At 65.2% G+C, this 56,542-nt stretch carries 58 protein-coding genes (2 of these 58 cut by a window edge); 26 read left to right on the forward strand and 32 right to left on the reverse strand.

Annotated features, from left to right (window positions below; all coding sequences use genetic code 11):
- On the reverse strand, positions 1-954 hold the 5' portion of the coding sequence (locus ACRCUN_RS14350) for an acyl-CoA dehydrogenase family protein (RefSeq protein WP_462142296.1). Its footprint begins 282 nt before the window's first position; only the first 954 of its 1,236 coding nucleotides appear in the window; it begins with the start codon at positions 952-954; the stop codon falls past the left edge of the window.
- 338 nt (positions 955-1,292) lie between these two features.
- On the opposite strand from ACRCUN_RS14350, the gene ACRCUN_RS14355 reads away from it, so the two are divergent.
- From ACRCUN_RS14355 to ACRCUN_RS14385, 7 genes are read left to right on the forward strand one after another with little or no spacing between them, the layout of a single operon-like run.
- Positions 1,293-2,651, forward strand: coding sequence for an aminotransferase class I/II-fold pyridoxal phosphate-dependent enzyme (locus ACRCUN_RS14355; protein WP_462142297.1), 1,359 nt, complete (start codon positions 1,293-1,295; stop codon positions 2,649-2,651).
- Between the two features lie 11 nt (positions 2,652-2,662).
- The gene (locus ACRCUN_RS14360) at positions 2,663-3,211 is read left to right on the forward strand and encodes an OsmC family protein (protein ID WP_462142298.1); all 549 of its coding nucleotides are present in this window, start codon (positions 2,663-2,665) and stop codon (positions 3,209-3,211) included.
- Positions 3,208-4,215 carry an LLM class flavin-dependent oxidoreductase gene (locus ACRCUN_RS14365; protein ID WP_462142299.1) on the forward strand — a complete coding sequence of 336 codons (1,008 nt, stop codon included), beginning with the start codon at positions 3,208-3,210 and terminating at the stop codon, positions 4,213-4,215. The genes ACRCUN_RS14360 and ACRCUN_RS14365 overlap by 4 nt, the downstream gene beginning before the upstream one ends.
- Complete coding sequence (locus tag ACRCUN_RS14370) at positions 4,212-5,195, forward strand: LLM class flavin-dependent oxidoreductase (RefSeq protein WP_462142300.1); 984 nt, start codon at positions 4,212-4,214, stop codon at positions 5,193-5,195. The genes ACRCUN_RS14365 and ACRCUN_RS14370 overlap by 4 nt, the downstream gene beginning before the upstream one ends.
- Positions 5,192-6,178, forward strand: a complete 987-nt coding sequence (locus ACRCUN_RS14375; protein WP_462142301.1) for a methionine ABC transporter ATP-binding protein — start codon at positions 5,192-5,194, stop codon at positions 6,176-6,178. Before ACRCUN_RS14370 ends, ACRCUN_RS14375 begins: the two co-directional genes overlap by 4 nt.
- Entirely contained in the window at positions 6,175-6,867 is a 693-nt protein-coding gene (locus tag ACRCUN_RS14380; protein ID WP_462142302.1) for a methionine ABC transporter permease, read from the forward strand. Before ACRCUN_RS14375 ends, ACRCUN_RS14380 begins: the two co-directional genes overlap by 4 nt.
- 30 nt (positions 6,868-6,897) lie before the next feature.
- The gene (locus tag ACRCUN_RS14385; protein WP_462142303.1) at positions 6,898-7,740 is read left to right on the forward strand and encodes a MetQ/NlpA family ABC transporter substrate-binding protein; all 843 of its coding nucleotides are present in this window, start codon (positions 6,898-6,900) and stop codon (positions 7,738-7,740) included.
- A 28-nt stretch (positions 7,741-7,768) separates the two neighbouring features.
- On the opposite strand, the gene ACRCUN_RS14390 is transcribed toward ACRCUN_RS14385, so the two are convergent.
- The 8 genes from ACRCUN_RS14390 to ACRCUN_RS14425 form a co-directional block, all read right to left on the reverse strand.
- A complete protein-coding gene (locus ACRCUN_RS14390; protein ID WP_462142304.1) occupies positions 7,769-8,701 on the reverse strand; it encodes a 2-hydroxyacid dehydrogenase in 933 nt (310 codons plus the stop codon).
- Positions 8,698-9,213 (reverse strand): nitroreductase family protein, encoded by a 516-nt coding sequence (locus tag ACRCUN_RS14395; RefSeq protein WP_462142305.1) that lies wholly within the window; start codon positions 9,211-9,213, stop codon positions 8,698-8,700. Before ACRCUN_RS14395 ends, ACRCUN_RS14390 begins: the two co-directional genes overlap by 4 nt.
- A 21-nt stretch (positions 9,214-9,234) precedes the next feature.
- On the reverse strand, positions 9,235-9,987 hold the full coding sequence (locus ACRCUN_RS14400) for a DUF1684 domain-containing protein (RefSeq protein ID WP_462142306.1): 753 nt from the start codon (positions 9,985-9,987) through the stop codon (positions 9,235-9,237).
- Positions 9,984-11,060 (reverse strand): LLM class flavin-dependent oxidoreductase, encoded by a 1,077-nt coding sequence (locus ACRCUN_RS14405; RefSeq protein WP_462142307.1) that lies wholly within the window; start codon positions 11,058-11,060, stop codon positions 9,984-9,986. The genes ACRCUN_RS14400 and ACRCUN_RS14405 overlap by 4 nt, the downstream gene beginning before the upstream one ends.
- Positions 11,061-11,164: 104 nt before the next feature.
- Positions 11,165-12,001, reverse strand: a complete 837-nt coding sequence (locus ACRCUN_RS14410) for an ABC transporter permease (RefSeq protein WP_462142308.1) — start codon at positions 11,999-12,001, stop codon at positions 11,165-11,167.
- Positions 11,985-12,851, reverse strand: a complete 867-nt coding sequence (locus tag ACRCUN_RS14415; protein ID WP_462142309.1) for an ABC transporter ATP-binding protein — start codon at positions 12,849-12,851, stop codon at positions 11,985-11,987. The genes ACRCUN_RS14410 and ACRCUN_RS14415 overlap by 17 nt, the downstream gene beginning before the upstream one ends.
- A 24-nt stretch (positions 12,852-12,875) precedes the next feature.
- Positions 12,876-13,994 (reverse strand): ABC transporter substrate-binding protein, encoded by a 1,119-nt coding sequence (locus ACRCUN_RS14420; protein WP_462142310.1) that lies wholly within the window; start codon positions 13,992-13,994, stop codon positions 12,876-12,878.
- 213 nt (positions 13,995-14,207) lie between these two features.
- Positions 14,208-14,915 (reverse strand): TetR/AcrR family transcriptional regulator, encoded by a 708-nt coding sequence (locus ACRCUN_RS14425; protein WP_462142311.1) that lies wholly within the window; start codon positions 14,913-14,915, stop codon positions 14,208-14,210.
- A gap of 85 nt (positions 14,916-15,000) precedes the next feature.
- On the opposite strand from ACRCUN_RS14425, the gene ACRCUN_RS14430 reads away from it, so the two are divergent.
- Both ACRCUN_RS14430 and ACRCUN_RS14435 read left to right on the forward strand, forming a co-directional pair.
- Positions 15,001-15,420 (forward strand): Dabb family protein, encoded by a 420-nt coding sequence (locus tag ACRCUN_RS14430; protein WP_462142312.1) that lies wholly within the window; start codon positions 15,001-15,003, stop codon positions 15,418-15,420.
- Positions 15,420-15,716: a DUF1330 domain-containing protein gene (locus tag ACRCUN_RS14435; protein ID WP_462142313.1), complete on the forward strand. Its 297-nt coding sequence runs from the start codon at positions 15,420-15,422 to the stop codon at positions 15,714-15,716. Before ACRCUN_RS14430 ends, ACRCUN_RS14435 begins: the two co-directional genes overlap by 1 nt.
- A gap of 33 nt (positions 15,717-15,749) precedes the next feature.
- Here ACRCUN_RS14435 and ACRCUN_RS14440 read toward each other — a convergent pair whose 3' ends face one another.
- The 15 genes from ACRCUN_RS14440 to ACRCUN_RS14510 form a co-directional block, all read right to left on the reverse strand.
- Positions 15,750-16,547, reverse strand: a complete 798-nt coding sequence (locus ACRCUN_RS14440) for an SDR family NAD(P)-dependent oxidoreductase (protein WP_462142314.1) — start codon at positions 16,545-16,547, stop codon at positions 15,750-15,752.
- Positions 16,548-16,612: 65 nt separating this feature from the next.
- Positions 16,613-17,854: an acyl-CoA dehydrogenase family protein gene (locus tag ACRCUN_RS14445; RefSeq protein ID WP_462142315.1), complete on the reverse strand. Its 1,242-nt coding sequence runs from the start codon at positions 17,852-17,854 to the stop codon at positions 16,613-16,615.
- Between the two features lie 27 nt (positions 17,855-17,881).
- Complete coding sequence (locus ACRCUN_RS14450) at positions 17,882-18,811, reverse strand: MetQ/NlpA family ABC transporter substrate-binding protein (RefSeq protein WP_462142316.1); 930 nt, start codon at positions 18,809-18,811, stop codon at positions 17,882-17,884.
- A 21-nt stretch (positions 18,812-18,832) separates the two neighbouring features.
- On the reverse strand, positions 18,833-20,422 hold the full coding sequence (locus tag ACRCUN_RS14455; RefSeq protein ID WP_462142317.1) for a copper resistance CopC/CopD family protein: 1,590 nt from the start codon (positions 20,420-20,422) through the stop codon (positions 18,833-18,835).
- Between the two features lie 28 nt (positions 20,423-20,450).
- Positions 20,451-21,161, reverse strand: a complete 711-nt coding sequence (locus tag ACRCUN_RS14460; protein ID WP_462142318.1) for a YcnI family copper-binding membrane protein — start codon at positions 21,159-21,161, stop codon at positions 20,451-20,453.
- Positions 21,162-21,230: 69 nt separating this feature from the next.
- A complete protein-coding gene (locus tag ACRCUN_RS14465; protein ID WP_462142319.1) occupies positions 21,231-22,070 on the reverse strand; it encodes an ABC transporter permease in 840 nt (279 codons plus the stop codon).
- A 22-nt stretch (positions 22,071-22,092) separates the two neighbouring features.
- Positions 22,093-22,944, reverse strand: coding sequence for an ABC transporter ATP-binding protein (locus ACRCUN_RS14470; protein ID WP_462142320.1), 852 nt, complete (start codon positions 22,942-22,944; stop codon positions 22,093-22,095).
- A 16-nt stretch (positions 22,945-22,960) separates the two neighbouring features.
- The gene (locus ACRCUN_RS14475) at positions 22,961-24,109 is read right to left on the reverse strand and encodes an ABC transporter substrate-binding protein (RefSeq protein WP_462142321.1); all 1,149 of its coding nucleotides are present in this window, start codon (positions 24,107-24,109) and stop codon (positions 22,961-22,963) included.
- 173 nt (positions 24,110-24,282) lie between these two features.
- Positions 24,283-24,561, reverse strand: coding sequence for a hypothetical protein (locus tag ACRCUN_RS14480; RefSeq protein ID WP_462142322.1), 279 nt, complete (start codon positions 24,559-24,561; stop codon positions 24,283-24,285).
- A 26-nt stretch (positions 24,562-24,587) separates the two neighbouring features.
- Complete coding sequence (locus tag ACRCUN_RS14485; protein ID WP_462142323.1) at positions 24,588-25,682, reverse strand: LLM class flavin-dependent oxidoreductase; 1,095 nt, start codon at positions 25,680-25,682, stop codon at positions 24,588-24,590.
- A complete protein-coding gene (locus ACRCUN_RS14490; RefSeq protein ID WP_462142324.1) occupies positions 25,682-27,043 on the reverse strand; it encodes an FAD-dependent oxidoreductase in 1,362 nt (453 codons plus the stop codon). The genes ACRCUN_RS14485 and ACRCUN_RS14490 overlap by 1 nt, the downstream gene beginning before the upstream one ends.
- Entirely contained in the window at positions 27,040-28,380 is a 1,341-nt protein-coding gene (locus ACRCUN_RS14495; RefSeq protein ID WP_462142325.1) for an LLM class flavin-dependent oxidoreductase, read from the reverse strand. Before ACRCUN_RS14495 ends, ACRCUN_RS14490 begins: the two co-directional genes overlap by 4 nt.
- Before the next feature lie 136 nt (positions 28,381-28,516).
- Positions 28,517-29,449 carry a LysR family transcriptional regulator gene (locus tag ACRCUN_RS14500; protein WP_462142326.1) on the reverse strand — a complete coding sequence of 311 codons (933 nt, stop codon included), beginning with the start codon at positions 29,447-29,449 and terminating at the stop codon, positions 28,517-28,519.
- Between the two features lie 326 nt (positions 29,450-29,775).
- Positions 29,776-30,090: an aldo-keto reductase family protein gene (locus ACRCUN_RS14505; protein ID WP_462142327.1), complete on the reverse strand. Its 315-nt coding sequence runs from the start codon at positions 30,088-30,090 to the stop codon at positions 29,776-29,778.
- Positions 30,041-30,718, reverse strand: coding sequence for an aldo/keto reductase (locus ACRCUN_RS14510; protein WP_462142328.1), 678 nt, complete (start codon positions 30,716-30,718; stop codon positions 30,041-30,043). Before ACRCUN_RS14510 ends, ACRCUN_RS14505 begins: the two co-directional genes overlap by 50 nt.
- A 245-nt stretch (positions 30,719-30,963) precedes the next feature.
- Between ACRCUN_RS14510 and ACRCUN_RS14515 the strand changes: the two genes are divergently transcribed.
- The gene (locus ACRCUN_RS14515; protein WP_462142329.1) at positions 30,964-31,917 is read left to right on the forward strand and encodes a TauD/TfdA dioxygenase family protein; all 954 of its coding nucleotides are present in this window, start codon (positions 30,964-30,966) and stop codon (positions 31,915-31,917) included.
- A gap of 33 nt (positions 31,918-31,950) precedes the next feature.
- Positions 31,951-32,964: an aldo/keto reductase gene (locus tag ACRCUN_RS14520; protein ID WP_462142330.1), complete on the forward strand. Its 1,014-nt coding sequence runs from the start codon at positions 31,951-31,953 to the stop codon at positions 32,962-32,964.
- Positions 32,965-33,041: 77 nt separating this feature from the next.
- Here ACRCUN_RS14520 and ACRCUN_RS14525 read toward each other — a convergent pair whose 3' ends face one another.
- From ACRCUN_RS14525 to ACRCUN_RS14545, 5 genes are read right to left on the reverse strand one after another with little or no spacing between them, the layout of a single operon-like run.
- Positions 33,042-34,202 (reverse strand): acyl-CoA dehydrogenase family protein, encoded by a 1,161-nt coding sequence (locus ACRCUN_RS14525; RefSeq protein WP_462142331.1) that lies wholly within the window; start codon positions 34,200-34,202, stop codon positions 33,042-33,044.
- A 2-nt stretch (positions 34,203-34,204) separates the two neighbouring features.
- A complete protein-coding gene (locus ACRCUN_RS14530) occupies positions 34,205-35,851 on the reverse strand; it encodes an ABC transporter substrate-binding protein (RefSeq protein ID WP_462142332.1) in 1,647 nt (548 codons plus the stop codon).
- Positions 35,848-37,452: a dipeptide ABC transporter ATP-binding protein gene (locus tag ACRCUN_RS14535; RefSeq protein ID WP_462142333.1), complete on the reverse strand. Its 1,605-nt coding sequence runs from the start codon at positions 37,450-37,452 to the stop codon at positions 35,848-35,850. Before ACRCUN_RS14535 ends, ACRCUN_RS14530 begins: the two co-directional genes overlap by 4 nt.
- Positions 37,453-37,455: 3 nt before the next feature.
- Positions 37,456-38,301: an ABC transporter permease gene (locus ACRCUN_RS14540; RefSeq protein WP_462142334.1), complete on the reverse strand. Its 846-nt coding sequence runs from the start codon at positions 38,299-38,301 to the stop codon at positions 37,456-37,458.
- The gene (locus tag ACRCUN_RS14545) at positions 38,298-39,257 is read right to left on the reverse strand and encodes an ABC transporter permease (protein WP_462142335.1); all 960 of its coding nucleotides are present in this window, start codon (positions 39,255-39,257) and stop codon (positions 38,298-38,300) included. The genes ACRCUN_RS14540 and ACRCUN_RS14545 overlap by 4 nt, the downstream gene beginning before the upstream one ends.
- Before the next feature lie 157 nt (positions 39,258-39,414).
- Between ACRCUN_RS14545 and ACRCUN_RS14550 the strand changes: the two genes are divergently transcribed.
- Genes ACRCUN_RS14550 through ACRCUN_RS14565 form a run of 4 tightly spaced genes read left to right on the forward strand, consistent with a single transcriptional unit; the run spans position 39,415 to position 43,020 of the window.
- Positions 39,415-40,374 (forward strand): LLM class oxidoreductase, encoded by a 960-nt coding sequence (locus ACRCUN_RS14550; RefSeq protein WP_462142336.1) that lies wholly within the window; start codon positions 39,415-39,417, stop codon positions 40,372-40,374.
- A gap of 35 nt (positions 40,375-40,409) precedes the next feature.
- Positions 40,410-41,684 carry an NtaA/DmoA family FMN-dependent monooxygenase gene (locus tag ACRCUN_RS14555; protein ID WP_462142369.1) on the forward strand — a complete coding sequence of 425 codons (1,275 nt, stop codon included), beginning with the start codon at positions 40,410-40,412 and terminating at the stop codon, positions 41,682-41,684.
- 55 nt (positions 41,685-41,739) lie between these two features.
- Positions 41,740-42,537, forward strand: coding sequence for an SDR family NAD(P)-dependent oxidoreductase (locus ACRCUN_RS14560; RefSeq protein ID WP_462142337.1), 798 nt, complete (start codon positions 41,740-41,742; stop codon positions 42,535-42,537).
- A gap of 6 nt (positions 42,538-42,543) precedes the next feature.
- Positions 42,544-43,020, forward strand: coding sequence for a DUF309 domain-containing protein (locus ACRCUN_RS14565; RefSeq protein ID WP_462142338.1), 477 nt, complete (start codon positions 42,544-42,546; stop codon positions 43,018-43,020).
- Here ACRCUN_RS14565 and ACRCUN_RS14570 read toward each other — a convergent pair.
- Positions 43,017-44,084, reverse strand: a complete 1,068-nt coding sequence (locus ACRCUN_RS14570; protein ID WP_462142339.1) for an NAD(P)H-dependent amine dehydrogenase family protein — start codon at positions 44,082-44,084, stop codon at positions 43,017-43,019. The two genes, ACRCUN_RS14565 and ACRCUN_RS14570, sit on opposite strands and share 4 nt — an antisense overlap.
- 142 nt (positions 44,085-44,226) lie before the next feature.
- On the opposite strand from ACRCUN_RS14570, the gene ACRCUN_RS14575 reads away from it, so the two are divergent.
- The 4 genes from ACRCUN_RS14575 (at position 44,227) to ACRCUN_RS14590 (ending at position 47,398) form a co-directional block, all read left to right on the forward strand.
- On the forward strand, positions 44,227-44,718 hold the full coding sequence (locus ACRCUN_RS14575; protein WP_462142340.1) for an alpha/beta hydrolase: 492 nt from the start codon (positions 44,227-44,229) through the stop codon (positions 44,716-44,718).
- Positions 44,711-44,986, forward strand: coding sequence for an alpha/beta fold hydrolase (locus ACRCUN_RS14580; protein ID WP_462142341.1), 276 nt, complete (start codon positions 44,711-44,713; stop codon positions 44,984-44,986). The genes ACRCUN_RS14575 and ACRCUN_RS14580 overlap by 8 nt, the downstream gene beginning before the upstream one ends.
- Positions 44,983-46,050 carry a hypothetical protein gene (locus tag ACRCUN_RS14585; RefSeq protein WP_462142342.1) on the forward strand — a complete coding sequence of 356 codons (1,068 nt, stop codon included), beginning with the start codon at positions 44,983-44,985 and terminating at the stop codon, positions 46,048-46,050. Before ACRCUN_RS14580 ends, ACRCUN_RS14585 begins: the two co-directional genes overlap by 4 nt.
- Before the next feature lie 127 nt (positions 46,051-46,177).
- On the forward strand, positions 46,178-47,398 hold the full coding sequence (locus tag ACRCUN_RS14590) for a serine/threonine-protein kinase (protein ID WP_462142343.1): 1,221 nt from the start codon (positions 46,178-46,180) through the stop codon (positions 47,396-47,398).
- A 26-nt stretch (positions 47,399-47,424) separates the two neighbouring features.
- Here the strand turns inward: ACRCUN_RS14590 and ACRCUN_RS14595 are convergent, their stop codons facing one another.
- Positions 47,425-49,911 carry a glycogen/starch/alpha-glucan phosphorylase gene (locus tag ACRCUN_RS14595; protein ID WP_462142344.1) on the reverse strand — a complete coding sequence of 829 codons (2,487 nt, stop codon included), beginning with the start codon at positions 49,909-49,911 and terminating at the stop codon, positions 47,425-47,427.
- A 66-nt stretch (positions 49,912-49,977) separates the two neighbouring features.
- Complete coding sequence (locus tag ACRCUN_RS14600) at positions 49,978-50,487, reverse strand: DUF1990 domain-containing protein (protein WP_462142345.1); 510 nt, start codon at positions 50,485-50,487, stop codon at positions 49,978-49,980.
- Between the two features lie 54 nt (positions 50,488-50,541).
- On the opposite strand from ACRCUN_RS14600, the gene ACRCUN_RS14605 reads away from it, so the two are divergent.
- The 7 genes from ACRCUN_RS14605 to ACRCUN_RS14635 all read left to right on the forward strand — a co-directional run.
- Positions 50,542-51,174, forward strand: a complete 633-nt coding sequence (locus tag ACRCUN_RS14605) for a PaaI family thioesterase (RefSeq protein WP_462142346.1) — start codon at positions 50,542-50,544, stop codon at positions 51,172-51,174.
- A complete protein-coding gene (locus ACRCUN_RS14610; RefSeq protein WP_462142347.1) occupies positions 51,171-51,590 on the forward strand; it encodes a TIGR02611 family protein in 420 nt (139 codons plus the stop codon). Before ACRCUN_RS14605 ends, ACRCUN_RS14610 begins: the two co-directional genes overlap by 4 nt.
- A gap of 99 nt (positions 51,591-51,689) precedes the next feature.
- On the forward strand, positions 51,690-53,744 hold the full coding sequence (gene thrS, locus ACRCUN_RS14615) for a threonine--tRNA ligase (protein WP_462142348.1): 2,055 nt from the start codon (positions 51,690-51,692) through the stop codon (positions 53,742-53,744).
- Positions 53,741-54,307, forward strand: a complete 567-nt coding sequence (locus ACRCUN_RS14620) for an ATP adenylyltransferase (protein ID WP_462142349.1) — start codon at positions 53,741-53,743, stop codon at positions 54,305-54,307. Before thrS ends, ACRCUN_RS14620 begins: the two co-directional genes overlap by 4 nt.
- Positions 54,304-54,981, forward strand: a complete 678-nt coding sequence (gene pgsA, locus ACRCUN_RS14625; protein ID WP_462142350.1) for a phosphatidylinositol phosphate synthase — start codon at positions 54,304-54,306, stop codon at positions 54,979-54,981. Before ACRCUN_RS14620 ends, pgsA begins: the two co-directional genes overlap by 4 nt.
- A 14-nt stretch (positions 54,982-54,995) precedes the next feature.
- Entirely contained in the window at positions 54,996-55,892 is an 897-nt protein-coding gene (locus ACRCUN_RS14630; RefSeq protein WP_462142370.1) for a phosphatidylinositol mannoside acyltransferase, read from the forward strand.
- Positions 55,893-55,895: 3 nt separating this feature from the next.
- Positions 55,896-56,542 carry the 5' portion of a glycosyltransferase family 4 protein gene (locus tag ACRCUN_RS14635; protein WP_462142351.1) on the forward strand. Its footprint extends 478 nt past the window's final position, so the window shows 647 of its 1,125 coding nt (coding positions 1-647); the start codon lies at positions 55,896-55,898; the stop codon falls past the right edge of the window.

Raw genomic sequence — 56,542 nt, forward strand, 5'->3', positions numbered from 1 at the left:
CTCGGCCTCCGCAACCTCGCGCTGCACTGCCGGTTTCTGGGCATGTCGGGAAATATCCCCTCGCAGCGAGGTTCTCGTCTGCGCACCCAGTATCGCCAGATCGAGCGCGCGACGTGCGATGCCTAGGTAGACATTCGACAACAGCGGCAAATACCACGACAGCAGCAGTCCGATGTAGTCGGGGTAGACCGGTCCCACCGGGTGTACGGCGACGGTCTTGTGGGCCGCGGCACGCGCATCGTCGAACACGGTGTCGTGGCTGGCAGTTGCGCGTACACCCAGTGCATTCCAGGTCTCCTCGACGTGGACGCCGGGGTCGTCGCGGTTGACGAAGGTATGCACGATGACGGGGTTGTCGGGATCGGAGTCGTCACGGGCATGAATTCCGATCTGGTTCCATACCGGCGACAACGAGGTGAACACCTTGCGGCCGGTGATGAGGTAGCCACCGTCCGGCTGCGGGACCGCGCGGACTTGGGCGTCGTCGAGGCCGACATCGTTACCGGGCTCGCCGTGGCCGGCGGCGAAGATCTGTCCTGCGGCGATGTCGGCAAGTAGCCATTCCACGTCCGCGACGCCACGCGCTGTCGCGGTGGTTGCGGACCCCGCCCAGTACAGATGCATGTTGATGGCAAGGGCCGTGGCCGGCGCCCAGTACGCGAGCCTGCGTTGCTCGCGGGCCACATCCCGCAGCGTCAGCGCAGACCCGCCGAACTGCTCTGGTAGCGGAGCCTTGAGATAGCCGACCTTGGTCAGTTCGGCGAAATCTTCGGAGAAAAAGACGTTCTCGGCGTCGTAGCGCGCGGCGCGGGCGTGGAACCGGCGGTAGTCCTCGCCGGTGAAGAAGCGACTCCGGAAGTCGTCGGCCAGCGGGCTCGTACCGCTGACCACGACGGGCTCCGCCGCGGAGTGGTCGGTGCTCGGCGCAACGGTATGCGGGTCGGTGACGGTCATGATTTCGATGATGTCGACATCCGGCGTGGGCGCCAGGTTTGCGGTCGCACAGATTGTTAGTGAGTGGGCAAGCCACGGTCGAAGTCGATGCGCGGTGTGAGCTCGAAGCGTCGATGCACGGCCTGCGCTGCCGCTCCGATATTTATGTCCAGCCTGATACCGGCAGGCGGTTCATCGATTGTCCAATTCCGGCGGGACCCACTGACAGTGACTGCATTGTCCGAAATCCTATGGTCAGAACACAGTTCGGAAGATCGGCGCACGGTGGATTTAAGGGCTATCCGCGCTGCGAAGCGTTGTTAGTTTCGAGCGGTCTGCGACAAAGACAGGAGGTCGACATGTCACATCTGACGAACAGTGACGACGGTCTTTCGGTCATCACGTCCGCCGTGACCGATCGGAGCTCACGCGGGATCGCCAGCGCTGTGGAGCATCTCATCCGCAACGGCGCACTACCACACGGCATACGGTTGGCCACGGTTCGCCGGATCGCTCGAGCACTTGAGGTCAGCCCGGCGACGGTGTCGATCGCGTGGACCGAATTGCGCCATGGTGGCTGGCTTCACACCGACCGGCGCCGCGGCACCTTGGTCAACACCCTCTCGGCCGGATGTGAGCGTCCCTGGTCGGACTACCCGTTCGACGAGCACCTGCCGGACCCGCTGCTGTTGCCATCGATCGATGACGCGTTCGCCGCGGCCGCTGCGTCCCGGCGAACCGATCATGACACTGAAGCGGTCGAGCCCGTACTTCTCGCCGCGGTCACCGCAACCTGGCCCTTCCAGGCGCCGAGATATACCGTCGCCAACGGCGGTTACGAGGGCACGCTCCTGACGTTGCGGGCGACGGTACGACCGGGCGGTGCGGTTGCCGTCGAAGCGCCGACCGCACCCCGCATCCTCGAAACATTGCGGGCGGTCCGCGCGACCGCCATCCCCGTGCGGGTCGACGCGCACGGTCCCCGGCCGGAGGCGTTGCAGCAGGCATTGTTCAGCCGACCCGACGCCGTCCTCTATCAGCCACGGTCCCAGGTGCCGACCGGGTCCGCGCTGACCCGCGAGCGTATCGGCGAACTAGCGGCGGTTCTTGCCTCCGCTCCTGAGGCCGTGACGGTCATCGAGGACGACAACATCGGGCCCGCCAGCGGCCAGCCCGCCCGGACTGTGGCCGGCAGTCACCCGCATCGCCATGTCCTCATCCGCTCCTATTGCAAGGCCTACGGCATCGATATTCGGACGTGCGTCATCTCAGGACCAGAGGAAGTCGTCGCACGCATCGACCGGATCCGCAGCCTCGGCATGCTTGCCACCAGTCGCATGTTGCAAGGCGCCCTGGCTCACCTCATCGGCGACGAGAACACCGAACGACAACTGCGTATCGCTCGCAGGCGTCACCGTGACCGCCGAAGCATGTTGGCAGAGGAACTACGCGAGCACGGCGTGGACGCCCGAGCCGGGGGAGACGGACTGGCCCTGTGGATCCCGGTCCACGACGAACGACATGCGCGGCGTGAACTCGCCGATCTCGGCATCAGGAGCGGATCCGGTGCTGCGTGCGGCCCCGGCAGGGACGCACAGCCACACATCTGGATAGGCACGGGCCAACTGCCCGACACCCCAGCACGTAACGCCGAACTCGCGGCGCTGCTGGCCGCCGCTGCGCACGGTCGGGAAAACCGACTGGCCACGGCCAACTGAGTAGAGGAGACATGTTGCCACTCAACAGCATCCGTGACTACCTTCCGTACAAGCGGGCTGCCCGCAGTCGACTTGTCGAGCAGATCCGCCGCGGTCGCACCGATCCGGTCGACATATCAGCGCGCGTCACCGTCGCGGGGGCCACCGGAGTCAGGCGTATTGTCATTCGGCAGCATCAGGTCATAAGCGACAGCTCACCGGACTACGCAGGCTACGACCTCGGCCCAACATCCCCGGAACTTCAGCTGGGTGTACTGGGCAGCTGCATCGCACACACGTTACTCATTCACGCCGCTGAGCGGGGCGTACTGCTCGACTCCGTCGACGTGGATGTCAATGCCGAATTGGATCCCCGTGGCGGAGTCGACGGCTTCGACGACGCGACAAAACAACCCACGAACCTGCGCTATGTCGTGCATGTCGAGTCACCGGCCCCCGCAGCGGAGGTGCAGGCACTGATCGCTCACGTCGACGAGGTGTGCCCGGTGCTCAACTTGCTACGAACACCCGCCCGCGTGGTGAGCCGGTTACGGCTGACCACGAGTGGAGCGTCGTCGTGACCCTACGGCTGGGATTCCTCACCCACGTCACATCCGGGCGTAATCCCGCCGAGTCGCTGCACATCGCGCTCGACTTGTTCCAGGCGGCGGACGAACTCGGCTATGACACTGGTTGGGTGGCCCAGCATCGATTCGGCGATTCAGATGGTTCCCTGCCCACACCGCTGACGTTCCTCGCCGCCGCGGCCGCGACGACCAGCCGGATCAACCTCGGCACGGCGGTCGTGGTGCTGCCCACCGACGATCCCATTGCGCTCGCCGAACAGGCGTACGTGGTGGACCAGATCTCCGGCGGACGCCTGGAGCTCGGAGTCGGAACCGGCGGGCACGCGGAGACATTCGCTGCTGTCGGTGCTGATATCTCGCACAAGCAAACGGCTTTCACCGAGAAACTCGGCACGCTCACCTCAGTGCTGCGCGGTGAGCCGATCAACGCCACTACCGCGCGCCTACACAGCTCCGCCGCGGCGATCACGGGCCGGATATGGGAGTCAACGACCAGCACCGCCGGTGCCCAGCGGACCGGGCGCAACGGCAACGGGTTGTTGTTGGCGCGCAGCGTGTACTTCTCCGACACCGCCACCGACGAGCATCAATTACCGGTCGTCACGCAGTATCGCGCCGCGTTGACCGATGCCGCGCCTCGTATCGGAGTCTCGCGAACCGTGTACCCGGCAGCCGATAGGCGCGCGTCGACAGCTGACCTCGCAGATGGTCTGAATCGATATGCGGCGCAGATGGTCCGAGAAGGACACTTCCCGGCGAACCGGAGCACTGAGGATTACTTTTGCCGATCGCTTGTGCATCACGGCCACCCCGACGAAGTCGTCGAGAGCCTGGTGACCGACCTGATCGTGCCGTATGCCACTGAGCTGATCTGCCAGACCGCCCCGGGTACCGTCCATCCCGACAAGGTTTTGGCCGCACTGGAACTCACTGCGGTCGCGGTGGCACCGCAGTTGCAGCAGCGGCTCGTCGACAAGCGGCCGGCGGTGACGCCGTGACCGCGCCCCGGCTCGGATTCTTGACCCATGCGTCCTCGGGTAGCACGGACCACGAGATCATCGCCAACACCATCGAGGTGTGTGTGCAGGCTGAACGTCTCGGATATCACTCGGTGTGGTTGGCACAGCACCATTTCGGTGCCGAGCGGGGCGTCGTGCCCTCGCCGTTGGTGTTGCTCGCGGCGATTGCCGCGCGTACACAACGGATCCGACTGGGCACGGCGGTCATCACCCTGGCCTTGGAAGACCCCATCAGGGCGGCCGAAGATGCCGCGCTCGTCGATCTGATCAGCGGTGGGCGCATCGAACTCGGCATCGGTTCGGGTGCGCATCCGCCGACGTTCACCGCGATGTCGCGCGATTTCAGCAGGCGCGCTGACGATTCGAATGTCAATGCCGGTGTTCTGGTCTCCGTGCTGTCGGGTGATGAGCTTCCCGGAGGTGCGGTGCTCACGCCGCGAGCTCCGTCGCTGGCGCACCGCATCTGGCGCGCCACGACGACCCGGAAGGCGGCATCCGCTGCCGCGCAGCTGGGTCAGGGTATCTTGCTGGCCCGGTCCTGGCCGTTGGACAACCGGCCGGTCGGAGAGTTCCAGCGTCCGATCGCAATCGAGTACCGGCACGTCAGCACAGTGAACGGCCACGTTCCCCGCCTAGGCGTCAGCAGAACCATCCTGCCCGATGCGGACGCGGCCGCCCGCGCCCGCGCGGCCGCCGACGTGCGTGACTGGGCGCGAAATGAGAACCTGCCGCCCGAACTGAACGATTGCGACGACGACGAGGTGCTGGCACGTCATGGTGTCATCCACGGTTCGCGCGAACACATCAGCCAGGCGCTGGCCGCTGATCCGACGGTAGGTTTGGCCACTGATCTGCTGGTGCAGTTCCAGCCCACCCATCTGACTGTCGAGGCTTCGATTGCCGCGTTGGCCACCATCGCCGACGCGGTTGCGGCATTGCAGACATCGGTGACGTCGTGATCGACATTCAAAGCGTCAACAAGGTTTTCGCTCTCGGCTCTTCGACCGTCGACGTCCTCGACGACGTGTCCCTGCAGGTTCCGCGCCGCTCCATCACCGGCGTCATCGGGCCCAGCGGTGCAGGAAAGACCACCTTGTTGCGTTGTGTCAACCGGCTTGAGAGTCCCGACAGCGGCGACATCGTCGTCGACGGCACGACCGTAACAGGTCCATTGAAGAACCGTGAGGTCATCGCGTTGCGTCGCAAGATCGGGATGGTGTTTCAGTCGTCCAGTCTGCTGGCACATCGCACCGCCGCAGGCAACATCGCCTATCCGCTTGAAGTGCATGGCGTGGACAGGGCCCGGCGCCGGCGGCGCGTCGATGAACTGCTCGATCGAGTGGGATTGAGCCGCCATGCAGGTTCCTATCCAAGCGAACTGTCCGGTGGACAGCGCCAACGCGTCGGCATTGCACGTGCTCTTGCCCTGAATCCTCCTGTCCTGCTAGCCGATGAGGCGACGTCGGGGTTGGACCCGACGACAACCGCTTCAATTCTTTCGTTGCTGCGTGAGTTGCGGGACGACCTCGATCTGACCATTCTCCTGATCACGCACGAGATGGATGTCGTCCGCCGTGCCTGTGATCGGGCGACTCTGCTGCGCGACGGGCGGGTCATCGACGGCGGCGTGGTTTCCGACCTTGCCGCGGACCCGGACTCCGAACTCGGGCGCCAGCTGTTCGCAGAGCCCATGACCAGGCTCGGCGACGACGATGAGGTCGAACTGTCGGTTCGACTGGGCCGGTCATCGACCGGCGAGGACTGGTTGGCCGAGTTGACGGTCGCGGTCGGGGTGCGCCCCAAGCTCATGGCTGCCTCGATCGAGGCGATCGGCGGTCGCACGGTGGGTGTCGCGCGGATCACCGTCCCGGCCGACGCGGAATGTGATTGCCGCAAGTGGCTGTGGGCCAACGGGATACATGTGCAGGAGAAGACGGCATGACCGAAGTGGTGGCTTTGGCGCTGGGCTCCACTCCCATTCAAGAACTACCAGAAGTGTTGTGGCCGGCGTTCGTCGACTCACTGATCATGACTGGTGCATCCTTCGCGCTTTCGGTGATCATCGGCGTTCCGCTAGCGCTCATCCTGGTGGTCACTGCGCCTGACGGGCTGCGCCCGTCCCGCGTGACCAACGCCGTACTCGGTTGGGTGATCAATGTCGGCCGGTCGCTACCGTTCATCATCCTGCTGATCGCCCTGATCCCGGTCACCCGACTGTTGGTCGGTACCGCCATCGGGGTGGCGGGTGCGCTCGTCCCGCTTACGGTGGGCGGTGCTGCGTACTTCGCGCGCTTGGCCGAGGCCGCGATCCGCGAAGTGCCGTGCGATGTTGTCGATGTGGCACTTGCATCGGGATCGACGCTGTTACAGACGACGCGAAAAGTGCTGCTGCCCGAGGCGCTTCCCGGGCTGCTGTCAGCGGCGACGGTACTGGCGGTCGGAACGCTGGCGTTCTCGGCGATGGCCGGCGCGGTGGGCGCCGGTGGCCTCGGGGACCTCGCGATCGCCTTCGGCTATTTGCGATTCGACAACACCGTCATGTTCGCCACCGTCATTCTGCTGGTCCTGATAGTGCAGGTCATTCAAATCAGTGGCGACTTCGCCGTGCGCCTCGCGTCCGCTCACCGTTGACGTATCTCCTCATCCTGAAAGGCACAACACATGTTTCGTCAAACAACGAGATTCGCATTGGCGGCCATCGCGATCACCCTCGCTGGCAGCCTCAGCGCATGCGGATCCGACGGCTCGGAGCCAGGCACCGCAACCCTCAGAGTCGCCGCCGCGCCGGACCCCAAGGGCGACATCACCAAAAAGGTCATCGAGCTGGCCAAGTCAGAAGGCATCGACCTGGAACTGGTCACCACCACGAACTCGGTCAACGATCACCAACTACTCGAAGACGGTGACGTCGACATAGACTTCAACAGCCATGTGCCGTGGTTCAACGACCAGGTGGCCACCAACCACTTCAAGCAGACATTCGTTGAGACCGTGTTCCTCACCCCCACGGGTTTGTACTCGGAGAAGCACAAGTCGCTGGCCGACCTGCCCGATCACGCCAAGATCGCCATCAGTAAGGACGTACCCAATCAGGCTCGGTCGCTTGGGTTTCTGCAAAGTGCCGGTTTGGTCACGCTCTCGCCGGGCGGTGACTTGAGTACTGTCACGCTCGAGAACGTGGCCGCCAACCCGAAGGACCTCCAGTGGGTGCAGGTCGATCTGGAAGCGACACCTCGCACCCTGCCCGATGTCGACGCCGCGGTGATTCTGGGAACCGGGGCGACCGCATCGGGCCTAAAGCTCGAGGACGCCCTCGCCAAAGAACCCGCAGACAATCCGCTGTGGGCGATCGGTGTGGTGGCGCGGACCGAGGACATCGAGAAGCCGCAGTACAAGCGGGTTTTCGAGCTCTACAACTCAGTCGAGATCAGGCAATTCATCCTCGATACATACCCCGAAGGGCAGGTGATCCCGGCGTTCGGCGCACCGGTGGGCGTCGCATAGCGAAGACCAGTTCGCTGCCCTCCCGGCGTCACCTCGGTCCTGCCACCAGATTCGGCGGGATACCGCCGTTGGCATATGTGGTGACCTGCCGGAGGACGATCGACCACGCTCGGTCGTCGGCGCCGGTCGTACTCCCGGCGACATGCGGCGTCAGCAGCAGGCCCGGTGCCGACCAGAGTGGATGATCCTGCGGCAATGGCTCGGGGTCGGTCACGTCGAGTGCTGCCCGCAGGCGCCCGGCCGTCAGTTCAGCGAGCAGCGCATCGGTGTCTACAGCTCCGCCCCGGCCCGCATTGACGACCACCGCGCCGTCGCGGAGCTTGGTCAGGAATTCGGCATCGATGATGCGGTAAGTGGATTCGTCAGCGGGCAGCATGGACACCACGACGTCGGCGTTCGGCAGCAGGCGCTCGATGGCGTCGTATGCGTGCACGCCGGGTCTGGCGCGGCGGCCGACCAGCGCCACGTCCGCGTCGAACGGCGCCTGTCGCGATGCGAGGTTCACCGCCAAGTCGCCGGCACCCAGCACGACAACCCGTTTGCCGATCAAGGTCTCGGTGACCTTGGGCTGCCAAATGCCCTGGGACTGTTGTGCTGAGAACGACGGCAGGTCGCGGTAGATGGCGAGGAGCGCGGCGACCACCCATTCGGCCGACGACCCGCCGTGTGCCCCGCGCGCGTTGGACAGCATGACGCCGTCGGGCAGATGTGGCAGCCACTGGTCATATCCGGCGTTGAGAGTCTGTACGAGACGCAGGTCGGACAACTCTACGAATCTGGCGCCGACAGCGGCGGCTAATTCGTAGCCGACCACGACGACCGTGGCGTCGGAGTGCCCGGCCGGCCACGGTTGGCCGGGCTGGTAGCGGATCGCCTCGACACTTGTCGCGGTCTCCAGCACCTTGACTCCGAGGTCGTCTGGGACAAGGACTTTCACGGGTTCGCCTGACGCGACGGTCACCAGCGGCCCCGATGCACGACCTCGTCGAAAGGACGACGATCGGGCTTCTCGATGGGCTTGAACGGCCGGTCGGCCGGATACCCGACGCCGAGAAGATAGGAGACGACGTGATCGTCGGGAACTCCGAGGATCGCCCGCGCCTTGTTCTGGTCTCCCACCGAGGAGTGCCCGGTGCCGATGCCGAGGTCGGTCGCGGCGATGGTCATCGCCAGTGTGGCCTGCCCGAGGTCGTACTGGTCGATGAGTCTGGTGCGTTCGTCAGGTGGTTGTGGGACGACCAACGCGATAGCTGCGGGCGCCGACGCGATGTGGCCTGCGCCGCGCCATACCGTCGAGAGTTCCTGGAGTTGGGCGCGATCCGTGACGATGACGAAGTCCCAGTGCTGGCGATTGGACGCAGACGGCGCTCGCCAGCCCGCCTCGACGATGCGGTCCAGATCATGGTCGGCTATCGGGTCCGGGAGGTAGGTTCGTACATTTCGCCTGGCGCGTATCGCATCCCACGTTTCCATTGCGTCCTCCGTTATGTGGTCTTATCGCGGATTCTTCTCGCCGGCCTCGACGGCGACGGTCAGTCGGTTCTCGGCGGGCGCCACCGGGCACGTCGCGTAATCGGTGAACGCGCACGGCAGATTCGAGGCCCGGTTGAAGTCGAGTGCCACTGTCCCGTCGGCATGGGGCGGGGCGATCGACAGCGACCTGGCCGCGGGATAGGTCGTCACCCCGCTGGTGGCGTCGGTGAACAGGACCTGAAGGTCTCCCGATGGGCGACCGAACGCGACGAGTCGGTGGGCCGCGCCTTCCAACTCGAAATCGATGACTCCGACTGCGTTGTGGTGATGCTCGAGCCCTTGCACCACGGCGCCGGTGGTGATCGTCTGCGCCTGCGGATACGGCGTGAAGGTGCCGGTGACCTGCCAGCGCGGGCTCGGCGGGTAAGTCGGAATGCCCCGGTAGGACTGCAGATGTGGCGACCTGGGGTCGTGGACCCGCAACGCGACCGATCCGGTGCGGCGGATCACCTCGATACGGCGGTCGCCGGCCTCGACGAGCAGACCCGGGGCGCCCTCGACCGGTTCGAGGCGGTCGGTGCCCTCGAGCCCTTCGACGAACACCGCATCGGTGTCGGCGCGCCAGCGACCGGGGAGATCGGCAATCTCCTCGAATTCATCGGTGAGCCAGTACAAACCGGTCAGGCTGACCCAACCGAGTGGATCGCCATAATAGCGTTCGCGCTCGGTATGCCAATCCTCCCAGGAGGTCTCGAATGTCGTTGCTGCTGTCATGATTGGTACGCACCTTCCTTCACGTGGTGTTGTGCTGCGAGGGGCCGGCTGGGGATCTTTTCGCGGAGCACCGGCGCGACGTCGGACTGGAACAGTTCGAGGCTTCGCCTCTTCTGCGCGGCGGTCACCCCGTCGGTATCGGCGCTCAGATGGATCACCTCATGCCCCAACTGTTCGTGGTAGCGCCCCACCTTGTCGATGACCTGTTGCGGGCTGCCGACGAGCGCTGAGCTCCGGTCGATGAAGTCCTCGATCGATTCGAACACCACCGGAAGCCCGGCCCGCCGCGCGAAGGCCAACCGGGTCTCGAACACGGGTCGGTACTCGTCGGCGGCTCGCTGCGATGTCGGCGCGATGTGGAAGCCTGCTGTTCCCGCCCCGACGAGTGCGTCCTCGGGGTTATGGCCGTAGGACTCCCATTGGCGGCGGTAGTGACGTACGAGTTCGGCATAGGGCTCGATCGGGTAGGTGACGTTGGCCGAGAAGAGGGGATCGCCGTGGCGTGCAGCGAGGTCGACCGAATCCCGGCTGGTGGCGCTGCCGTGCCAGATGCGGACCTTGCGTTGCAGCGGCCTGGGAAGTGCCTTGGCGTCGGCAAGCGGAGGACGGAACCGGCCCGACCACGTCACGTGCTCGCTGCCCCACAAGGCGCGGAACAACTCGTAGCCCTCACGGTTACGCTCCCACTGATCAGCGGTGGTCACCTGGAACAGTTCGGCTTGTGCTGCGCCGTTGCCTTTCCCGATGATCAGTTCGAGCCGCCCGCCGGACAAGTTGTCCAGCGTGGAGCAGTCCTCGAACGCCCGCACCGGGTCGAGCAGGCTCAAAGTCGTCACCGCGGTGAACAACCCGATCGTCGAGGTTTGTGCCGCGATGTTGCTCAGCACCACCGGCGGTGAGGAGGAGATGAACGGATCCTCGTGACGCTCACCGACCGCGAACCCGTCGAAACCCAGTTTTTCAGCGAGTACCGCGGCATCGATGACGGCGCGCAGCCGCTCCGCCGGACTTACCTTCACCCCGGTGATCGGGTCGGGATGATGGGCGATCAGCGTGAGCAGCAGGAACTTCACAGGCGGCCTCCGGACCGATGGAATCGCGCGACCATGTGTGATTCAACGCTCGAGGCCGCGTCTTAGTCCCGCAGCGGCGGATGGCCGGATACCTACTCCGCTCGTCACTTGTTGGTCAATCCCCGCTGCCAGCCGGTGACACGCCATTCGATGCCGGTCATCAGGGCGTTGACAAGTACCCCGATCAAGCCGAGGGCCAGGATCCCGGCATACATCTGCGGTGTCTGATACCGCAGCGCGGCGTTGTTGATATAGATGCCGATGCCCTGCGCTCCACCGACGAGTTCGGCGGCGACGAGCGCCGTGAAGGCGTTGGCCGACGCCAGTCGGATGCCCGGGAAGATCGCCGGGACCGCGGCGGGCAGGATCACGTGAACGAACGTGTACCACCGTCCCGCACCGAGTGCTCGGGCCGAGTTCAGCAACTGCCGCTCCACACCGCCGACCGCGCCGACAGCGTTGACGAAGATCGGCCAGAAACACGCCCACACGACGATGGCGATCTTGGATTCCTCGCCGATTCCGAGGAAAACGACGAACACCGGCAGCAGCGCCAGGAGTGAGAGATTCCTGAAGAACAACAGGACCGGTTCGGCGAGTGTCTGAAAGAACTTGAACGAACCCACGACGATACCGAGACCGATGCCCGCCACCAGCGCGATCGCGAATCCGATCAAGGCGCGTTGCACGCTGGGCCAGATCTCTGAGCTCAGTGTGCCGTCCACAAGTCCGTCGACGAACGCCTTGACCGTGTCCTGCGGCGTCGCCAGGTACATGTCGCTGACGTAGCCGGTCGCAACCACCAGCCACCAGATGAACAGGAACGCCGCCAGCCCGAGTGCGCCGCCGACGAACCTGCCGTACTTGGTCAGCCAAGGATTGGGCGTCTTGGCGTCGTCCTGGTCATCCTGGGCGCTCGCCTCGTCAAGAACCGTTGCCAATTCGCACCTCCTCTTCCAGGATCCGCGATACGCGCGCCCGGATATGCGCGAAGTCCTCCGAATTACGCACATCGCTGTCGCGCGGACGAGGTAGGTCGATGTCCACCGACGTCTTCACCTTGCCTGGGGCCTGCGTCATGACCGCGATCCGGTCGGACAGGAAGATGGCTTCGTCGATCGAGTGAGTGACGAACAGGATGGTCTTCTTCGTCTCGCCGCCCTCCCATATGCGTAGCAACTCGCCCTGTAGGAATTCGCGGGTCTGCGCATCCAATGCCGCGAACGGCTCGTCGAACACGAGGATCTCGGGCTCATAGGCGAGCACACGCGCGATCGCGACGCGTTGGCGCATACCGCCGGAGAGTTGATGGGGGAGTCGGTTGGCCGCAGCCTCCAGCCCCACGGTCCGCAGGACGGCGGCAGCTCGTGCCCGGCGATCGGCTTTGGACACCCCGCGGATCCTGAGGCCGGCTTCGACGTTCTTCTGCGCCGTGAGCCATGGGAACAATCCGTACCCCTGAAACACGACACCGACCGTCGTGTTCACACCATCGACTCTCTTGCCGTCGATGAGGACTGTGCCCCTGTTATAGGTATCCAAGCCGGCCAGGATGTTGAGGAACGTGGATTTGCCGCAGCCGCTCGGCCCGAGCAGTGAGACGAATTCACCACCCTTGATCTTGAGATCGAACCCGTCGAGCACAGTGGTGGGTTCCCTGGCCGATCTCGATCGAAGTCTGGGATAACGCTTGGTGATTCGTCTGGCTTCGATCTTCCACGTGGTGTCGTCGGCTGCCGGCTTCAGCGCAGCATCCGATGTCTGACCCGCGGCGAGTACATGCTGAGTCATTTCAGGTCGCTTCCTTGAGACGGATCACTTTTGCTCTTCGAGCCCCGGGATATCGACCAAGTGTGTTTTGAACACGCCGTCGTTCTGTTCCTGGTCGAGGATCGTGGTGTTGTGGTCCTGGGTTTCCAGAAGGTCGGCGGACTTCGCATAAGGGTTGAACGCGTTGGTGGCGATGTCCTCCGGCTTCAACTTTTCCGATCCCGGCAGTGGTTCACCCACCTCCTCAACGAGGTCCCACCACAGCTGCAGGCTGGCCTTGTCCAGGAGCGCGTTGGGCGCATAGTGCCAGTTGGTGGTCTGTTCGACGGGGTATCCGGTTGTCTTGCCTGCGATCTCGGCCGACTCTTTGGGGTGGGCGTTGGCCCAGTTCGCCGTCCGGGCGATGATGCCCACGAGCTCGCGGGCTGCCTCCGGGTGTTTCTGCAGCCACGCGTTGCTCGCGACGTATGGCGCCTGGCCGCCCAGCGGGCCCCAGTCGTCGAACGAGGTGAAGGCCTGGGTGAACTTGTCGGGCTGACTCAGCAGGACACCGACCAACGGCGGATGGAAGACTCCGAGGTCGACCTCACCCCGTTCGATCGCAGGCGCGATGAGCTCGTTCTTGAGCTCGAGGAACTTGACCTTGGTGAGGTCCACGCCGTTTTTCAGCAGATATCGCTTGATCACCAGATCCGTGCAACTGTTGAACCCGGAGAGGCCAATTGTCTTCCCTTCAACGGCTTTCAGATTCGTCTTTGTGATGTCGGAGCCGGCTTTGGTGAAGTAGGCCATGTGGGGCTCGTCGGGCAAATCGAGCATGCTCGAAGCGATGGCGGTGAACTTGAAGCCTTTCACCTTGCCGTCGATGTCGTTGTTGAACATGCCGGTCGCGATATCGATGGCGTTCTGATCGAGTAATTGCACGGCAGGAACCGCGGTCGCGGGCCCGACGTACTCCGGGCGCACACCGGCGTTGTCGAAGAATCCCAACTCGTCGGCTATGCGGACCAGAGACAACTCAGTGGTCGACTTCGCGAAGCGAAAGGTCACCACGCCGTCGTCCTTTTTGTCACTGCAGCCGGACAGAAGCAGCGGCGTGACGAGGACAGCCAACCCGAGCGCAAACGATGATTTGCTCAAAACGCCCTTGTCTCCGAATATCACGCGCGCACCTTCCGCTGTGTGGTCTCAATGCTCATGGCACCCCGGTTTCGCGGTGGTCTGAGTACAGGTGAATGGAACAGGCCGGAAGGCCGACCAATTCAATTGCGACGCTAAACTTCCCGGTAATTGACAGCTACGGATTAATTCAGCGTGAGCACAGCTGTGCCGGCCGAACCGGCGGCGATGGACGGATCAACATCGGCTGTCGGCCAATTACGTACTTCGGCGAAGGTCCCGGACGATGTCGGCGAGATCGGCACGCTGGATGGCGGCCGGGTCGTTGCACACTGCCAACAGGTGCCCATACACCTCAAGGGTGATGAGCCCGTGCATTCGTCCCCAGACCCGCAAGGTGAGCGCGGCGAGTGCAGGGGAGGCGTCGGGAATCTCGGCCCGCACCTTGGCCGCATAGTCGGGCGGGAACTGCGACCACCTCACGGTGCTGGACAGGTCGGGATGCGCGTCCGAAACCTCTTCCGCAACAAGACGGTTGAGCCCGCCGCAGATGCGTTGAGCCGCTCGGACCCCTGGCCCGTCAGGTGGTGGAACATAACCGGGAATCGGGTCACCGTAGATGAGCCGGAACTCGGCGGGATGGGTCATTGCCCACTCACGCAGGGCGATGCCCCACGCCACGAGCCGCGAACCGCCGCTTCGTCGGCTGTCCCGCGCGCTCTCGAGTGTGTCCGCCAGCTCGGTGGTGATGTCATCGATAAGCGCGGTGATCAGTTCGTCGCGGGTGGGGAAGTAGGTGTAGATGGCTCGGGCCGTCATGCCCATCTCGCTCGCGATCCCGCGCAGCGAGATGCCGCCGGCACCGTATTGGGCCAGCTGTCGCAGGGCGATCGACTTGATCTCCCTGGAGGTCTCGGCGCGAAGGCGCTCGCGCCGTGTCGGCGGGTTCGGTCGGCCGGTGGGCACCCGATGATCCTACCCACTCCATAATGAAACGCCGATGCAAAAGTACACGGTGTGTACTAGCATGAACCTCGCGGAAGGAGTTGGCATGATCATCAGCGCTCAGCGTTTCAGCTTCAAACCCGGCGTCACAGAACAAGACAAACGCCGGGCGTTGGCGGCGGTGGCCGCACTGGCGGAGGCGGAACCGGTGGCATTCGCCATCGTCGGCAAGGATCTTGGTGATCCGGCAGACGGTTTCACCCACGGTTTCAGCATCGGACTTGCCGATCTCGGTGCGCTGGAACGCTACTTCGACCATCCACTCCACGCGGCCGCGGACCGGGCCCTGCTGCCGCTGTTGCAGAAGACGGTCGGCACCGGACTCTCCGACGACGATGATCCCGACCTGAGACCCAAGATCATCGAGCTGCATCAGCGCAGGACGGAACGTGATCCGGAGTATCTCGCGCTCCTGACCGCGATTCCCGAAATTGCGCTGCTGCACGAGACGCGGTTGGAGCGGTAATGGCCGCCGCTTATCTCATTCACATCGATCCGATCGGCGGGTACGGAAACCAGCGCGAAATGGCGCAGTACGCCGAACGTGTCCGCGAGATCGTCGTCGCGTTCGGTGGCACGTACCGCCTCAGGCACCGGGAAGTCCGTGTGCTCGAGGGACCCTGGGACCGTGACCATTTGACGCTCATCGAGTTTCCTTCGATGAGCCGCTTGATGGAGTTCTACGAGTCCGAGGAGTATCGGCCGTGGCTGGAGCTGCGCAAGCGCGCAGGCGAAGGCGATCTCATCGCAGTCGAAGGCTGACGCATCGGTGACGGCGACCGAAATCGCGCCCGACTAATAGTTGATCGCACCCAGCAAGCCACCGCCTGCGGCGATCGCGTCCCCGGTGATGCTCACGCTGCGCGGCGAGGCAAGGAAGGCAACGACGTCGGCCACCTCAGCCGCTTCGACCACTCGCCCGATCGCGTTGTTCGCGATGCGCTTCTCGTATTCACCGACCGCCAGGCCAGCCTTCTCCGCGGCCGCCCGATAGTCCAGTGACTTGCTCTCCGTGCGGGTCTGGCCCGGGTGTACGACGGTGACGTTGATGCCGTGCGGCCCAAGCTCGTCGGCAAGGTTCTTCGTCAGCGCAGCGACGCTGACGTTGCGAATGCTGCGTACGATCGAGTGCGTCTGTCGGTAGCCCAGGCCGCTGATGTTGATGATCCGGCCCCAACCCTGATCGATCAGATGCGGGGCAACTGCGCGCGCGGTCCGCAGGTATCCGACGACTTTCACGTTGACGTCGCCCCAGAAAGCCTCGTCGGTCGTACCTGTCAGGTCGGGGAATGCCGAGCCGATCGCCTGATTGGATGCGTTGTTCACCAGGATGTCCACGCCGCCGAGTTCTTCGACGGCATGGGCCACCAGCGCCTTGACCGATTCGTTGTCGCCGGTGTCGGCGACAACCGGAATGGCCCGCCTGCCGCTGCGTTCGGTCACATCGGCTGCTGCTTTCTCCAATGTCTCGCGGGTACGCGCGGCGAGCACGACATCGACTCCCTCGGCCGCGAGCGCGTGTGCGATGGCCAAGCCGATCCCCTTGCTGCCACCGGTGACGATCGCCCGCTTACCGGTCAGCTGTAAATCCATCATCTCTCCTTATCGTGTGTTGGTGGGGTTTTCACCGGTGAGTCAGAGGTGTAGGCCGCGGATACTCAGAAGAATGCTCCGTTCGGGAGTGCTGCACCGGTCAGCTCGTGGGCGCCGATGGCCCTGGCCTTATAGGTCCTCGGATTGTGCGCGGCGAGCGTACGGATGTTTCGCCAGTGCCGGTCCAGGTGCGAACTCCGTCGGGCAGCCGTCCCGCCGCCGACGTCGAACAGGTCACCCGCGGCACGCAGGGCCACTTCGTCGACGACCACTTTCGCCTTCGCGGCACGCAGCGCAGCGCGCAACGACAGATCGGGCTCCGCGGCCGTGCCGTGTGCGGTGTAGGCCTCAGAGAGCGCATCGGCGGCCGACGTCACGAGGGCTTCGGCCGCGAAGGCCTGGCTGGACAACAAGCCGACGGTCTGCTGCAGGATTGGATCATCGACGGGATTGTCAGATGCGGCGTGATAAAACGTCCGCTGCTTGTTACGGACGAGAGTTGCGGCGTCGCGTGTCACCCGACGCAGGATTCCCGCGATCACAGCGGTGAGATACAGCTGGGGAAATGTCGCCGAGTACGGAAGCTCGCCGTACAAGGTGCCGCGGCTGAGGAAGTCCTTGCGGTCGACGGAAACGTTGTCGTAGTTGGTCGTACCGCTTCCGGTGAACCGCTGACCGATTCCGTCCCAATCGCGCTCGAGGGACACACCTTCGCGATCGGAGGGAACGACTACTCGAACCGGATTGCCGTCGGGGCCAGTCGCGCTGACGACAAGGTAATCGGCGTACAGGTTGCCGGTGCTGTAGAACTTCGTGCCGGTCAGACGCAGACCGTCGGGGCCGTCGAGGATTGCGGTCTCGAACTCCCGGTTGCGCCGGCCGGCCTGCTTGCCGCTGAGCTCGGTCGTCGATGTCCCGAACAGCTTGCCGGCTCGGATTTCGTCCAGCCACCTGCTGTCCGAACCGCCGTTCTGGCGCAGTAGGCTCTCGGTGAAATTGAAATGATTGCGCACACTGTGGGCGACATTGGGGTCGGCCTCCCCGAGCGCGATCACCGTTTGAAACAGCTGGGTCAGCGTCGCACCTCCACCACCCGACGCTGCTGGAAGCCGCAGTGCGCCGAGTCGCGCCGCGCGGATGGCTTCGAACTCCTCGAACGGATGCCGATCCGCCTCGTCACGTTCGACGACACCGGCATCGAGGTAAGTCAGCAGCGCTTCCAGCCCGGCTGAACCGACGGTCACGGGTTCGTCGAAAACCGGTGACGCGATGGCTTTCTCACTGACAGTGGGTGCGGTGATGGTCATCTATGGTCTCTCGTCGTCGAATTGGCATCAGGGTTCGAATGGCACCTGGGCCGAGATGAATTTGCCGTGGTACGTGGTCGTCAGGTACTGCGCCACCTCCTTGCTCTCCAACGCGTGTGCCAGCGCCGACACGCGGGGGTCACCCGCCAGCCGTGACGGGGCAACGAGGACACGGGCATACGGGTTGCCGGGCCCCGGCTCGATGGCCAGTGCGTCCCTGGCCGGTACCAGACCGATGGACGTGGCAGTGGTCGGATCGAGCACGACGGCGTCGTAGTTGTCGTATATGTCCTCTGCGAACTCGGTGAAGTCGAGGCCCCGGATGGCCAGGTGCCGTTGCGACTCGAGAATATTGGCCTCCGACACCGACAGGTCTGCGATCGTCAGCCCGCCGAATCCACGATCGAGCTTTACGAGATCCACCGTTTGCAACAGATACAGACTCCGCGCGAAGCCGGCCTTTGTCTGAGGCACCGCGACTTCTGAACCGTGCGGCAGGCTCGTTCCGGTGATCTGGTCGGCGACCAGGTTCGAGTTCACCCAGTCCTCGGTGGGTTCGAGGTCTTTGAACTTCGAAGAATAGAGAGCATATGGTGCGACGTCGACCCTGGAGACGATGCTGAGCGTGTTGTGGCCGTTGCTCTCCTGGTTGCCGAGAAAGGCCGGTTGGGTCTGGTAAAAGGCAAGATCGGCCTTGCCGTCGACGACCTGGCCGTTGGCGTCAGCCGAAGCGTCCAGCAATTCGAGTTTGACATCGCCCGCCAGCTTGGCATTCGTGACGAACTCCAACACATCGCGGTAGCCCTCGCCGCCTACCTGAACCCGCAATACATCACCTGAGGTGCTCTCGGAGTACGTGACCGGTGTACCGTCTGCGCATCCAGCGATCGCCGCGGCTACCGACACCATGGCGACGAGTGCCGCAACCTTGCGAAAAGTCAGCTGTAGCAATGTCATTGAATCTCCATTGGGCCGGGCCTACAACACCTGATAGAAGAACGACGCCAACTTCGGCCCGCTGCCGTCGTCGAATCGGATTGTCATCTTCCAGCGTCCTGGGGCAGGCACGATAAGGCCCGAGCTGCGCCACACCACCGCGCCGTCCGCACTGCGCCCCTGCCTGAGTTCCACTGGCAATCGCGCGACATTGGCTTGAGTTGAGGACAATTCGGCGCTGACCTCGACATCTGGCACTGCGGCGGGTTTGGTGATCACCACCACTTGACTGCCGCGACGGATGGTGTCGATATCAACCCCCAGCACAGCTGATCCGCCGAAGTCGAGCCTCGTGGCCACGGTCCTGGTGTAGCTGTCGCGGGCCGGCGTCAATGATGACAGCAAGGACGTCGCACCGACGATCGACAGGGCAAGTGCGGTTTCGATCAACACGACGCGCGTGCGGCCGGCAGGCCGTGCGCCCAATGAGCGATAGGCGATATAGCCGGCGGCGACAGTGACTGCCGCGAGACCGACCTTCACCAGAAGTGTGATGCCGTAAGACGTGGTGAACAACGCAGCGACCGGCCGCACCTGCAGGGTCGTCAGGACGGCGCCCACGAGGAGCGCCACGACGACATGGCCGGCTGCCACCCGATGCCACTGCCTCAGTTGCCGAACAGTACTCTGCCCCAGGACGATCAGCGCCAGGCCGCCCAGCCAGACGGCAATCGCGTACACGTGTACTACGGTGGCCATGAACGGCAACGGCCACAGGTTGGTTGAGCCGCCGTGGCCGCCAAGGGCGACCGCGATGAGAGCCGTTGCGGCCTGCAGGTATCCAAGAGTCAGGGCCAGATAGCCGCGGGTGGGTGGACGAACGAACGTGGTCACCGTAAGGACGGCCGCAAGTACCAGGGCAATCCCGAACGGCATGCGTGCGATCGCCGAGACGGCGGACCAGGAGATATCGGAGAGCGCCCCGGCCTGCTCGGTGGCCAACACGGCGAACCGGCCGATCAGTCCGACTGTCAGAAGGCCGGCGCCGACTCGGTACACGACCCGGAATCGCGGTGTCCTCAATGTGTCCGGCCATGCCCAAGAGGCGGCCAACAACAGGCCTGCCGAACCGGTGGTGCCCAGATACACGAGGATTTTGATCGGAAGCAGCACCGATCGACTTATCGCCGACGTCGGGCCTGCCGCCGACCAGTCGCCCTGTTCGGTCACCGAGCCCACCGTGAACCGGATCGACAGGGATACGACGTGAGTGTCGGGGGACACCACCCGTGCGGTGGCCAGGTACGCGCCGTCGGGCAGTGTCTCGGACAACTGCACCACGATGCGTTGGTGTCCGGCTTCCAGGTGCGGGGACGCCAGCGGGTACCGCGTGCCGTCGACGTCGATGACTTGCACGGAGCCTTCGACGAGGGTGACGGGTTCACCGAGGTCGAAGGACAGCACGAGCGGGGACGAATCCAGTTGTGCTCCATCATTTGGTGCGCTACTCACCACGCTGGCGTGCGCGGAAGCGGGGCCCGCCGTCCACAACAGACCCGCGGCCACCGCGATCATCACCAGCCCCCACACGACGGTGCGATAGGCGCAACGATGCTGATATCCGGTTCCCATACGCCGGTCACGTGCCCGCGGCACACTCCTAGGACCTGTTGCGGCGCACCGCAACCGCCAGTGCGGCGGCGGTGGCGAGCGCGATCAGGAGACTTACCACAGACGTGGCACGCCAAGCCCACGATTCCTGGCCGGATGACTCTGCGGCAACCAGGGTGGTGTCTGCCGACGCGTCGTGATGGCCGGGTCCGGCCTCGGCAGCCGTCACGTTCGTCGCCGATTCCGATGGGGCACCGTGTCCGTCGCCCGTATGGCTGTGGCCGGCTTCCGCCGGCGCCAAAGCCACCACAGGAGCAGGTTTCTCCGGTTCGCTGTCATTGTCGACGGCGATCTCGTTCCACGACACCACCGAGCCGTCGCTGTAGGCCTGATCGGACAGCAACGCAACGGAATCCACGTTCTCCGGCCATGGTCCTGCCGAGAAGGCGAACTCACCGAACTCCGACGGCCGCAGGCCGTCGGCCTTGTCGATCGCTTGCCAGGTGATCCTCGATACCCGCTGTCCGTCGCCCGACGGCGTGGTCTCCACGGCGGCCCTCCATCCAGGAATCGGCAATGTACGGGCCGAGGTGAGGTGGACGTTGTCCGGCAGTGTCACTGTCAGGCCGGTGGTGGACGCCTGTGCCGACTCGCTCGGCACGATCAGCCGCACGATGCCGTAGCCACCCTGTGGTGGCTGTTGTCCTTCGTCCACCCGGACATGTGCTGCCGCCGGTGTGGCGGACAGGACTGCGCCCACGCCAACAAGTGCGGAAACGACAAGTAGATGAAGCGTTTTCGGTGTCTTCGGCATGGTGTTCCGATCTGGTTACTTGTTGGTGAGGCCGAGTTGCCAGGCGGTTAATCGCTTTTCGACGCCGGCGAGGATGAGGTTCAGCGTGACCCCGATGATGCCCAGCACCACGATCCCCGAGTACATCGCCGGGATCTGGTATCCCTCTTGACTGGATCGGATGTAGATGCCGATGCCCTCGGTGGCACCGAGGTACTCCGCGGCGACCAACGCGGTGAATGCGTAAGACGCGGCGAGCCTGATGCCGGGGAAGATATTGGGGATCGATGCGGGCAACACCACTCGGGTGAAGATGTAGGCACGTCCCGCGCCGAGCGTGCGTGCGGCATTGAGCAGGATCTTCTCGACGCCCTTCACTGCGTTGACGGTGCTGATGAATACCGGCCAGAAGGCCGCCCAGGTGACGATCGCGACTTTCGACTGTTCACCGATGCCGAAGAACAACAGGAACACGGGGAACAAGGCGAGGATGGACAGACTCCGAAAGAACAGGAGAACAGGATCAAATGCCTTCTCCAGGAACCGTACCGAGCCGACCAAGATGCCGGACACAACGCCGAGGCTCACCCCGATGAGGAAACCCGACAGGCCGCGGCGCAGGCTTGGCCACACCTGCTTGCGGAGTTCGCCGTCGGCGGACAAGCCTTCGACGAGCTGCTCGAAAACCTTCTGCGGCGGCGTGAGGAACTTCGGATCCAGCAGTCCGGCAACAGTTGCCAACCACCAGGCGAACACGAACAGTGCTACACCGACTGTCCCGTAGAGGTACTTGTCGTACTTGGCCAACCACGCCCGCCACAGCGGGGGAGGCGGCGTCGCGCCGGAGACGGGCGCGACACGGGGTGGCCGTGACACTGCATCCGTCGGCGCAGCAGTTTCAGTTGTTACCAACTTCAACCTCCTCCTTGAGGATTTGGGCAACCTGCCCGCGGATCCGGCCGAATTCCGCGCTTGCGCGCGAGTCGTCATCACGCGGTCTCGGCAGGCTCACGTCGATGAGGTCCTTCACCGCGCCCGGACGTTTGGTCATCACCGCGATGCGGTCCGAGAGGAAGATCGCTTCGTCGATCGAGTGTGTGACGAAGAGAATTGTCTTCTTGCGCGTACCCGATTCCCAGATCCGCAACAGTTCGTTCTGCAGGAACTCGCGGGTCTGGGCGTCCAATGCGGCGAACGGTTCGTCCAGGACGAGGACTTCGGGGTCATACGCCAGCGATCGTGCGATGGCAACACGCTGGCGCATACCGCCCGACAGACGGTGTGGAAGGTGATGGGCGAAGTTCTCCAACCCAACGGTTTTCAGGATGCGGTCGGATGTCTTCTTGCGCTCGGCGGCGGGAATCGAGCGAACCTTCAACCCGACCTCGACGTTCTTCTGGACTGATAGCCACGGGAAGAGGGCGTAGCTCTGGAAGACTACGCCGACCTTCTTGCTGACCCCTCGGATCGGGGATCCGTCCAGCTGCAGCTCGCCGCCGTCGTAGGTCTCCAGGCCGGCGAGAATGTTGAGGAATGTCGACTTTCCACAGCCGCTCGGACCGAGCAGTGAAAGGAACTCGCCTTCGCGGATGTCGAGGTCGAAGTCCCGGAGGACCTCCGTTGCGGTGGTTTTGGTGTCCCCGGAACCCTTGCCGATGTGCGCGAACACCTTGTGTAGCCCGCTGGCCTGAATCTTGACTGCGTGCTCGCGAACCTCATCACTGGGAAGATCAGTGAGTGGCTGTGCCATATCTACCTCTGCTCGATCAGATTTCGGTGTCCGTGAGGACCTCGGTGTTGTCGGCCTGCGACTCGATCAGGGCCGGCGACTTCGCGTACGGGTTGTACTCGTTGGTCGCCACGTCCTCGGGCGTCAGCTTCGCCTCTTCGGGAGTCAGCGTGCCGACACGCTCGGCCAGGCCCCACCAGAAGCCCGTCTGTTGTTTGTCGAGGATGAGGTTGTTTGCGTAGTAGTGCTTCGTGACCTGTTCTTTCGGTAACCCGGTCAGCTGGGCGACTTTGTCGCGGTACTCGTCGGGATGGCCGTTGGCCCAGTTGGCCACCTTTGCGAGGATGCCGACGAACTCCTTGGTCTGTTCTGGGTACTTTCGAATGAACTTGCCACTGGCGCTGATCGGTGCGAGTCCGCCGTCCTCGCCGGAGTTGTTGAAGTCGGAGAAGGCGACTTTGAGCGCCGAATCGGTGCGCAACACACCGTTGAGTGGCGGATGGATCACCGCCAGGTCCACCTCGCCCTGCTCGAGGGACTGCGGCATCTGGCTCTCGGACTGCGTCAGGAATTTCACCTTGGTGATATCGACGTCGTTCTTGACGAGGTAGTCCTTGAGAATGAACTCAGCGCAGCCTTTCAGAGAATTCAGCGATACGGTCTTTCCCTCGAGTTCCTTCAGATTGTCCGGTCCGATCGCGGAATCCGCGCGGGTGAAGTACTCCATGTGCGGCTCATCTTTGGTCGTGTAGGTGCGCGATGCGATGACCTTCAGATCCACCCCAGCTGCCACAGCCGACAGCGATCGGTTGAACATGTAGGACGCGAACGTGATGTCCCCGGTGCCGAGTAGCGCGGGTATCTGCCCCGAGTCGATCGCGCCGACATATTCTGGACGGATACTGGCCTTGTCCCACAGTCCGAATTCGTCGGCTAGCTTCACCAGTGACGGCGCCTTCGGATCCTCGGACCACTTGAAGTAGACGGGGTTGTTCGGGTCGGCCGGCACGACCTGTTCGGCTTGCGCCGACTCAGCGGAGTCACTCGACGAGCACGCCACAAACGTGGTCGCCGCCAACGCCGCAGCGATGAGCGTGATGGCGCCGCGGCGGAATTGGCCGTGCAGTGCGGCCTGTGCCTTGAGCATCGGTACCTTCCCTGAGCTGATGGGTTGTGTAGGATTCATGGTCGAGTGGGTACCGCTGGGCGACAAGAAATTTCGGCTACCGAAACGCTTAAGTTCAGCTTCAGTTTCGGGTGGACGCGCGCCACGCTCTGCCCGGTGGACCCGAGGTAGTCATCGCGTGCTCCGCCGCGCATAAATTTCTCCGCGCCGCTGCGCATCTCGTTCGGCGCTGACTAGCTGGATGCCGGCGTCGGCGAGAACCTGCTCGGCCTCAGCCGGTGCGAGTGTAACGAGTTCATCGGCCGCCGGACCGCTCCGGTACGCGCAGTGACCCCGTTGCCGAGGTTGGCGATCAGCTTGCGGTACTTCCAGGCCATGATGGCGTCACGGGTTTCCGAAAGGAACTGTGCCGCACGGAATGCCGCTGTGACCTGTTCAGCCAGGTCGTCTCGGCCGTGTGGATATCGGCCGAGGTCGAGAATGCCTGCGACCGGGTGACTTTGCTGGACCATCACGCCGGGTTCGAGGTGGGCGGTCGTCAGTTCGCCGCAGGTACCGGCTGTCGCAGACGCGGTAGCAGTTGGTCACCGACCCTGCCGACTTCGGACTTGTACGGCGTGTCCGACAGGACGAAGTGGGTGACACCGAGCTCGGCGTAGCGCTGCAGTGCGGCACCGACATCGGCGGCCGAACCGACGAGCCAGGTGGTTCCGGCGCCGCCTCCGCCATAGCGGCCGGGCGTGGTGTACAGGCACGTGTCGAGAACCTCGCCGCGTTCGGCGAGGTCGAGAAGGCGTTGTTGCCCCACGGCAGCACCCTGCTGGCGGCCGTGTAGATCGGGCCGCCCCGCGATCGAGGCGATCTTGGCTTCGGCGTCGTGCCAGGCCTGCTCGGTGGTGTCGCGGATCAGGGTGGTCACCCGCAATCCGAATTCGAGCGGAGCGTGTTCACGACCGAGCTTGTCCGACAGCGTCTTCAACCGGTCGATACGCTCGGCGATCCCGTCGAGGGGTTCACCCCAGAACAACTGCACGTCTGCCTCGGCAACCGCGACGTGTTCAGCGGCTGTCGAGGCGCCACCGAAGTACAAACGGGGGTGGCGGCCCTGCTCGGCACCGAATACTCGGGGGGCGACCGTCGAATGTTCGACGCGGAAGAACTCGCCGTCGAAATTGACATCTTCCTCACGCCACAGGCGGCGAACCACCTGCAGGAACTCTCTGGTGCGGTCGTACCGACGGGACTTGTCGAATTCGCCGTCACCGTATGCCGCCAGGTCGTCGGTGCCGCTGACGATGTTGATGAACAGCCGACCACGGCTGAGCTGATCGAGTGTTGCCGCCGCACTGGCGAAGTGGGCGGGATGCCAATAGCCCGGCCGGATCGCCACGAGTGGGGTGAACGTGGTGGTGCGTGCCGCGATCGCGGTTGCGACGGTGAAGGTGTCGGGCCGGCCCCATCCCGTGCCGATCAAGGCGCCTGCCCAGCCGTGCTGCTCGGCCCGGAGCGCGAGATCGACCGAGTAGTCCAGGGTTCCCCACCCATCGACCGTGTCGTCGCCGCGATGCCCGGGCTCGACGGTGTTCGGGATGTACCAGAGAAACTCGTGGCGGAGCCGGTCGGTCGTCGTCATCAGGCTCCCTTCGCGGCATGGAGATCGGCGACAACGAGGTCTCTGGTGATCGCCTGAGACAGCCGTGGCACGCCGATCCGCAAGCTCGGAATGTCGCCGACGGGGCGGCCGAAACTGACGTTCGCGCCGATGCTGAACACATGGATGTCGGCCAGCCACGGCGCCGATCCGGGGATCTTTTCGGTGAACTCGTATCCGGGTCCCAGATACGGTGCCACTCCGAGGATGTCGTTCTCGAGTCCTTCCGGTGGTGTGTAGACGTCCTTCCACAGCGCGATGTGCGGTGCGATGGTCGCGAGTTCGGGACGTGTGGACGGGTTCTGCTGGTAGCCCGTTCCGGCGATCGCATAGTCGAACGTGCGTACGCCGTCGGCCGCGTCCACGCGTACGCGGCCGCCGTGTTCGGAGGCAGATGACCACGCGGCCGAAACGTGCACGTGGTAGTTGTCGAACGCTGCTGCGCGGGTGACCGAATCCTCCGGTACGTTTGCGCCCTGCCGGGCCGCCTTGACGCGCTGCTCCCAACGCTCGGCGTCACTGAGGAGATGAAACACGTCCTGTATCAACGGGTTGGGTCGGTTGGCGAGATTGGCGACGACGACAGCGGGCCGGCGGGTGTACACGTGCACCTCGCCCGCACCCGCTTCCAACGCCGTGGCCGCGGCGTCGAAGGCCGAGGCCGCGGCACCGAGTACGGCGACACTCTTGCCGCGCAGTGAGTCGAAGTCGATCGCGTCGGCGGTGTGTGCCCACAGCGCCGGGGGCAGGCCGCGAAGTTCGGCGGGGATGTAGGGACCCCCGGTGCCGGACACGCCACCGGCGAGGACCAGTTTACGGGTGGTTTCGGTCCATCGATGGCCGTCTTGTTCCAGAGTCAGACGCAACCCCGTCTCGCCGGGCGCGATGTCAGTGACGCGGATGCCGCGGCGAACCTCCACACCGACCTGCTCACGGAACCAGCTCAGGTAGTCCGCCCAGTCGGATGTGGCGATGCGGTCGATGTCGTCGAAAGCCGCTGGCCCGTAGATGCTTTCGAACCAAGCGCGAAACGTCAGTGCCGCATTGCCCAGCTCGGGCCCCGAGATGGTCTTTCCCGTCCGCAGCGTGCGCATCCGTGCACGGGACTGCCAGGCCAGATCTGACTCCTGTCGGCCCGCGTCGATGACGGTCACGTTCGCCACCCCTGCCCGCAGCAGGGCATGAGCCGTTGTGATGCCGGTCTGTCCGCCGCCGATGATGGCCACATCGTGGTCGACGTCCTCGCGCGCCGCGATCCAGTTGTTGCCGTCGAGCCCGAGTAACCGCAACGATTCCTTCGCCGCGATATCCGCGCTCGCAATGCTCAAATCCTGTGTGGTCATCGGGACACCGCCTCGGCGAGTAGATGGGAATTGGAAGGCCGGGCGAGCCCGTAGTGTCCACGCAACGTCGAAGCGGAGTACTCGGTGCGGAAAAGGCCGCGCGCCCGGAGAATCGGTACGACATGGTCGACGAACAGTTCCAGGCCGGACGGCAGCGTCGGCGGCATGATGTTGAAGCCGTCGGCCGCACCACCGCGGTACCACTCCTCGATCGTGTCGGCCACCCGCTCGGGTGTGCCCACGAATGTGCGGTGACCGCGGCCCCCGCCGAGGCGCCCGATCAATTGCCGCACGGTGAGGTGTTCCCGACGAGCTAACTCGACCACCAGCGTGTAACGGCTCTTGGCGCCTTCGATCGCGTCTTCGGGTAGCAGCCGGTCGGGCAGTTGTTTGTCGAGTTCCAGATCATCGAGCGGGATCCGCAACGTGTTCGCGAGTTGCCGGTGCGCGTACTCGGGCACGATCGCCTCTTCGAGCTCGCGATCTTTGGCGGCTGCCTCGCCCTCGGTGCTGCCGATCACCGGGACGATGCCCGGCAGGATCTTGACGGTGTCGGGGTCGCGCCCGGCCGCGACGGCACGGGATTTGAGATCGGCGTAGAACGCGCGGCCTTCCTCGATGGTCTGCTGCGCGGTGAACACCGCCTCGGCATACCGTGCGGCCAGTCCTTTGCCGTCCTCGGACGAGCCTGCTTGGACCAGAAGGGGATAGCCCTGGGGCGAGCGGGGGATGTTCAGCGGGCCTTCGACCGAGAAGTACTCGCCGCGGTGTGCGGGCGGGTGGATCTTCGACTGGTCACCCCACCGGCCCGTCGATTTGTCCGCGACGATCGCATCGTCTTCCCAGCTGTCCCAAAGCTTTCGCGTCACCTGTATGAACTCGTCGGCCCGCGCATACCGGGACGCGTGATCGGGCAACTCGCTCAAGCCGAAATTGCGAGCCGCTTCCACGGACGCGGTGGTGACGATGTTCCACCCGGCACGCCCGTTGCTCACGTGGTCGAGCGAGGCGAGCCGACGAGCGAGGTTGTAGGGCGAGTTGTATGACGTCGACGCGGTCGCGATGAGCCCGATCCGCTCCGTGGCGCCTGCCAAGGCGGTCAACAGAGTCAGTGGTTCGAGAACGCCGAGCGGCCTGCGCCCGACGTCACCGTTGAGCTGCGGGCTGTCGGCGAGGAAGAGCGAATCGAAGGTGCCGCGTTCGGCGATGGTGGCCAGCTCGACGTAGTGCGAGACCGTGGTCGCCGCGAACGGGTCGCTCTCCGGCAGACGCCACGACGCCTCGTGGTGGCCCGTGCTCATGAGGAACGCATTCAGGTGTAGCTGACGTCCGCTCATCTAGGTGACCTCCAGACCAGGTATAGTGAAATCTGTTGATTGGTCACAAGTTATCGACTCGATGCTGATAAAGCTCCGAACTTTCGCTACGAGAATGGTGTAGCGGAACTGCGTCTATGCCGCGTGGCACCCGGCGTCAGGAGGCGACGCTCAGTGCCTCGTCGGATTGCGCAGGCATGGCCTCGTCCGCGATCGTCCGCAGTGTCCGCAGGATCAGCGCGATGTTGGGGTCACGTTGCCGCCCGGCGCGGACCACCGCACTGACGGTCCGCCCGCCGAGATCCAGTCCCGGCACGATGAGACCTGCCAACTTCGCCGGGACCGAAAGGCGGGGCACGATCGCCGACGCGACCTCGGTTGCCGCGAGGTCACAGATATTCTGCGCTCCGATCAACCGATGTTTGACTTGTGGTGTGAAACCGGCGCTTTCGCCTGCCCGCATGACCGCGGCGCCGAGACCGGAGTTCTGGGGGCCTGTCACCCATGGTCCGTCGGCCAGTGCTGCAAGACCGTTCTTGCGAACCCTCAAGTGGGTATGCGTCGGCGCCAACAGCACGAGGGGCTCGAACAGCAGCGGCACGGCATTCAGACCGCCTGGTGAATCCTGACCGACGAAGTCGTACTGGCAGGTGATCGCGACGTCCACCTCACCTTGGCGGAGCAGGCGGATGGCGGCCGAACTCGACTCCTGCTGCACCTGCACCCGTAGATCCGGCGCCTCGCCACTGAGCCGTTGCATGAGCGGAACAGCCAGCGTCGGAATCCCCATGTTGAACGTGGCGATCGCGACCTGCCCGGAGACCCTGTCCCTGGTTTCGGCGACGGCGCTCATGGCTTCGTCGACCGCGACCAGAACACGACGCACATGCTCGGCGAGCACCTGGCCACTTCGAGTCAGCCCCAGAGTTCGGCCGTCGCGCCGGAACAGGACCGCACCCGCCTCTTCTTCGAGCACGCGAAGTTGTTGAGAAACAGCAGAACTCGTGATGTTGCGCCGCTCGGCCACGGCGGTTACCGAACCCAGGTCGGCCAGGTCGGACAGCAGCATCATGCGGCGTAGATCCAACATCAAACACTCCCCGCGGTGGCTTTTGCCTGGAGTGGGTTGGCGATCGGCGCGATTGACATGGGAACCTCATCAGCTTGATGCGAGACTTGCGGCTGGACACAACTGCCCGGCAGCGTGTCGATCAGAATGGCGCGCGCACAGCTTGTGTCGGGCGGGCCCGAAGCAGGCTCAGCGACAACAGATCGCGCTACAGTCGCGCATGAGATCGACGTGCAGTGACGTGATGAGGTCCGTCGAGTTCACAAGGTCGAATGATTGCAGAAACGTGTGGGCGGGCGCAGGAGACCCGCGCCCGCCATAACCGCTATCAGGCCTCTGAACAGGCTCTATGAAGCTGAGCCCGCAGGAATCACCGCGGTTGTAATTCCGGCGTGATCAAGGCGTCGTTGTGCCTCGGCATACACGTCGTCGGGCAGTGGGCCGCGACGGGCGGCAACCGCGTTCTCGCGGACGTGGTCCGGGTTGGCGGTTCCGGCGATGATTGTCGTGACGCCGGGCGTTGCAATGGCGTAGCGCAGCAGGAAACCCTGCTCGGTGTCTCCGTCGCGCAGGTCGTCCAGGCCGACGTCAGCCCAGGTGACCGGGCGGCCGTCAGCAGTTGTCTTCTCCCGCTTGCCCGCCTGTGCGACTCCGCCCCGCACGATGATGCCGAACCCGCGTTCCTCGGCAAGTCGGAGGCGAGTTTCCAGATCGCGCTCCAGGGCAGAAAATGGCACCTGGAAAGGCCGAGAACTCATCGATTTGCAGATGATCGTCGATGTTCGGAAGGGTCGATGACACGCCGAAGGCCAGGATCTTGCCCTCGTCGCGCAACGCACTCAGCGTCTCCACGGCTCCCTCGCGCTGGAGCACCTCTAGCGACGGGCTGATGTGCAGTTGAACGAGATCGAGGCGATCGGTGCGCAGGCGTCGCAAGCTCTGTTCGACGCCGGCGCGGATGTTGGCGGGTGAATAGTCGTGGGGGAGTGGACCAGGCGGAGCGTCCGGGTGGAAGCCCAACGGGCAACCGGCTTTCGAGGCGAGGACGTACTCGTCGCGCCGGGATCCGATGTGTTTGCCGATCCGCTCCTCGCTCAAGGCGTAATCGACCGAGGTGTCGATGAAGTTGATGCCTTCGTCCAGAACCGTGTTGAGCACCTCGGCGGCTACCGCTTCGTCGAGTGGCCTCGGGTTGCGATGCGGTTCGCCGCGAAGTTCCATGGCGCCGAACCCGAGTACCGTCACCAGCGGTCCGTCGTCACCGAGCCGGCGCCGCTCCAGATCACTCACGTGTGTTCATCCTCCATCGGTGTTGTGGGTGAGAGTGCGATGGTGTCGCGTCAAGGCGGGCCGTTCAAAAGTGTGACGCTACGGGATTCCTAAACGAGAACTGCGGGATTACGGGGGACGTTAAGCCGCGCTGAAACGTTCCGGTAGCAGAAGACGGTTGTTTGTGCTGACGGCCGAACCGACGCTGACCAGAGCGAGGCGGACCGCCGCTCGCCAGCCAACACCTCGATACAGGAGTCAGCCAGATGACCGACCTCTCCGAACGAGCGACCGCAACCAGCCCCCTCACCGAAACCGGCCTGGACGTCGTTCCCCTTGCCGGCTACATCGGCGCAGAGATCCGCGGGGTCGATCTCCGTAGCGATCTGGAGCCCAGTGTGGTCGAGGAGATCCGGGGCGCGCTCCACACCCACAAGGTGATCTTCTTCCGCGATCAGGAGATCGGCCACGCCGAGCAGATCGCGTTCGCGCGGCGGTTCGGCCGCGTCACCCCGGCCCATCCGCATGAGGAGGAGCCGCCGGAGGGTTTTCCGGAGATCCTGCCGATCGACAGCCGTCGCTACGAGCGTCACCTCGGCCGCAAGCGCACGTCGTACGACAACAGTTGGCACACCGACGTGACGGCACTGGTGAACCCGCCCGCGGCCTCGATCCTGCGTGCGCACATCCTGCCCCCGTACGGCGGCGACACGGCCTGGACCAACTTGGTCGCCGCATACGAGAACCTGCCGAAGGAACTGCGCGATTTCGCCGACAAACTCGACATCAAACATCAGTTCAATACCAGGGCGGCCACGGGCAGCCAGCGCGAGCGCAAAGTCCGGGAGGCAAATCTCGTCGCATACCACCCCGCCGTCAGGGTGCACCCCGTGACCGGCGAGCGGGCCCTGTTCGTCAGCCCCGGGTTCACGCGTGGTGCCCGGGAGATCCGTGGCTTCAGCCCATCTCAGAGCGAGGCGATTCTCAAGCTTTTCTGGGAGGAAGCCACCCGAACCGAATTCACCGTGCGTTTCCGTTGGGCGCCTGGCAGTGTCGCGTTCTGGGACAACCGGGCGACGGCACACCTGGCCATCCCGGACGCCGGCCATCTCGATTACGACCGCGTCCTCTACCGTGTGACACTCGAGGGGGACATACCCAAGGGCGTCGACGGCCGCGAATCCGAACTGGTGTCCGGCGAACCGTTCCACGGCTCCTGAACCCGCCTGCCCTGCAAAGAGAAACGGATCATAATGTCAGTCGCGCTACCCAGCACAGACCATCGACAACTAGGCGCGAACGGGCCGGTCGTCTCGCCAATCGGGCTCGGCTTCATGAGCTTTCGCACGGGCGCAGGCCCCGAAGACGAGAAGCAAGCCAAAGAACTCGTCGACACGGCCATCGATCTCGGTGTGACCCTGTTCGACACCGCCGACGTCTACGGTCCCGAGTTCAGCGAGATCCTGCTCGGCAAGGCGATCCGCGGAAGACGGGATTCCCTCGTCATCGCAACGAAGTTCGGTAACGCCCTCGACCGGGACACCAACCCGGGTGCCCGTGCGCTCGACGGCAGGCCGGAGTATGTGCGCACCGCGATCGAGGGCTCGCTGCGCCGCCTCGGAATCGACCACGTCGACCTGTACTACCAGCATCGCGTGGACCCCGAAGTGCCGATCGAGGACACCGTCGGCGCCCTCAAAGAACTCGTCGACGCGGGGAAGATCCGCTACATCGGATTGTCGGAGCCCGGCCCGCAGACGTTGCGACGCGCGCACGCCGTACATCCGATCGCCGCGATCCAGAACGAATGGTCACTGTTCACCAGGGATATCGAAAACGACACCGCGCCGATCGCGCGCGAACTCGGCATCGGCATCGTGCCCTACTCCCCGCTGGGGCGGGGCTGGCTGACCGGGCGGGTGCGCACCACCGCCGACGTCAAGGGCGTCCAGAGCCGGCACCCACGGTTCGGTGCCGACGTGTTCGACCGCAACCGTGCCCTGGCCGACAACGTCGCCGCCGTCGCGGCTGAGATCGGGGTACAACCCAGCCAGGTCGCCCTGGCGTGGGTGCTGTCGCGCGGACGGGATGTCGTGCCCATCCCCGGTACCCGGCATGCCGAGTACTTACGGGAGAACATCGGCGCCTTGAGCGTCGAGCTCACCGCAGAACATCTCGAACGGCTCGACACCATTGCCGAAGGGGTGGGTGGCCACCGGTCAATCCGGCCCGAGCACCTGGGCACCGAGGCTCCGGCCGCGCCCTGACCTCGTGCCGAACGTGAAGAAGATGGCGCGATTTTCCGGAAATCTCGCCATCTTCTTCACACTGGGCGCCGACCGAATCAGAAGAATCCGCTGTCGGGAAGCGCCGCCCCGTTCACTGCGATATCTCCGAGGACGCGGGCCTTGTACACGGTCGGGTTGTGGGAGAACAGGGTCCGCAGATTGCGCCAGTGCCGGTCGAGGTGCGCCGTCGAGCGGGCTGAGGATGCCCCGCCCGCGTCGAAGATCCGCGAGGCCGCGCGCAGCGCAGGTTCTTCGATCGCGACCTTGACCCGTGCGGCCGCGATCGAAGCCTTGGTCTCCAGCTCAGCGTCGATTCCGCTGACCCGGGCGGTGTCCAGCGCAGGCGCCAATTCTGTTGCGGCGCGCAGAACCACCGCCTCCGCGGCGTACGCGGCCGCGTCGATCTCGCCGACGATCTCCAGCAGTTGCGGGTCGCGGGCGGGGGCTTCGGCGGTCGCGAATGTGTAGGTACGGTGCCGCTCTCGTACGAGTGTGGCCGCCTCGGATGCGACGCTGCGCAGGATCCCCGCCGCGATCGCGTGCAGGTACAACTGCACCAGGGCACCACGCGCCCGGTCGACGCCCACGTTGGTGCCCAGCGTGAGCACCTCGTCGTCGGACACCGCGACGTCCTCGAAGAGGGTTGTCCCGCTACCGGTATGACGTTGGCCCACACCGTCCCAATCGTCGAGATGGACGACCCCGGTCCGGTCTGCGGGGACCACAGCCGCGACCGGCGCGCCGTCCTCGTTCTCGGCCGTCACCCGCAGATAGTCCGAGAACTGAGCGCCGGTGCTGTAGAACTTGCGGCCGCGCAACCGCAAACCGCCGCCTTCCCGAAGCAGTTTGGTGTCATAGCTCTGGCCGCCGACGCTGCGCGTGCTCTGTTCGGAGCTCACCCCGCCGATCAGGCGGCCCTCGGCTATCACCGAGATCCACCGTTGCTTGGCCGCGGTCACCGGGACGCGCTGCAGCTCTTCGACATTGGCGAAGTGCACGCGCAGAATGTGGGCCAGGTCGGGATCGGCCTCGGCCAGCGAGATCAGGAACTCGAAGAACTGCGGCACCGTATAGCCACCGCCGCCGTACGCCGTGGCCAGGCGCACCGCACCCAGTCGGTTCTCACGCACGAGTTTCAGCCCGAGGCCGGGTGGTTCGATACCACCCTCATTCAGGCGGCGGCGGTAGTCCGCGGCGATCTCGTCGAAAACGGTCATTGTCAATCCTTTCCGGGGCCGGCAGGCGCGGACCCGTCGATCCAGGTGTCGTAGAACCACGGCACCGAGTTGGCGGCGTTGGCGAATCCCCGCACCCGCGGCGCGACGGCGAAGATCTGGGTGTCCTCCAGCAGTGGGATGGAGTACGCGTTGTCGATCACGTAGTTGTTGTATTCCTGCAGCAACTTGAGCCGGTGCGCCGGATCGGTGGCGCTGATCTGGGCCCGCAGCAGGCGGTCGATCGTCGGGTCAGAACCCTCCAGCGCATACAGATCACCGCCCTCGCTGTCGTAGTTCTGCCACAGACGCACCGGGTCGGCGGTAGGCCATCCGTTGCGGCGCAAGCCCACTGAGCCCTCGATGCTGGCGGTCGGATAGTTGGCGAAGTCGGTCTGGCGGATCACCAACCGGATGCCGATCCGTCGGAGCTGGCGTTGGATCAGCTCGTACATCGGTTTGGCCGTGTGGTCATAGACGTCGACGTAGATCTTCACGGCGAGCTCCTGGCCGTCCTTGGTCCGGTACCCGTCGTCGTTGACGTGCGTCCACCCGGAGGCCTCGAGCCGGCGAACGGCCTCGGCGGGGTCGTAGCGCACCGCGTCGCTGCGGTCGGTGTAGCCGGGGAAGTTCTTGGTGACGATGTTCTGCGCGGCCTTCCAGTTGTCGGTGTAGAGGGTGTGCAAAATCTCGTCACGGTCGATGCCGTAGCCGATCGCCTTGCGGACGTTGATGTCTTTCAGGTGCGGCGCTGTCTGGCGGACGTCTAGAGTGTTGGCCAATCCCGGTGTCCGCAGCCCGCGCACGTCGAAACCTTCCGCGGCCAGCAGGCGTTCGTCCGGCGGCTGGGAGTAGCGGATCGCATCGGCTTGACCGGCCCGCAGGGCGCCGACCCGCACACTGTCCTCGGTGACCGGGATGACGGTGATGGTGTCCAGGTACGCCTCGCCCTGGTGCGGTGCGGTGGCAGGCGCCCAGTTGTAGCCACGTCGTTTGGACAGGACGATCTGCTTGTCCGGGATCTCGGAGGTGGCATAGAACGGTCCGGATCCGATCAGGTTGGTGACGACCGACTGCTGCTCCTTGCTGGCGTCGATCGTGGCGTCGGCGACCAGCCCGGCGGTGTTGAGCGTCAGGACGGCGATGAACGGCGCGTACGGCTCGGCCAGCGTGACGCGGACGAGGCGGCGGCTGTTGTCGGCTGTGACCGATTTGACCTTGGGAAAGTAGGTATTTCGCGTGATGCCTTTGGCTTTGTCGCCGTTCGCTTGCCAGTCCAGGTTCCGCCGCACCGACTCGGCATCCAGGACCTGGCCGTCGCTGTAGGTGACGCCCTCGCGGATGGTGAACTCGTAGATCAGCTGGGAATCGTCGACGGTCCAGCGTTCGGCGATCCAGGGTACGAACTCGAAGGTCTTCGGATCCTGATACACGAGTCGATCCAGCATCTGGTCCTTCAACAGGCTGTTCTGCCAGTAGCTGACCTGGATCTGAAGGGATGCCGGGGCTTCCGCGTCCAGATAGGTCAGGTGGCCGCCGCGGGTGCCCGCCGGGGCCGGCTGTTGATCGGGGTCGGAGCCGCAGGCGACCAGCCCGGACGTGACGACCGACACCGCCGCCACGAGGGCGGCCACTCGTCGCCGGGTGCTCATGCCGCTCGCGCCGGCGCGCCGGGAATCGCGTCGAGCAACCGCCGGGTGTAGGCCGCGGCCGGTGCGCTGAAAACCTGTTCGACAGGCCCGGTTTCCACCAGCCGTCCGTGCTCGAGCACGCTGACGGTGTCGGCGATCTGACGCACCAGGCTGAGGTCGTGCGAGATGAACAGGTAGGTGAGTGCCAGTTCACGCTGAAGTTCGACGAGCAACTCCACGACCTGTGCCTGCACGGTGACGTCCAGCGCCGAGGTGGGCTCGTCGAGTACCAGGATCGGCGGATGAAGTATCAGGGCCCGGGCCAGCACCACGCGTTGGCGCTGGCCGCCGGAGATCTCGCCGGGCTTGCGGTCGGCCAGTGTCGCCGGGAGCCCGACTCGGTCGAGTGCGTCGCCCGCCTCGCGGCGCCGTTGCGACCGCGATCCGATTCGATTGATGCGCAGCGGCTCTGCGACGGCCTCACCGATCGTGAACCGCGGGTCAAGTGCGGCCAGCGGATTCTGATGCACCATCTGCAGAGTCCGCGCCTGTGCTCGCTGCCGTGCCGTATTCAAAGGGTTTCGTGGCTCCCGTAGATCTCCGGCGACCCGGACCTCACCCGAGTCGAAGTCGGTGAGGCCGGCCAACACCCGCGCAGCCGTGGTCTTGCCCGAACCGGACTCGCCGACAAGCGCGTGGATCGACCCGGTTTCGACGTCGAACGACACGGAATCCAGGGCGCGGGTCTCACCGAACTGTTTCACCAGTTCGCGGACTTTCAGTATGGGTTCGGCGGGTGGCTGCGTAGACCTCGCTGACGATCGCGCGTACTTGTCGGGGGACAGTGCCGGTGCGTCGGCGATGAGCTGACGGGTGTACCCGTCTTGGGGCGCGACCAACACCGTTGCCGTCGGCCCGGTTTCGCGAACTTCGCCGTCGCGCAGGACGACGACGTGATCGCTGTGATGTTGGGCGAGGGCCAGGTCGTGCGTGATGAACAGGACCCCGAGCTGCCGTTCCCGGCGGAGTTCGTCGAGCAGTTCGAGGATTCGTTGTTGCACCGTGACGTCGAGGGCTGAAGTCGGCTCATCGGCGATCAGCAGGCGTGGTTCACCGGCGATCGCGATGGCAATGAGTACACGTTGCAGCTGGCCACCGGACAGCTGATGCGGGTAATGCCCGGCCCGTCTCTGCGGCTCCGGGATGCCGACGCGCTCAAGCAGTTCGACCGCACGGGACGCCGCGTCGCGGTGGCCGGCGATCCGGTGGACCGTGAGCACCTCCGCGATCTGGTCGCCGACCGGCTTCAATGGGTCGAGTGATCCGAGCGGATCCTGCGGTACGAACCCGATCGTGGTGCCGCGTAGTTCTCGCCATTTCTGTTGCGAGAGTCCGGCCACGTCCCGATCACCGATGCGGATCTCACCGGCGGCGACCCGGCCGTTGTCTGGCAGAAGCCCCTGAACAGCGCGCGCGATGGTCGACTTGCCCGACCCCGACTGGCCGACCAGTGCCACCACCTCACCCGCTCGGACGTCGAGTGAGACGTCGCGCAGCACAGCCGATTTGGTGCCGTAGTCGATCGTCAGCCCGGAAACCGACAACAACGCAGAAGAACTCATATCTCAGCCAATCTTCATTCGGACGAGGTGGGCGAGCCTCGACAGGCTCATGACCGTCAGCACGATCGCGATGGAGGGGAAGAACACCAATCCCGGTGCCGAGTTGATGTAGTTGCGGCCTTCGGATATCAGCAATCCCCATTCCGGTTCCGGGGGCTGAGCGCCGTAGCCCAGGAAGCTCAGCGACGCGATGGCAAGGATGGCGGTGCCGAACTGCAGCGCCGCCAGTGACAGCACGGCTGAGTAGGAGTTGGGCAGGACATGGCGGAACAACAACGCCAGGTGCCCGGCCCCGAGGTGTTCGCTTGCCTCGACGAACGGCAGGTTTCGGATGGCGAGCACCTCGGAGCGGGCAAGCCGCGCGAACACCGCAATCGAGGAGACTCCGACGGCGATCGCGGCGTTCACGGTGCCGAACCCGAGCGCGACGATGATGGTGATCGACAGCAGCAGCGTGGGAATCGACAACAGGACGTCGACGACGCGGCTGATGACGCTGTCGGTGGCTCGTCCGAAGTACGCGGCCAGCAGACCGAGGACCGTTCCGACGACCAAGCCGATCACGACGGCGATGAAGGAACCGGCAATGGTCGCGCCGGTGCCCGCGATGACACGGCTCAGCAGGTCTCGGCCGATGTAGTCGGTGCCGAAGGGGTGTGCGAGGCTCGGTCCCGCGAGCGGCAGTCCCGGATTTTCCTGCAATGGGTCGTAAGGGGCAATGGCGCCCGGGGCGATGATCATCGCCGCGACAAGGACCAGGAAAAGCAGGGGCAGAAGGTCGGCAACACCGACATCGATGCGCCTGATCCTGGGTATCCGTACTGCGGGCAGCGTCTCGGTGAGTGTCATGCGGTGGCCATCCCTGCTACGCGTGGCACCGACCGCTCGATGCGGGGATCGATCAGCGGATAGAGCAGATCCACGATGAGATTGACGACGACGAATGTCACCGACACGGTGATGACGACGGCTTGGATGATCGGGGTGTCCTGGTTACGCACTGCGGTTTCGGTGAGATAGCCGATACCCGTACGGTTGAAGATCGTTTCGGTGATGACCGAGCCGGCCAGTAGTTCACCGACAGTGATGGCCACGATGGTCACGGTGGGGATCGATCCGTTCTTGAGAAGGTGTCCGAAGATGATGCGGTCGTTACCAAGCCCTTTGGCCCGCAACACCTCGACGTAAGGTTGTGCGGCCGCATTGCTCAGCCCTTGGATGAGGACCTGGGCGATGGGCGCGGCCACGGGTAGCGCCAACGGGAGCGCTGCCAGCGTCGTCGACGCGAGACCGTCGTCACGCACCGCCGAAACCCAGCCCAGACTGAACGAGAAAACCTGAAGGGCGATAAGTCCGGTGACGAACACCGGAATGGAGAGGAACGCCGGTGGCAGCGCCCGGGCCGCTTCGCGAAGCGGCGGCCAGGGGGCGAACACCGCGGCGAGCGCGATGACGAACCCGAGAAGCGCAGCAAGGACGAAAGCCACACCGGCAAGTGCCAATGTCGACGGCAGCGCATGGGCCATCAACCGCGACACGGACTGGCCGCTGTTCAGCGAGTACCCGAGATCGCCGGTGAACAAGCGTTGCACCGATACGCCGAATTGCACGATCGCCGGGTCGCTGAGGCGGTAGTAGTCACGCAACACCTGTGCGTCCTGGTCGGAGATGGGGTTCTCCGGATTCGATATCTGTTGTTCGATCGGATCGCCCGGCAGCACGTTGAGAACGAAAAACACTGCCGTATAAGCCAGTACGATCACGATGACGGACTGGGCGATGCGCCGCAGCGTGAAGCTCAACACCCCAGGAAAGCTAGTGCCGAGGTCACCCGCCGACAAGGATTCATACCTTTAGGAACATTAAGCCGACGTTTCATCTGAACTTAACTGTCATCGGGCAATTGAATTTCCGTTGATTGCAACGATTGTCCCCGTCGGAGGGGACAGTAGCGTTCGCGCGATGGCTGTCTCACTGTCGGTCGGAGTGGAGGTCACCGGGGACGGGCTCGATGACCCCGGTAGCGACACCACGACGCGCGGCATCGCCGCACTGGCTTGGCGACTGGAGTCGGCGGGGGTGTCGTACTGGGTGATCGGCGCACAACGGGGGGAAGCGCCGGACGCCACCTCGGTAATTCTTGATCCGTCGCTCATCGCCACTGTGGCAGCGCGCCACAGCACCACGCTCGGACTCGTCATCGCCGCCGCGGGTCACCGCGACCACCCGTACAACCTTGCCCGGCGGCTGGTCTCGGTCGACCACGCGGCGCAGGGGAGGGCCGGCTGGTTGGCGCTCGACTTCGATCAGAGCATCGCGCTCAACGCGGCAACCGACACGTGGACGAACGCCGAACTGGACGCGGCACATACCGAAGATGTGGTGTCGGCCGTGCGAACCCTGTGGCGCACATGGCCGTTGGATTCGATTGTGGGTGACCGGGCGTCCGGTGTCTTCGCCGATGTGAACCGCATCCGGCGGGCGAACGTCCGACGCGGTTATGAGATCACCGGACCGCTCAACGTTCCCGGATCGGTGCAGGGCGATCTTCCGGTATGGCGACAAGCACACGTCGGTGTGGCTGCCGATGGCGCGGATCTGCTCGTGGTGGAAGACGGAGAGCCCATCCCCGATGATCGCGTGGCAGTGGTCCGGCTGCGGTCCGTCGACGACATCGGTGCGGCACTCGATCGGCACGCGCGGTCGCCCACCGCCGCCGGAGTGATATTGCGCTTGACTGCCGATGACCTGCCCCATGTTCTCGACCGCGTGCTGCCCGATGCGCGGAGGCGCGGGGTCGTCAGCGCGGCTGGTGTAGGCACGCTGCGCCAACGGCTGAAGTTGCCCGTGCCTGTGGAACCGGACCTGACCCGCCATCCCACTGCCTTCGCCACCGTTCCCAATCCGGGAGGACGCCTGTGACCCGCATCGACCGTGAACTGATCCTGAACGTCAACGTGCTCAATGTCGGCATCCACACCGGCTCCTGGCAGCGCAGCAGCGAAGCGGCGACCGCGTTCGCCGACCCCGACTACTACGTGCGGATGGGACGGATCGCCGAACGGGGACGGCTCGATGCACTGTTCCTCGCGGATGGCCCGGCCCTGCGGGAACACCCGGCGCTGCGTCCGTCGCAAGCGTTGGAGCCGAGTGTGATTCTGGCTTCGGTGGCGGCCGAGACCGAGCACCTCGGTCTCATCGGGACCCTGTCGTCGACGTTCAACGACCCGGTTGAGCTGGCCCACCGGCTGCTCGCGCTCGACAACCTGTCCGGCGGGCGTCTGGCGTGGAACATCGTCACCACGTATTCACCGCCCGCAGGGAGAAACTTCGGCCTCGCCGACTATCCGGACCGGCCCACGCGGTACCGGCGGGCCGCCGAGTTCGTGGATGTGGTGCGTGCGTTGTGGCGGGACGCGGCCGATCCGAGCGGACGCGGTATCGATCACCACGGCGAGTTCTTCACAGTCGTCGGGTCGTTGCCGCAAGGGCCGTCGCCACAGGGATACCCGTTGCTGGTGCAGGCGGGCGGGTCACCGCAGGGCCGTGAGCTGGCCGGCCGCGTCGCGGATGCGGTGTTCAGCGCCGAACTCGACCTCGGCGCCGGCATCGACCACTACCGGTATGTGAAGGACGTCGCCGTCGCGCACGGCCGCCGGCGTGGGGACGTCAAGATCCTGCCGGGGCTCATCACCACGATCGGCAGTGACCGGGCTGAGGCCGAGCGCCGCTACGACGAACAGAATGCGCTCCTGCCGGTGGGCCATGATCTGGAGCGGTTGTCGCAGGTACTCGGCGAGGACATGTCGGCACATCCACTCGACGAGCCGGTGCCTGCCCGCCTACTCGGTGAGGTTGGTGACCCGGCGAAATTCGGTGCATCGTTGGGATTCCGGGAATCCGTGGTGCGGCTGATCGAGAGCCGCAGGCTCACCCTCCGTGAAGCGGTCCGCGAGTTCAGCGGAGCAGGGCACCGCGTGATCGTCGGGTCACCCACCGACGTCGCGGACACCATCGAACGGTGGTTTCTGGCAGGTGCGGCCGACGGCTTCAACCTCATGCCCGACGTTTTTCCCGATGGGCTGGAGATATTCGTCGACGAAGTGGTCCCGCTACTGCAAGAGCGCGGGGTATTCCGTACCGAATACTCGGAATCAACTCTGCGCGAACGGTTCACCGGGCACACCCATCCCATCGGCGTGCCGACCTTGGTGACATCGCGCTTCGCGTAGTCGTTAGGCACAGCCGTCGCTTCGGGTTGCGCGGCCCACGCCGTAAGTTGGTCCCATGGACACGCCAGTCGCCGTCGTCACCGGAGCAAGCCGCGGGGCGGGCCGCGGGATCGCCGCGGCCCTCGTCGCCAAAGGCTGGCGGGTCTACGGCACCGGCCGCACCGTGACCGACGCCGGTGGGGTGATCCCGATGCAGGTCGACCACGCCGACGACGAGGCCGTCGGTGCGGTTTTTGACCGCGTCGCCGACGAATCCGGTCGGTTGGACCTGCTGGTGAACAACGCCGCCGTGATCAGCGACGACCTCGTCGACCCGAAACCTTTCTGGGAGAAGCCGATCGAGCTGGCAGACGTGCTCGATGTCGGCCTGCGCTCGGCGTACGTCGCGTCGTGGTACGCCGCGCCGCTGCTGCTCGCACGCGACAAAGGGTTGATTGTCTTTACGTCGTCGCCCGGTTCGGTGTGCTACATGCATGGACCGGCCTACGGCGCTCAGAAGGCCGGTGTGGACAAGCTGGCGGCCGACATGGCCGTCGACTTCGGCGGCACCGGAGTGTCGACGGTGTCGATCTGGATGGGCATCCTGCTGACCGAGAAGCTGCGTGCCGCGTTCGCCGGCCATCCCGACGCGCTCGCCAAAACCGCCGCACACGCCGAAACACCGGAATTCACCGGGTATCTGATCGACGCGCTCTACCGCGACCCGGAGGTGTCCGGCCTGTCCGGGCATACAGTCATCGGTGCCGAACTCGCACACCGCTACGGCCTCAAGGACGAAGCTGGGCGGATCCCGCCGTCGCACCGCGACATGCTCGGCGCCCCGCGCGAACCCAGTTCCGTCGTAGTGAGGTGAGCGCGAATGGCTCAGCGTGATCGCGACGAATCGGGACGGCCACGTAACACGCGTCCGCGCGACGCCCTTGGCCGACCGCTTCCGCCCGGAAGCGAGGGGGTTCCCCGCATCCCGGATGATCTGGAACTCCCGCCGGCCGAGACTCTCGCATACGCGCAGGATCTGCTGAACCGGGGCTTGGCGTTCAACGCGCACGAAGTACTCGAGGCGGCCTGGAAGAACGGCTCCGACGACGAGAAAGTGCTGTGGCAGGGTCTTGCCCAGCTCATGGTCGGTGTCACCCACGTTCAGCGCGGCAACGTCAACGGGGCGATTGCGTTGCTCCAGCGCGCGGCTGACCGTCTCGCGCGCAGCGGTCTCCCTGCGCCGTACTCGATCGACGCAGCGGGCCTGGTGGCCTACGCCGGCGATCTCATCGACGATCTCCGGGCCGGCATCCCGATCCCGCCGATCCGCCTGCGCCCGCCGTTGACGGTCGGTTAACGCCGGCGAAAACCGGTGTGGCTGCGAATAAGCGGCAGCGTAGCCAAGGTGGCGAAGCCCGGCGCGGCCTCGCACACCTCCGGGACGGCGTTGAGTACCTGCATCGCGGTCGCGACGTTGGCCGCCCGGACATGCTCGGCCATCGTCGCCGCACGGGTGAAGCTGGCCAGGCTGAAGAAGTGCGTCTGCATGGAGGGGTCACCTTCGATGGTGAGCGTCCAGCCGTGCTTGGGTCGTGGCCAATGATCGGGGTATTCATTGCCCACCGTCCACAGCGTCTCGATCTCGACAAGCGGCTCACGGGCACGCCTTCCCACCCAGTTCCAGCGTTGGCCGGCGGTCGTCCCCGCACGCAGCACATGGTCGAAGATCTGGTGATCGGCTCGGGCGGCCACCGCGTCCACCGTCGAGGTGACCTCATCGATATCGGCGCCCAGCGCATCGGCCAACAACCACACCTGTTGGGTGAAGAGCTCGTTGTTGAACGCCAGGAACTCGGTGGCGTCGGCTCTGATGTCCTCGACGGGCTGCCCGAAAGACATGTTGTCGAACGTGATCGACGTGCTGTCGTAGTCCGACCAGTCCGCCCGCTCCTGCAGCGTGATCTTGTCGATAGTCCGGCTCATACCCGACAACACCAGCGGCAGCGCCCCCGACAGATTACCCGGATTCAAGCCGCTGCCGTGCACCGTCGTCCCGCCGGCCGTGCACGCGGCCAACAGTCGGTCGCGGTCGGCGTCGGGCAATCGCCGCGGGTGAAACAGAAAAGCCGTCGTCACCACATTCTTGCCGCTGGCCAGCATCGCGCAGACATCGTCGAGGCTGGTGATCCGCGGCGTGTAGACGACGCAGTCGGCGTCCAGCGCCAGGATTTCGTCGGTGTCGGTGGTCGCGGTGACGCCGACGGGTGCGCCGCCCAGCAGCTCACCGGCGTCTGTCCCGTTCTTGTCGTCGGAGTACACCCGCACCCCGGCCAGCTCCAGATCCGGTCGGTCATGGAGGGTCGCTGCCAGCGTCTCGATGCCCACCGCACCCGTGCCCCACTGAATCACCCGGTATGCCATACGTTTCCGCCTCCGATGTCGCTGCGCTGCGATAGTTCGACAGGCTAGCGAATCTCACCTCTCGGTGTGGCCGGTCGGAGGAATCGGTCGATTACGTGCGGAGTAATCGAATGTCGGCGCCCGGTCCAGGCATACTGACGCCGTGGCCGACAGCGATGCCAAGCCCCCGATCCTGTTCCTTCACGGTGTTTTCGGCAGGCCGGCTCTGCTCGCGCCGTGGACTCGGTTCTTCGAAGCAGCCGGCTACGAATGTCATACGCCGACGCTGCCGGGCCGTGATCCCAGTGACGACGGCGTGCTGGCCCGCACCGGTATCCGGGACTGCTACGAGGTGGCGCTGCGAGCCTATGACGAGTTATCGGAACCACCGGTGGTGATGGGGCACAGCATGGGCGGGCTGCTGACCCAGAGAATCGCGGCGGCGCGTGCCCCGCGCGCCGCGGTACTGCTGGCCTCCATCCCGCCGGGCACGTTGTGGCCGCAACTGCGCGCCCTGCCGCACCTGTTCCCGCTCTTACCGAAGATTCTCGCCGGACAACCGTTTCTGCCGTCGGCCAGAACCATGCGGCAAGTGCCGCTGAGCACACTGCCCTGCCGCCGAACAAGAGGACCTCATCCCGCAACTCGTGCGTGACTCCGGGCGGGTGTTCCGCGAAATGTCGATGGGCGCACCGGTGTCGAAGGTCGACGCGAGCGCGGTCACGTGCCCGGTATTGTGCGTCAGTGCTGGTTCGGACCGCAATGTGGCCCAGTGGATTTCGCGCCGCATCGCCGCCCGCTACGGGGCCGAGCATCAGATCCATCCGGACAAACCCCACTGGATCATCGCGCAGTCGGCACTCGAGGAGGTGGCCCCACCTGTACTGGCTTGGCTGCGACGGACCCTGCAGGTGACCGCATGAGTGTTCGCGATGCCCGACGTGGTTTGGTTACCCGCAGTGCTGTCGGCCTCAGCGCGGCAGAGGCATTCGTCCTCATCGCGATCGCCACCATCCTGATCACGCGGCTCTACCTCGAACTGACCGGCTATCCCCAGATCGGTGGCGGCAACCTGCACATCGCTCACGCCTTGTGGGGCGGTGCCTTGATGATGGTGGCCCTGCTGATCGGGTGGATGATGTTGGGCTTCGGCGCCCGCATCGTGTGTGTCGTATTGGGCGGCATGGGCTTTGGCCTGTTTCTCGACGAAGTGGGCAAGTTCGTCACCAAGGACAACGACTACTTCTACGGCCCGGCCGCCGAAATCATGTACATCCTCGTGATCCTCATTCTCGTCGGAGCGCGGGTGGTGCGTGGTTTCCGGCCACTCACCGCGCGGGAATGCCTGGCCTCGGCGGCCTCGATCGTCGCCGACGGGGTGGCGCGCGGACTGGCCGATCATCGTCGGGAGATCGGGCTGACGCTCGTCGACCAAGCGCTGGAGCGCGGCGCCACGGCGGCCGAGGCCGAACATGTCCGTGCGTTGCTCGTCGCGGCCGGCCATGCGCCCGATCGCCTGTACCGGTTACAGCGGCGCCTCCCGCAACTGGTACCCGGGTTCTTCAGAAGCCCGCGCTGGGTGCCGGTGGTGGGCTGGCTGATGGTGGCTGGTGCCGTTGCCGGGGTGCTGTTCGGTGCGCTCGGCCTTGTGATCGGTGACTACCTGTACGACGGTCACGACATCACATTTCGGCTCGCCGGCGCGAGCCCCGCCTCGATCATCCTGTTCGTCACCGCGGTGCTGACGACGGCGCTGGCCCTGCCCGCGATGATCGCCCTGCCGCGCACCGACGCCATCTGGCCTCTGCGCTGGCTGCGCAACGCCGCGCTCACATTCACCTTCCTCAACGCCCTCGTGGACTTTGCGACAGAGGGTTTCGGTGCTCTGCTCAATATGTCGATCGGCCTTTTCACGCTGGCGATCCTGTCTTATCAGCTGGACCGTGCCGTCGTTGCCAGAGCGCCACGCGAGCCGGTCGCCGCGTAACGACCGCCGATGTGACGCTGGAGTGGCGTCCTGGCATCGCCATCCACTCCAACGGGACACCGGGCGGCGGCTGGTGCGGGTGGACGGTCCGCGACGACGCCGCTGACGGGCGGGCTACGGTAGGGATATGACCGGCCACGAACTTCTCGTGGACCGCTACGAACTGCGCCGCGTCTTGGGCTACGGCGGAATGGCCGAAGTCTGGGATGGTTGGGACCATCGCCTGGACCGCGCCGTCGCGGTCAAGATGATGCATCGAGCGGTTGCCGCGCAAGCAGACACCCGGCGACGCTTCGAAACCGAAGCTCGTGCGGCCGCGCGGTTGTCGCACCCGAACATCGTGGCAGTGCACGATTTCGGCGAGCACGATGGCACACCGTTCATCGTGATGGAGCGGTTGCCCGGCCAAACGCTCGCTGACGTCATCGCCCAGGGAGCGCTGTCGCCGCGGCGCGCAGCGGCGGTGCTCGCCGATGTGTTGGCCGCACTCGGGGCCGCGCATGGCGCCGGGGTCCTACACCGCGACATCAAGCCGGGAAACATCCTGGTCGCGGCCGACGGAAGCATGAAGGTCGCCGACTTCGGCATCGCGAAGACGTCCGGTGACGTTCAGACGATGGCGGGCCAGGTGGTCGGAACGATGGCCTACATGAGTCCGGAGCGCATCGCAGGTGCACCCGCGTCAGTGAGTGACGACCTCTACGCCGTTGGCGTGATGGGCTACGAGGCGCTGGTCGGATTCCGAGCATTTCCCCAGGACACTCCGGGTGCCGTGGTGCGCGCGATCATGGACGACCCGCCGCCACCATTGAGCGTCGTGCGCCCCGACATCGACCCTGCCCTGGCCGCGACGATCGATCGAGCCATGGCGCGCGATCCCCGAGATCGGTTCGGCAGTGCCGAGGACATGCGTTCGGCACTTCTCGGCAATCCCGTGGCGGCCTTCACGGCCCCGGCCGTCGCAGGTGGCCCACCTCGCCCGGCCACCAAGGTCTTCACCCAAGCTCCGATGGCCCCGGCGGCCACCTACGTCGTGCCCGCGGTGCCAAGGCGCAAAATGTCGGCCCGGATGCGCAAGATTCTCGCCGCTGCGGCGATCATCGCCGCCTTCACGGTGTCGGTGCTCGCCGTCACGATGGGCTCGTCGTCCACCACCCAGGCGCCCGAGCCGGTCAGTACCAGCACCTCGGTGCCCACGCCGAGCAGCGCTCCGCCGCCGCCTCCAGTCGCGCCGGTCGTCGAGAAACCCAAACACAAGAAGGACGACGAAGGCCGCGGTGACGGCAACAAGGGCAACCGCGGCCACGGGGAAGGCAACGGCAAAGGCGGCAAGGACAAGCGCGAATAGCGTTGCCCCCGTGACTGGTAAACCACCTATGCCTGCACGCTGACCCGGCCTACGCCCCAGATGTCGTCGCAGTATTCGGTGATCGCCCGGTCTGACGAGAACTTGCCGCTGCGCGCCGCGTTCAGGATCGACATCCGGGTCCAGGCATCGGTATCGCGCCACACGGCCGAAACCTGGTCCTGGCACGCCACATACTCGGCGTAGTCGGCAGTCACGAGGAACGGGTCGGAGTTGCGCAGCGAGTCCACGACCGGGCGCAGGACCTCGGTGTCCCCGCCGGAGAACTGGCCGAGCTCGATGAGCCCCAGGACCGCCGCCAACTCGTCGTTGGCCGCGATGTAATCGGCGGGGCGGTAGCCCTGCGCCTTGACGCGTGCGACCTCGGCTTCGGTCAGGCCGAACAGGAAGAAGTTGTCGGCGCCGACCTCGTCGCGCATCTCGACGTTGGCGCCGTCAAGCGTGCCGATCGTCAGCGCACCGTTGAGCATGAACTTCATGTTCCCGGTGCCCGACGCCTCCTTGCCAGCGGTCGAAATCTGCTCGGACAGGTCGGCGGCGGGGTAGATCAGCTGGGCGTTCTGCACGTTGAAATTGGGCACGAACGCGACCTTGATGAACTGGTTGACGGCCGGGTCGTTGTTCACGGTGTCGGCAACGGCGTTGATCAGCTTGATGATTCGCTTGGCCAGGAAGTAGCCGGGGGCCGCCTTGCCGCCGAAGATGAACGCGCGCGGGCTTATTGCCAGGCCCGGGTTCTGCTTGAGCCGGTGATACAGCGTGATGATGTGCAGGACGTTGAGGTGCTGGCGCTTGTATTCGTGAATGCGTTTGACCTGAATGTCGAACAGCCAGTCCGGGTTCAGCTCCACGCCGGTGGTCGCCTGCACGTAGTCGGCCAGCCGTGCCTTGTTGACGCGCTTCACCGCGCGCCAGCGGGTCCGGAACGTGACGTCGTCGGCGTACGCCTCCAGTCCGCGCAGCTTGGTCAGATCGGTCAGCCAACCGTCGCCGATGGTCTCGTCGAGCAGATCGCGCAGTCCGGGGTTGGACAGCGCCAGGAATCGGCGCGGCGTCACACCGTTGGTCTTGTTGGAGAACCGCTCCGGCCACAGCTCGTAGAAGTCCTTGAGCACACTGGCTTTCAGAAGTTCGGAGTGCAGGGCGGCGACGCCGTTGATGGCGTGGCTGCCGACGGTCGCGAGATGAGCCATCCGCACGCTCTTGCCGTTGTCCTCACCGATCAGCGACATGCGTCGCACCCGGTCCTCGTCGCCGGGGAACGCGGCCCGCACCTCGTCGAGGAAGCGCCGGTTGATCTCGTAGATGATCTCCAAGTGGCGGGGCAGGGATTCGCCGAACATCGTCAGCGGCCAGGTCTCCAGAGCCTCGGGCAGCAGCGTGTGATTGGTGTAGCCGAAGGACGCCACCGTGATGGCCCACGCCTCGTCCCAGCCGAGGCCACGCTCGTCGACGAGCAGCCGCATCAGCTCGGCCACGCCGATAGACGGGTGAGTGTCGTTGAGCTGCAAGGCGAACCGATCGGGAAGCTCGTGCACGGAGACATCGGCCAAATCATCGAGGATGTGCAGGACATGCTGCAGCGAGCACGACACGAAGAAGTACTGCTGCAGCAGTCGCAGGCGTTTGCCCGCCTCGGGTTCGTCGTTGGGGTAGAGCACCTTGGTGACGGTCTCGGAGTTGACCTCGTCCTCGACAGCCCGGTAGTAGTCGCCGGTGTTGAAGGCGTCCAGTGCGAACGACTTGACGGCCCGAGCGCTCCACAGCGTCAGCACGTTGCACGTCTTGACGCCGTAGCCCTGGATCGGGGTGTCGTAGGCGACACCTTTGAGCACCCGTCCCGGCACCCAACGGACGCGGTCGTGGCCGGCGTCGTCGAGGTAGTGTTCGCTGAAGCCGCCCCAGTAGACGAGGTAGTTCACGTCGGGTTTGGCGATCTCCCAAGGGTTTCCGGCGTCGAGCCAGTTGTCGGTCTTCTCGACCTGCCAGCCGTCGTGGATCTCCTGGTCGAAGATGCCGAACTCGTAGCGGATGCCGTAACCGATCGCCGGGCGCTCAAGCGTGGCAAGCGAATCGAGGTAGCAGGCGGCCAGTCGCCCCAGACCGCCGTTGCCCAGTCCCGGTTCCTCTTCGCACGCGAGCACCTCGTCGAGGTCTTGGCCGAGTTCGGCCAGTGCGGCGCGCGCGGCCGATTCGATCTGCAGGTTGAGTAGGTTGGCGCCGAGCTGAGGACCCATCAGGAACTCGGCGGACAGGTAGCAGGTCACCTTGCGGCCGAGGTCGAGTGACGTCTGAGTGGAGGCGACGCGGTTGTCCTGCATGCGGTCGCGTACGGCGAGCGCGAGTGCCCGGTAGTAGTGCTCGGGCCGCAGCGCGGCCGCCGGGCGCCCGATCGAGTAGCGCAAGTGGTCGACGATGCCGCGGCGTAACGCGTCAGCCGACAGGCCGGTGCGGCTGTGTTCGTGAACGGGTGCGGGAGGGGCGACATCGGTCATGGCGGGCAGCTTGGCAGTGCCGGGTGCACGCCAGGCGGGGGATGGGCGTCAGAGAGGTGAACGCCGCTAGACCGCCGTCAGATACCTGCCGGTGACGACGCGTTGCGCCAGCCGGGTCACGGGCCCGCCCAGCTTGCTCCACCACGTCGCGGGCCGAGAGAACGCCGAGACCTCGGCATAGACCGTGTCGGTGGCCGCGTCATAGCGCACCGAGAACAGTTCTTCACCGGATTCCGGATGGCCCGGCAAGGTGCCGTAGGCGAAGCCCCGCCGGTCGGGCTCAGGATCTGATTCGGAGAGTACGTAGACCACCCGGCACGGCGCCGGGATCGGCCCGAGCCGCACCAGCAGTTCGGTGCCGACCTCGGCCACGTCGGTGGTGGTCTGCAGGCCGAGTCCGGCTCCGCGTTGCATACCCCAGCGCATCACCGCATCCCCGGCGCGCTCGAACCGGTCCCGGCCTGATCCGATCACCGCCGAAGCGCGGACGTGGTGGTAACCGTCGGGCATGGCACCGGCGGTGGCCCCCACTTCGGGATAGGTCAACGCCAGTCCGGCGAGGTCGCTCAGTTTCACACCCACCACCATGGCACTTCGCGCGTGGTCGGCAACAGGCAATACGGTGGCGGTGTGGCCTCCGACTCCGACCGCGCCAGCAACCATCCTGGCGGCGGCTTCAACCCGCCCGAGCCCACCGATCGTGGCGGACCCGATTACGGCCGGTTCGTGGAGGCCGTACGCACCCTGCAAGACCACGCCAGGGCAGCCGATGCGCCCGACGATGTGATCACCGAGGCGGCCAATCTGATCGACAAGGTCTCGGCGTTGCTGGCCCCGTATGACGCCGACGAATGGAACTCGCCGTCAGGGCGGCGCATGGACCTGCCCAACCGCGGCAACGTCAGCTCCGTGCCGGTGCACCTGGACGTGACGGCCGACAACCAAGTCGCCGGAACCGCGTTGTTCCGGCGGTTTCACCTCGGCCGCAACGGTGCGGTGCACGGCGGCTGGCTGGCGCTGCTGTTCGACTCGCTGCTGGGTTTCACCGCTGCCAAACTGACTCGCAGCCCGTATCAACGCACGGGATATCTGCACGTCAACTACCGCAAGATCGCGCCGATCGAGAAGGAATTGCAGGTGGAGGCTGGTATTGACCGGATCGAGGGCCGCAAGATCTTCGTGACGGGCCGGTTGTGCGACGGCGCCGACGTGCTCACCGAAGCCGAAGCCCTGTTCGTGCGGCTCAAGCCGGGACAGCCGTGAACATCTCGGAGGCCAAGCGCGCGTGGGCGAGCTGGCGTGACCGGCTGCGCGAGCGGCGGATGGTGAATTTCGTCTATCGCATCGTCGTCGGCGTGGTCGGCACGGTCGTGCTCTGTGCCGGCATCGTCGCCATCCCGTATCCGGGGCCCGGCTGGGCCATCGTCTTCCTCGGGCTGGCCATCCTGGCCACCGAGTTCCGGTTCGCCCAAGTAGCACTGCATCACGTCCGGCTGCGCTACGACGCGGTGATGGAGTGGTTCGCCCGGCAGCACATTGCCGTCAAGGCGCTGAGCGCGGCTTTCACCGCACTGGTCGTGGTCGCCAGTTTGTGGGGATTGGGCGCGCTCTACTTCGTGGGCGACCTCGTCGGGTTCGAACCGCCGTGGCTCAAGAGCCCGCTGGGCATCGGGTCCTAGCGGTAGTACCTAGCAGAAGTACGTCGATAACCCCCGATAGCATTAGTCGCGATCACCCGATCTCTATCGAAGTCCACGCACCGTACAGGAGAGTCCCCGATGACCGCCGCCGCCAGTCCCGCCCCAGCAGCCCCTATCCGGGTGCCTGCCGGGACCACTGCCGGCGCGGCAGTTCGCGAAGCCGGGTTGCCCGGCCGTGGCGCCGCCGACGCCGTCGTGGTCGTCCGTGACGCCGAGGGCAGGCTGCGTGACCTGTCGTGGGCGCCTGACGCCGACGTGGAGGTGACGCCGGTGGCCGCCGACACCGAGGATGGCCGCAGCGTCATCCGGCACTCCGCGGCCCACGTTCTCGCGCAGGCCGTGCAGGAGCTCTTCCCGCAGGCCAAGCTCGGCATCGGCCCGCCCATCACCGACGGCTTCTACTACGACTTCGACGTCGCCGAGCCGTTCACGCCGGAGGATCTGGACAAGCTCGAGAAGCGCATGCGCCAGATCGTCAAGGACGGCCAGCTGTTCTCACGGCGGGTCTACGAGTCCAAAGACCAAGCGCGCGAAGAGCTTGCCAACGAGCCATACAAGCTCGAACTCGTTGACGACAAGTCCGGCGACCCCGACGTGATGGAGGTCGGCGGTGACGAGCTGACCGCATACGACAACCTCAACGCCCGTACCAAGGAACGGGTCTGGGGGGATCTGTGCCGCGGCCCGCACATCCCGACCACCCGCTACATCCCGGCGTTCAAGCTGACCCGCAGTTCCGCGGCGTACTGGCGCGGCAACCAGAACAATGCGAGCCTGCAGCGCATCTACGGCACAGCCTGGGAATCACAGGAGGCCTTGGACCGCCACCTTGAACTCATCGAGGAGGCGCAGCGCCGCGACCACCGCAAGCTCGGCGTCGAGCTCGACCTGTTCAGCTTCCCCGACGAATTGGGTTCGGGCCTACCGGTTTTCCATCCCAAGGGTGGCGTGGTGCGCCGCGAGCTCGAGGACTATTCGCGGCGCAAGCACCTTGAGGCGGGCTACGAGTTTGTCAACACCCCGCACATCACCAAGGAGAACCTGTACATCACGTCGGGCCATCTCGAGTGGTACGCCGACGGCATGTTCCCGCCCGTGCACATCGATGCCGAGTACGACCCCGACGGCGAGGTGCGCAAGCCGGGCCAGGATTACTACCTCAAGCCGATGAACTGCCCGATGCACCACCTGATCTTCCGGTCACGGGGGCGCTCGTACCGCGAATTGCCGTTGCGGCTCTTCGAGTTCGGTTCGGTGTACCGGTACGAGAAGTCGGGTGTGGTCCACGGTTTGACTCGCGTCCGCGGCATGACGCAGGACGACGCGCACATCTACACCACGCGCGAGCAGATGCGCGACGAGCTCAGCTCGCTGTTGCGTTTCGTGCTTGACCTGCTGGGCGACTACGGCCTCGACGACTATTACCTGGAGTTGTCGACCAAGGATCCGGAGAAGTACGTCGGCTCCGACGAGATCTGGGAAGAGGCGACCGAGACGCTGCGTGAGGTCGCCGAAGCATCGGGCCTCGATCTGGTGCCGGATCCGGGTGGTGCGGCGTTCTATGGCCCGAAGATCTCGGTGCAGGTCAAAGATGCGCTCGGCCGCAGCTGGCAGATGTCGACCATCCAGCTCGACTTCAACATGCCCGATCGGTTCGAGCTGGAGTACACCGCCGCTGACGGCAGCCGGCAGCGCCCGGTGCTGATCCACCGCGCGCTGTTCGGGTCGATCGAACGGTTCTTCGGCGTGCTCACCGAGCACTACGCGGGCGCGTTCCCGGCGTGGCTGGCACCGGTGCAGGTGGTCGGGATCCCGGTCGCCGATGCGCACGTGCCGTATCTGGAAGAGGTTGCCGCACAGCTGAAGTCGCGTGGCGTCCGGGTCGAAGTCGACTCGAGCGACGATCGCATGGCGAAGAAGATCGTCAACCACACCAACCAGAAGATCCCGTTCATGTTGCTCGCGGGTGACAAGGATGTCGAAGCGGGGGCGGTGAGCTTCCGGTTCGGTGACCGCACGCAGATCAACGGTGTGCCGCGCGACGAGGCCGTCGAGGCCATCGTGAACTGGATCGCCGGCCGCGAGAACGCGACGCCGACCGCCGACCTGGTGAAGGTAGGCGCTCCCGAGTGACCGAGGACGAGCGCACGATCGTTGACCGCGGCGTCGGCGACCCCGACCATCTGCAGCGCCTGTGGACCCCGCACCGCATGAGCTACATCGCCGAGGCTCCGATGAAAAAGCGCGGCCGGCCGGGCTCGGCGGGCTCCTCCGAGCCGTTCACCGACATCCCCGAGATGTCCGACGAGGACGGCCTCATGGTGGCGCGCGGTGAGCAGGTGTATGCCGTGCTCAACCTCTACCCGTACAACCCGGGCCATCTGATGGTCGTGCCGTATCGGCGGGTGTCGGAGCTGGAGGACCTCACCGATGCCGAGAGCGCCGAGCTGATGGCATTCACGCAAAAGGCGATTCGCGTGATCAAGGCGGTTTCGCGTCCCCATGGCTTCAATGTGGGCCTGAATCTGGGTACGTCGGCGGGTGGCTCATTGGCCGAGCATCTGCACATGCATGTGGTGCCGCGGTGGGGTGGTGACGCCAACTTCATCACCATCATCGGTGGCTCCAAGGTGATCCCGCAGCTGCTGCGCGAGACCCGTGAGCTGCTCGCGACGGAGTGGGCTCGTCAACCGTGAGCAATTTCTACCTCATGACCCGCGCGGCCTACGTCAAACTGTCCCGGCCGGTGGCCAAGGCCGCGCTGCGTGCCGGGTTGACGCCCGACATCGTGACGTTGGCGGGCACCGCGGGCACGGTGATCTCGGCGCTCACCCTGTTCCCGATCGGGCAGTTGTGGTGGGGCGCGTTCGCGGTCTGGATCTTCGTGCTCGCCGACATGCTCGACGGCGCGATGGCCCGCGAACGCGGTGGCGGCACCCGGTTCGGCGCGGTGCTCGACGCGACGTGTGACCGCATCGCCGACGGCGCTGTGTTCGCCGGATTGCTGTGGTGGGCCGCGTTCGGACTGGAGAGCGCGACCCTGGTGGTGGCGACGCTCATCTGCCTGATCACGTCGCAGGTGATCTCGTATATCAAGGCCCGCGCCGAGGCCAGCGGCTTGCGCGGCGACGGTGGCCTCATCGAACGTCCGGAGCGATTGGTCATCGTCCTGGTCGGCGCTGGGCTCGCCGGAGTTCCGTTCCTGCACGTGCCATGGCTTGTGCACGTGGCGATGTGGCTGCTCGCCGTGGCCAGCGTCGTCACCCTGCTGCAGCGGCTGCACACCGTGCGGATCTCACCGGGCGCGATGGACCCGCTGCAACCGGCCTCACCCAACAATGGCGAGAAGCCGGAGACGAGCGAGCCGTGAACACCCCCGGCCGCATGCCGCTCGGCGAGCACGTGACGGACTTGGGCTACGCGGCTGGTTGGCGGCTGGTGCGCGCGCTGCCGGAGCGCATGGCGCGCAACATGTTCGGGGCGGGCGCCCGGTACGCGGCGCGCAACGGCGGACCCGTACAGCTTCGGAAGAACCTCGCGCGGGTGACTGGTGTCCCGCCGGCCGAGGTGCCGGACTCGCTGATCCAGGCTTCGGTGGCCTCCTATGCCCGCTACTGGCGGGAGGCGTTCCGGCTGCCGACCATGGATCATCAAATCCTCGGCAAGCAGCTCGATGTGCTCGACATCGAACTGGTGTGGGCGGCGATCGAGGCCGGCCGGGGCGCAGTGCTCGCCCTGCCGCACAGTGGCAACTGGGACATGGCCGGCGTGTGGCTCGTACAGCATTACGGCACCTTCACGACCGTCGCCGAACGGCTCAGACCCGAGTCCCTGTATCGCCGGTTCGTCGACTACCGGGAAAGCCTCGGATTCGAGGTGCTGCCGCTGACCGGCGGCGCGCGCCCGCCGTTCGAGGTGCTCGCCGAACGGCTCACCGACAACCGGGTGATCTGCCTGATGGCAGAACGCGACCTCACCCGCAACGGCGTGCCGGTCGAATTCTTCGGACAAGCCACCCGCATGCCCGCGGGCCCGGCAAAACTGGCCATCGAAACCGGCGCCGCGTTGCTGCCGGTGCACTGCTGGTATGAGGGCGACGGGTGGGGGATGCGCGTCTATCCAGAACTCGATACGTCGTCGGGCGACGTCACGGTCGTGACGCAGGCACTGGCGGACCGGTTCGCCGACAACATCGCCGCTCATCCGGCCGACTGGCACATGCTGCAGCCCCAGTGGCTGGCCGATCTGTCCGACGAACGACGCGCCCGGTTAGGCGCCTGACCGATGCGTATCGGGATGGTCTGCCCCTATTCGTTCGACGTGCCAGGCGGCGTGCAGTCCCATGTCCTGCAGCTGGCCGAGGTCATGCGCGACGGCGGGCACTACGTCAGCGTGCTGGCGCCCTCATCGCCCCACGTCAAACTGCCCGACTACGTGGTTTCGGGAGGCAAGGCCGTACCCATCCCGTACAACGGTTCGGTGGCGCGCCTGCGCTTCGGCCCGGCCACGCATCGCAAGGTCAAGAGATGGCTCCTAGAGGGTGAGTTCGACGTGCTGCACCTGCATGAGCCCAACGCCCCGAGCCTGTCGATGCTCGCGCTGCAGGCAGCGGAGGGGCCCATCGTCGCGACCTTTCACACCTCGACGACGAAATCGTTGACGCTCAGCGTTTTTCAGGGAATTCTGCGTCCGTACCACGAGAAGATCGTCGGCCGCATCGCCGTTTCGGATCTGGCGCGGCGCTGGCAGATGGAGGCGCTCGGGTCCGACGCGGTGGAGATCCCCAACGGCGTCGACGTCCGCTTCTTCGCGGAGGCCCCGTTGCTGGACGGCTACCCCCGGCCCGGGCGCACCGTGCTGTTCCTGGGCCGGTTCGATGAGCCCCGCAAGGGGATGGCCGTGCTGCTGGGCGCGCTTCCGAAACTGGTCGA

This window comes from Mycobacterium venezuelense (assembly GCF_054919535.1).

Excerpts from the sequence above, each read along its gene's own strand:
- ACRCUN_RS14540 (WP_462142334.1), bottom strand. The coding sequence starts at position 38,301 with ATGACACTCACCGAGACGCTGCCCGCAGTACGGATACCCAGGATCAGG.
- ACRCUN_RS14525 (WP_462142331.1), bottom strand. The coding sequence starts at position 34,202 with ATGACCGTTTTCGACGAGATCGCCGCGGACTACCGCCGCCGCCTGAAT.
- thrS (WP_462142348.1), top strand. The coding sequence starts at position 51,690 with ATGACCGCCGCCGCCAGTCCCGCCCCAGCAGCCCCTATCCGGGTGCCT.
- ACRCUN_RS14360 (WP_462142298.1), top strand. The coding sequence starts at position 2,663 with ATGTTGCCACTCAACAGCATCCGTGACTACCTTCCGTACAAGCGGGCT.
- ACRCUN_RS14445 (WP_462142315.1), bottom strand. The coding sequence starts at position 17,854 with ATGACCATCACCGCACCCACTGTCAGTGAGAAAGCCATCGCGTCACCG.
- ACRCUN_RS14450 (WP_462142316.1), bottom strand. The coding sequence starts at position 18,811 with ATGACATTGCTACAGCTGACTTTTCGCAAGGTTGCGGCACTCGTCGCC.
- ACRCUN_RS14435 (WP_462142313.1), top strand. The coding sequence starts at position 15,420 with ATGGCCGCCGCTTATCTCATTCACATCGATCCGATCGGCGGGTACGGA.
- ACRCUN_RS14470 (WP_462142320.1), bottom strand. The coding sequence starts at position 22,944 with ATGGCACAGCCACTCACTGATCTTCCCAGTGATGAGGTTCGCGAGCAC.
- ACRCUN_RS14560 (WP_462142337.1), top strand. The coding sequence starts at position 41,740 with ATGGACACGCCAGTCGCCGTCGTCACCGGAGCAAGCCGCGGGGCGGGC.
- ACRCUN_RS14500 (WP_462142326.1), bottom strand. The coding sequence starts at position 29,449 with ATGTTGGATCTACGCCGCATGATGCTGCTGTCCGACCTGGCCGACCTG.
- ACRCUN_RS14430 (WP_462142312.1), top strand. The coding sequence starts at position 15,001 with ATGATCATCAGCGCTCAGCGTTTCAGCTTCAAACCCGGCGTCACAGAA.
- ACRCUN_RS14415 (WP_462142309.1), bottom strand. The coding sequence starts at position 12,851 with ATGACTCAGCATGTACTCGCCGCGGGTCAGACATCGGATGCTGCGCTG.
- ACRCUN_RS14570 (WP_462142339.1), bottom strand. The coding sequence starts at position 44,084 with ATGGCATACCGGGTGATTCAGTGGGGCACGGGTGCGGTGGGCATCGAG.
- ACRCUN_RS14550 (WP_462142336.1), top strand. The coding sequence starts at position 39,415 with ATGGCTGTCTCACTGTCGGTCGGAGTGGAGGTCACCGGGGACGGGCTC.
- ACRCUN_RS14590 (WP_462142343.1), top strand. The coding sequence starts at position 46,178 with ATGACCGGCCACGAACTTCTCGTGGACCGCTACGAACTGCGCCGCGTC.
- ACRCUN_RS14490 (WP_462142324.1), bottom strand. The coding sequence starts at position 27,043 with ATGACCACACAGGATTTGAGCATTGCGAGCGCGGATATCGCGGCGAAG.
- ACRCUN_RS14520 (WP_462142330.1), top strand. The coding sequence starts at position 31,951 with ATGTCAGTCGCGCTACCCAGCACAGACCATCGACAACTAGGCGCGAAC.
- ACRCUN_RS14400 (WP_462142306.1), bottom strand. The coding sequence starts at position 9,987 with ATGACAGCAGCAACGACATTCGAGACCTCCTGGGAGGATTGGCATACC.
- ACRCUN_RS14395 (WP_462142305.1), bottom strand. The coding sequence starts at position 9,213 with ATGGAAACGTGGGATGCGATACGCGCCAGGCGAAATGTACGAACCTAC.
- ACRCUN_RS14585 (WP_462142342.1), top strand. The coding sequence starts at position 44,983 with ATGAGTGTTCGCGATGCCCGACGTGGTTTGGTTACCCGCAGTGCTGTC.
- ACRCUN_RS14380 (WP_462142302.1), top strand. The coding sequence starts at position 6,175 with ATGACCGAAGTGGTGGCTTTGGCGCTGGGCTCCACTCCCATTCAAGAA.
- ACRCUN_RS14480 (WP_462142322.1), bottom strand. The coding sequence starts at position 24,561 with ATGGTCCAGCAAAGTCACCCGGTCGCAGGCATTCTCGACCTCGGCCGA.
- ACRCUN_RS14485 (WP_462142323.1), bottom strand. The coding sequence starts at position 25,682 with ATGACGACGACCGACCGGCTCCGCCACGAGTTTCTCTGGTACATCCCG.
- ACRCUN_RS14530 (WP_462142332.1), bottom strand. The coding sequence starts at position 35,851 with ATGAGCACCCGGCGACGAGTGGCCGCCCTCGTGGCGGCGGTGTCGGTC.
- ACRCUN_RS14385 (WP_462142303.1), top strand. The coding sequence starts at position 6,898 with ATGTTTCGTCAAACAACGAGATTCGCATTGGCGGCCATCGCGATCACC.
- ACRCUN_RS14595 (WP_462142344.1), bottom strand. The coding sequence starts at position 49,911 with ATGACCGATGTCGCCCCTCCCGCACCCGTTCACGAACACAGCCGCACC.
- ACRCUN_RS14455 (WP_462142317.1), bottom strand. The coding sequence starts at position 20,422 with ATGGGAACCGGATATCAGCATCGTTGCGCCTATCGCACCGTCGTGTGG.
- ACRCUN_RS14475 (WP_462142321.1), bottom strand. The coding sequence starts at position 24,109 with ATGAATCCTACACAACCCATCAGCTCAGGGAAGGTACCGATGCTCAAG.
- ACRCUN_RS14535 (WP_462142333.1), bottom strand. The coding sequence starts at position 37,452 with ATGAGTTCTTCTGCGTTGTTGTCGGTTTCCGGGCTGACGATCGACTAC.
- ACRCUN_RS14495 (WP_462142325.1), bottom strand. The coding sequence starts at position 28,380 with ATGAGCGGACGTCAGCTACACCTGAATGCGTTCCTCATGAGCACGGGC.
- ACRCUN_RS14565 (WP_462142338.1), top strand. The coding sequence starts at position 42,544 with ATGGCTCAGCGTGATCGCGACGAATCGGGACGGCCACGTAACACGCGT.
- ACRCUN_RS14440 (WP_462142314.1), bottom strand. The coding sequence starts at position 16,547 with ATGGATTTACAGCTGACCGGTAAGCGGGCGATCGTCACCGGTGGCAGC.
- ACRCUN_RS14630 (WP_462142370.1), top strand. The coding sequence starts at position 54,996 with ATGCCGCTCGGCGAGCACGTGACGGACTTGGGCTACGCGGCTGGTTGG.
- ACRCUN_RS14515 (WP_462142329.1), top strand. The coding sequence starts at position 30,964 with ATGACCGACCTCTCCGAACGAGCGACCGCAACCAGCCCCCTCACCGAA.
- ACRCUN_RS14355 (WP_462142297.1), top strand. The coding sequence starts at position 1,293 with ATGTCACATCTGACGAACAGTGACGACGGTCTTTCGGTCATCACGTCC.